The following is a 57,671-nucleotide window of genomic DNA, read 5'->3' on the forward strand; positions in this document are numbered from 1 at the left end:
GTAACCCCATTCAAACAGCACCGGCACACCGGCCATTTCCCAGTGCCCGGACGGTGTGTCTTTGCCGCTGGATAGCTCACGGGCGTAGCCGTAGGCGCCCTCGACCTGACTCTCGGCTGGCAGGCCGGGCGGGAATACCCCGGCGCTTAATGCAGCGGCATGCCCCAGCCCGAGGCGGGCCAGGTTGGGCAGGTGCAGCGGCCCTTGGCGTTGTGGGGTGTCGGCTTCGCCACGGGCGCAGGCCTGGGCGATATGCAGCAAGGTGTTGGCCCCGCTGTCACCAAAGGTGTCCGCATCGGCGCTAGCGCCAATCCCGAAAGAGTCGAGCACCAGCAGCAGTGCCCGGCTCATGAAGCCTCCATCAACAGCTGCACGATCAACGGCGAGGCGCTGTCTGTGTGCTCGGTGATGGTATAGGCCGCAAGCACGGCCTTGGTGGCTTGCTCGGCCTTGAACGGGTTGCTGGCATGCACCATGGCCAACGGTTGACCCGCCTCAACGTGTTCGCCGGGGAGCTTCAACTGGCTGAGGCCGACGCTCGGGTCGATGCGGTCTTGCGGGTGCAGGCGGCCGCCGCCCAGAGACACCACGCAAATGCCGATGGCCCGGGTATCAATGCTGTTGACCACACCCGACACCGGGGCGCAGACCGGGATCACTACCTCGGCTGAAGCCAGGTAGGCCTGCGGGTGATCGACCAGATCGGCCGGGCCACCGAGTGCTTCGACCATACGTGAGAAGCGGCGCAGGGCTTCACCGCTGCGCCAGGCGTCGAGCAAGTGCTCACGGGCCTGTTCGGCACTGCTGGCCAGGCCTGCACAGAGCAGCACTTGGGTGGCCAGCGCCAGGGTTACTTCCCACAAGCGTTCGCTGCGCACTTCACCGCGCAACAGGGCAATCGCTTCTTCGACCTCCAGCGCGTTGCCCGCCGAGCGCGCCAGCGGCTGGTTCATGTCGGTGATCAGGGCGCGGGTCTTGACCCCGGCCCCGTTGGCCCCGGACACCAGCGAGTCGGCCAGGGCCACGGCGTTGTCGGCGGTGGACATAAACGCGCCGTTGCCCACTTTGACGTCGATCAGCAACACATCGAGCCCCGCCGCGAGCTTTTTGCTGAGGATCGAGGCGGTGATCAGGTCGATGGATTCGACGGTCGCGGTCACGTCGCGAATCGAGTACAGGCGCTTGTCGGCCGGGGCCAGATCACCAGTCTGGCCAATGATCGCGCAACCCACGTCAGCGACGATGGCTTGCAAACGCTCAGGCGAGGGCAGGCTGTTGTAGCCGGGGATGCTGTCGAGTTTGTCGAGGGTGCCACCGGTGTGGCCCAGCCCGCGCCCGGAGATCATCGGCACGTAACAGCCGCAGGCGGCCAGCAAAGGTGCCAGCGGCAGGCTGACCATGTCACCGACCCCGCCGGTGGAGTGTTTGTCGACCACTGGGCCCGGCAGGTTCCAGCTCATGACTTGCCCTGAGTCGCGCATGGCCAGCGCCAGGGCGACGCGTTCCTGCACCGTCATGCCCTTGAGCATCACGGCCATGGCGAAGGCGGCGATCTGGCCTTCGCCGATGCTGTTGTCGGTGATACCACGAACAAAGCGCTGGATATCGCTGTCGCTGAGGGTCAGGCCTGCGCTTTTGCGGCGAATGACTTCTTGTGGCAACCAGTTCATCAGTACGCTCCTTGCGCTGGGGTGTCGGCACTCAGGCCGATGAGTTCAAGCGTGTTGTCGAGCAGGCTGGAGGCGCCAAAGCGCAAGTGGCGCGGCATGACCCAGGCTTTGCCAAGCGTGTGTTCGGCCAACCACAGGTACACCGCTGCGTCGCCCAGCATGCGCATGCCGCCTGCGGGCTTGAAGCCGACGTTCGGGTTGGTTTTGGCGATCACATGCAGCATCAATTCAGCCGCTTCAGGGGTGGCGTTGACCTTCACTTTGCCGGTGCTGGTCTTGATAAAGTCGGCACCGGCTTCGATGGCGTCGATGCTCGCCCGGCGGATCAGCAAGGCGTTGAGTTCGCCGGTTTCGAGGATCACTTTGAGCACCGCGCGGCCTTCGCACAGCGCTTTGCAGGCGGCGACCAGCTCGCGCCCGCGTTGTTCGTCGCCGCCAATCAGGGCGCGGTACGGGTAAACCACATCGATTTCGTTGGCCCCGTCTGCCAGTGCCTGGCGAATTTGCTCAAGCACCTCGGCCAGCGGCGCATCGCCTTCGGGGAAGTTGCACACAGTGGCCACCTGGATTGAGTCGCCACCCAGGGTATTCAGGGTGCTGCGCGCCAAACGGACAAACTGCGGGTAGACACACACTGCGGCGACAGGCCCGACCGGGGTCAGGGCCTTGCGGCACAGCGCCTGAATGCTGGCATCGGTGTCGTCGGCGTTGAGTGAGGTAAGGTCCAGCAGGGCGATGACTCGACGTGCCAGTTGGAGTTCGGTGTCATTCATGTCGGTTCTTCGATCTTTCAAGGGCGCCCGGTCAGTGGCGGGCGCCTGTTGGGGTAATAAGGGGCGTTTCACAGTGAAATAAACACGCCGGCCAGTGCTGCACTCATAAGGTTAGACAATGTCCCGGCGGTGACGGCGCGCAGGCCCATGCGGGCGAGATCCTTGCGACGGGAGGGGGCCATGACCCCCAGGCCGCCGAGGATGATGCCGATCGATGAGAGGTTGGCAAAACCGCACAGGGCAAAGGTCACGATAACTTGCGTGTGGGCCGACAACACGCTGACGCCTTTGCTTGCCGCTTGCACCGGATCGATGTAAGCCGCGAAGTCGACGTAAGCAACAAACTCGTTGAGCACCAGTTTTTCACCGATAAACCCGCCCGCAATCGTGGCTTCGCTCCATGGCACGCCAATCAGAAAGGCCAGCGGCGCAAACAGGTGACCGAGGATCAGTTGCATGCTCAGGTGCGGTAGGCCGAACCAGGCGCCGCACCAGCCGAGAATGCCGTTGAGCATGGCGATCAGGGCGATAAAGGCCAGCAGCATGGCGCCGACGTTGAGTGCCAGGTGCAGGCCGTTGCTGACGCCCAGTGCCGCAGCGTCGATGACGTTGGCCGGTTTGTCCTCGGGGTAGACCTCAACGCAGCTCGGGTCGTCATGGGGCAGGTGGGTTTCAGGCTCCATCAGCTTGGCCATCAGCAGCCCGCCGGGGGCGGCCATAAAGCTGGCAGCGATCAGGTATTTAAGCTCGATGCCGAGGCTGGCGTAGCCGATCAATACAGAGCCGGCCACCGAGGCCAGACCGCCCGCCATCACCGCGAACAGTTCGCTGCGGGTCATGCTGGCCAGAAACGGGCGCACCACCATCGGCGCTTCGGACTGCCCGACAAAGATGTTGGCGGTGGCCGACATCGACTCGGTGCGGCTGGTGCCCAAGATGCGGTGCAACGCGCCACCGATCACCCGGATGATTACGTTCATCACGCCCAGGTAGTAAAGAATGGCAATGAAGCTGCTGAAAAACACAATCAGCGGCAACACCTTGATCGCAAAGACAAACCCTTGATGGCCGAACACCTCGAACATCTTCTCGCTGGCCAGTGGCCCGAAGAGAAAGCTGATCCCTTCGTTGGCATAGTCCTGCAGCGACGAAACGGTGTTGGAAATGGCCGCCAAGGTGGTCTGCCCCCATGGCACGTACAGCGCGAATGCACCGACACCTGCTTGCAGTAAAAAGGCTCCGCCCACTGTTTGTAACTTGATCGCCCGGCGGTTGCTGGAGAGCAAGACCGCCAGAAGGATCAATACACCTACACCAATGAAGCTCATGACTGCATTCCCATGTGTAAAGCATCAAAATCGCCTGCACCTCTGTCGGGTGCTGCGGCGGGCAGGGCAGTGGGTCGTTAAAAACGGAAAGCGCCGGGTAACAGTTGCTCGATGGTCCAGTCGCGGCTGGCCGATTCTTGATGCCCGACGCAAAACACCGGGCAGTGAGCAAGCATGAGTTCGTGCATGACCTGACGGCAGGCGCCGCAGGGGGAAATCAGCGCCACTTTGGGGGCATACACCAGCATTGCTTTGAAGCTGCCGGGGGCATGCCCCTGGGCGATCGCGCTGAACAGTGCACTGCGTTCAGCGCAGTTGGTCAGCCCGTACGAGACGTTTTCGACGTTGCAGCCGCGGATGATCTGATCATCCGCGGTCAGCAACGCGGCCCCGACAGGGAAGTCCGAGTGCGGGCACCAGGCGGCTTTCGAGGCCGCAATGGCCTCGGGCAGCAGGCGCTCGTAAAGTGCTTGCGCTTGGGCCGTGCGGCTCATCGCTGGGCACTCTTGGCCAATGCATCGTCGACCTTGTGAATGCGCTGCGCGGGAGTGTGTTCGCCCACCGGGTTACCGGCGCGGTCGTTGACTTGCAGGTAGTCGATCAACGCATTGAGGTCATTGAGACCGGTGTCCAGACGTTCGCTGGCGTCCTTGAATACAGTGAAGTTATCGCCGCCGCCGGCCATAAACGAGTTGACCGTGACTTGGTACGGGTAGTCGGCAATCACCGGCACACCGTCAATTTTCATGCTGTTGGCCAGTACCCGGTCACCTTGAGGTTTGCTGGCATCCCAGCTGTAGGTCAGCGAAGACGACGGTTGCAACGGGTAAAAGCCGAAACCGTTGTTTTGCCACTGTTGTTCCAGCAGTTGTTTCAGCTGTGCGCCGGTCAGGGTGAGGATGTTCAGGGTGTTGTTGAAGGGCTGGACCGAGGCCACCTGGCTGTAGCTGAGTTGGTCCTGGCCCGGGTCGAGAATCAGGTCGGTACGGATTCCGCCGAGGTTGATGAACGCCACTTGCGCACCCAGCGAGCGGGTGGCATGCAATTGCGCATCGGACACCAGGTCGCCCATGGCGGACTCGCCTGCGGCATTGAGGGTGCGTTTGACTTCTGTCGCGGCCATGCGCGCGATGGGCTTGTTCAGTTGCTCATGGCTGCGGGCTTCGACTTCGGCCTGTTGCGCGGCGATTTCTGGCATCGGCTGGTAGCGCTTGGGATCGACCACAATGTTTTCGGCCTTGGCATCCAGCAACTGGTGCTTGCCGGTGTCGATCTTCAGGTTCAGGTGCGTGACCAGACGCCCGTACGAGCTGGCCTGGGTGATGAGTTTGTCGCCCAGGCGGCACATGTAGCCCTGGTGTGTGTGCGCAGTGATCACCACTTTGATTTCCGGGGCCAGACGGTTGGTCACGTCGAGGATGTCGCCCTTGAGCTGGCTGCAATCGGTTTTGTCGAAGGATTCGGCGGTTTCGCCGCCTTGGTGAATCACCATGATCACCGCATCCACGCCTTGCTTGTGCAGTTCTGGCAGCAGCGCGTTGGCCGCTTCGGCTTCATCGATGGTGTACAGGCCGTTCATGCTTTGGGTGCTGACATAGGTCGACACATTGCGCAGCACGGCGCCGACGAACGCGATTTTCGCGCCGTTGGCTTCTTCAATCTGGTAAGCCGGAAAGAGCGTCTTGCCGGTTTGTGCGTCCATCAGGTTGGCTGCCACATAGGGGAAGCGCGTGCCTTTGTAATCCTTGCTGTACAGGCAGGCCTTTTCCGGGCGCGGTGAGTCGCAGCCGCCGTTGATCTGGCGTTGCAACTCGATCGTGCCCTGATCCAGTTCATGGTTGCCGATCACGCTGAACTTCAGCCCCAGGGTGCCGAGAGCCGTCAACGTCGGCTCGTCGGCCCACATGGCAGACATCGGCGGGCTGGCCCCAATCATGTCCCCGGCGCCGACCAACAGCGTTTGCGGGTCTTTTTTGCGCAATTCGCTGACCACACCGCTGAGGGCGTTGATACCGCCCGCCTGCATCGTCACCTTGCCACCCGGCGCCGAGGCATCGGCGTAGGTGAACGGGTTGGGTGCGAGGTTGCCGTGGAAGTCGTTGATGGCAGCAATGTTGACCTCGACCGTTTTGCCGGGCGGGTTACAGGCGGCTATTGCCAGGGCCAGCGGCAGAATCAGGCTGGCCTGGCACAGGCGCGAGAATACATTCGACATGGGGGCTCCTTGGCTTGGCTCAGGCGGTACGTGGCTGGCCGGCCAGCGAGGCGGCAGGTGTAGGGGAGGCGACGTATTGAGTGCCCAGGCCTGCGCGCAGCAGAAGCATTTTCAGGTTGTCGTTGATCAGTTCCAGGCGATCTTGCAGGTGGCTGTTGAAGACCATGCCCACCAGTGCAATGGCGATACCTAGCGCGGTGGCGTACAGCGCAGTACCGATACCGCGGGACACTTCACCCGGGTCGGAAACACCGGCTTCGGCCAGGGCTTTGAAAGTGTCGATAATGCCCATGATGGTGCCGAGCAAGCCCAGCAGCGGTGCGCCGGCGACGACGGCTTCGAGGATCCACAGGCTGTGGGACAGCTTGCCGCGCATGGAGATATAAATGGCCTGGCCGAGGTCTTCGAGTTCCTGGTGCGAGTGCAGTTGGCGACGGCCGTCGTAAATCTGCGAGAGCAATTGCAGTGGCAGGCTGTCACGTTGGGTCAAGGCTGCTGGCAGGTCATCGACACTGCGCACTTTACCGCTGATGGCCGGGACCAGTTGGCGGGCCTTGCGCAGGGAGTAGCTGAAAAAGATGCAACGTTCAACGACGACAAAGGCGGCCAGCGCAGCAGCGCCGTACATGACGTAGAAAGTGAGATCGTGCAGCAGATTCATGTTCATCAGGTTCTTCCTATGGGTGGGTACAGCTCAGGCCCGCTGTTTAGCCGGGCCTGGTTACAGGTCAAATCAAGGGTTAGAAGTTGGCTTCAAACGAAACCATGGCAGTACGTTCTTCACCGACGTTGTAATACGGCGTTGCAGCGTTCAGACCGTTAACCGGCGCGGCGTTGAGCACCACGGTACGTGCCGACGACAGGTATTCCTTGTCGAAGACGTTGAGCATCGAGACGCGAATGGCGGCAGATTTGAAGATCTTTTTGTCGACCGGCAGGCGCACACCGGCGCTCAGGTCAACAGTGGTACGGCCAGCGATTTCCTGGTCGTTGGTCAAGTCGCCGTAGTAGCTGCCGACGTATTTGCCGGCGATGTTGGCGTAGTAGCGTTTGTTGTCCCAACCGATGCTGGCGTTAAGCATGTTTTTCGGCACGTTGGCCAGTTGCTTGCCCGCGGTCGGCAGGTTTTTGTTGCGGATCGAGATGTCGTCTTTCTGCTCGGAATCGGTGTAGGTGTACGAGGTGTAGTAGTTGAAGTTGTAGGGCAGCAGGCCGCTCCACTCCAGTTCCAGACCTTTGTTGACCACACTGCCGACGTTGAGCATTTCGTAGTCGCCATCCGAGTTGGTGGTTGACAACTGACGGTCGCGGTACGAGATGTGGAACAGCGTTGCGCTCAACGCCATGTCGTCCTTGGTGAAGCGCCAGCCCAGTTCCTGGTTCCAGCTCAGCTCAGGCTTGGTGCTGATCGAGTCGCCGACGTTGTACAGCACGTAGTTAGGCGGGGTACGCATGTTGCGGGTGATGTTATAGAACGCCTGGTTCTGCTCGTTGATCTGGTAGCGGGCGCTGAAGTTCGGCAAGAACTGGTGGTACTTGGCGTCACGCTTTTCAGGCTTGTTGTACAGGTCGCCGAGGTTGTTACCGTCACGCTCGACGTACTGGTAGGCAAGGCCACCGACCAGGGTCAGGTCGGGTGTCACGATCCAGGTGTCTTGCAGCGAGAGTTTCTGCGCCGGGGTAACGGTGTACTGATGGCGGCCCTGTACGGTCACGCCATTGTTGTCTTTAACCTGGTTGCCCGAGTTGTAATCGCCCCAGATGTCGCTTGGCGCGCCGTTGGCATCGATGCTGATAAATGGCTGGGTCTGGCGCTGACGGGCGCGCTCGTACCAGTAGCCTAGGTCGATGCTGTGGGACTCGTTCATGTCCCATTTCAGCTTGTTGTAGATACCTGTACGCCAGGTTTCGGTCCAGGAAGGGCGGTAGTAGGTGTCATACGGCAGGCCCTTGAGGTCGTAGTTGCCGGCTTTACTGCTGGTGGATGACAAGGCGGACGCAGTCTGGCCGCTGAAGCTGCCGCCGTTGGCCCACATGTAGTAAGGCGCAATGGACAGTGACAGGTCGTCGCGCAACTGGAAACGCTGGGTCAGTGTGGCGGACACGTTTTCAAACGGGTTACGGTTGATCTTGTAATACGAGGTCAACTTGCCGCTGCTGTTGTAGATCGGGTTTTCTGCGTAATCAAGGCTGCGACCCGACTTCTCGAACTGCGCCTTGCTCAGCGTGTTGTAGTTATAGTTGTCCTGGCGGTTGTATTTAATGATGGCGTTGGTCGAGTTGCCATTGCCGTCTTCAAACAAGGTGTTCCATTCAACTTTGTCTGCGCGTACAACACCTTTACCGCGCCACTTATCACCTTCGGTGTGCGACGCCGATATATAGGTTTTAAATCCGTTGATGTCGCCGGTGTTAATACGCACAAACGATTTGTCGAGGCTGTTGGAACCCACCGCCTGTTTAACGAAAACACCAAAGTCTTTCGTCGGGCGCAGGGTCACCAGGCCGATGTTGCCACCACTGGAACCAATATGCGGGCCGTCAATTTCCGAAGAACCTTGAGTGGCGAATATTTCACTGAAGTTCTCAGGGTCGCCGAGCAAGTTTGGATAGATCGAGTAGTCACCCGAGTCGTTGATCGGGATGCCGTCAGCCGAGACGCCGACCTGATCGGAGTTCATGCCGCGCATGGTGAAGCTGGTGCCGCTAAGGCCCGAGGCGTCGGTGCTGGACACGTTGATGCCGGGCGTGTATTTGAGTTTGTCGAGGGCGTTGGCAGTGGGCGCCATTTCGTCCATCGCCTCTTTGGTTACCGTTGAGCGTGCCTTGGCCGAGTCTTCCTGAACCATATGGCCATTGCCCAGACTTTGGCCGGTTACTTTAACGTCGCCTATATCAACTGAATCTTGCGCGAGCGCAGAAAAAGTCCAGCCGCCAACCCCAACGGCCAGCAACGTTGCAAATAAAGTATTGAGTTTCAAAACGCTTTCCTCTTGAACATCATGAGTGGAGCAGAAGTGGTTTTAGTTATTGCTCAATGTTGTATACAAGCGTGGCGCTAAAGCGGTATTTATCCTTGCCCGAAAAAGTGTTGTCGGGAAAAGGCACAACTTGGTCGAGACGTTTCAAACTTGTTTGTGCTGCCCGATTGAGCAACATGTTTGCCGCCTTCTTTTCAATGCCCGAATCGAGCACCTTGCCGCTTCGGTCAATCAGCAACCACACCACCACATTGCCTTCCGGGCGTTGTAATGAAGCTTCGCGACCTCGCGGGTATTGCTTGTATCTCTCTAACTCGGCCAGCAGGCGAGCGGTGTAGCGGCTCTCCTGGTCTGCCGGGTTGGTGTGTGGCACTTGCGCAACAGGTCTGGCCACCGGGGCTGCCGCTGGCGGTGCTGCTGCCGGAGCGGGGGCCGGTGCCTGCACCACGGGTTGAGGTTTGGGCGGTGTCGGTGCGGCCTTGACCACTTGTGGCTTGGGCTTGGGCTTGGGCGGCGGCGGTTTTGGTGCCGGCGGCTTGGGCTTGGGTGGCGGTGGTGGCGGCTCTTCGATTTGCGCTTCGGCTTCTTCGATTTCCGGCGGCGGTGGCGGTTGTTCAACCACTGGCTCAGGCTCGGGCTCAGGTGGCGGCGGGAGCAATTCCTCAGGATCGATCAAGGCGATTTCGACGGTTGTATCGTCGTACTTCGGCGTGATCTTCAAGGTTGTGTGTGTGGCGCTATGAATAGCCACCGCCAGCAGGCAAATCGCTGGAAGACAGGCGATTGCTTTGCGGGATTTGAAAAGAACCGACATGACTTAGAGCTTCCGGGTCGCGATGGAAACGGAGGAGAAACCGCTGCTTTTGAGCACGTCCATCACGCTCACCAAACGCGCTACTTCAACACCCTCATCGCTGTTGAGGATGATCACCATCTTCTGCTCAGGGTTTTCCATGGCCTTGAGCTGTACCACCAGTTCGGTCTGGTCCAGGTCCTTGCCGTCCAGTTGCAGGCGGTCGTCCAGGCCCAGGGTAATCACAGCCTTGTTTTGCGGCTTGAGTTGTTGCGCGTGTGCAGCGCCTGGCAACTGAGTCTTGATCCCCAGCGCAGGGATCACGTTGAGACTGATCAATACGAAAAACACCAGCAGAAACATCATCACGTCGATCATCGGAATGATCTCGATATGCAGGCGCTTTTTCTTAGGTTCTTCCCAGCTTCGCATCACGTGTACTCCAGTCCACAGAGGGGATCACACAGCTGATCGCCCATTCAGATTCTCACTTGTGGTTAGCCAGGGCACAGTAGCTGTCGAACCTGTCTCAAGTGACAGGTTGGAGAGTAGGGGAGCGGTGTTTCATTTTGATTTCAGCAATATTATTTTGTTACGAAAGCTCTGGATGTGTGTTGTTTCTGTAAAGTCGCTGTGTAAGTCGCGGTTTTTTAATGGTTTTAACGTGATTTTAAGGGTTTTGTTTTGGGGCGCAGGATGTAGGTGAGTTGCTGGCTCAAACTGAAAAAAACTGACATGTGTGTCAGTTTTTTGGTTTTATGAGTGGTTTTCAGCATGGGGAGGGGAAGCAGGCCGTGACAATGTCGACGACACGTTACGGTCAAGTCATGGCGATTTGTGTGACAGCGAGGTTAAAACTTGCGAACAGCTCAAGATCAAAAGACCGTGAGGCAAGCTCGCTTTTATCAAACATAAAATAAGTAATTGACTCTAAAGGCTCTGTAGGAGCGAGCTTGCCTCACGATCTGTTGATCTTGATCTGGCTTTTGATCTTGATCTAAGAGGCCCCGTTAAACCACGCTGACCTGTGGTGAGGGCATGCCGAGCCACAGCGAGGCACCGAGGGGTTGGGGCAAAAAGCGTTTGGTTACTTTGCGCTTTTCAAAGTGGCACGGCGTAAGGCCGGAACCCTACGTGGCCGTTGCCGCAGCAATGGATATGTACTCAAATCAAGAGCCCCCTCACCCTAGCCCTCTCCCGAAGGAGAGGGAACCGATTGGGGAATGCTGAAGATTCTCGGTAGCCTGTTTGCTGCGCGACAGCGCGGCGTCCAAGACGGCGCGGCCTTTCTTATCAAATAAAAAAATTGATTGATTCTAAAGGCCCTGTAGGAGCGAGCTTGCTCGCGATCTTTTGATCTTGATCTGGCTTTTGCTCTTGATCTAAGAGGCCCCGTTAAACCACGCTGGCCGAACGCAGGTTTTGCGCAGTGGGTAACACGGCAGGACGCCGGGTTAGCCGCGACACGGCCATGGATGGCCGATCGCGGCGGGCCCACGAAGCAAGGCCTGTGGTGAGGGCATGCCGAGCCACAGCGAGGCACCGAGTGGTGGGGCAAAAAGCGTTTGGTTACTTTGCGCTTTCAAAGTGACGCGCCGTAAGGGCGGAACCCTAAGTGGCCGTTGCCGCAGCAATGGATATGTACCCAAGAATGCCGAGGTAGATGGTTTTACGGCTGCACGCAGCCGATCGCAGCCTTCGTACCTCGTCAGCGACTACAGTGGTCTGTTTGCTGCGCGACAGCGCGGCGTCTAAGACGGTCCCTCCTACAGCACCATCACCATCTCGTGCCACGCCATCCCGCCATGCTCGGAGGGTGAAGGCTGCACGTAGACATAGCCAAAGTGTTTGTAGAGCTCGATGTGCTGTTCTTTGCACATCAGGTGAATGGTGGATTTACCCATGCCGCGCATATGTTCGACAAATTGGCGCATCAGCTTGCCCGCATGGCCCTTGCCTTGATGGGCCGGATCCAGCACCACCGACATGATTACGACATTGGCAGCGTCTGGGTCGTGGCCTATCAGCTCTTTGAAAGACTCGTCAGACATGACCACTTCATGGGCGCAACCACTGTTGATGAAACCGGCGATTTCGCCCTCCAGTTCCAGCACCAGGAAGCCTTCTGGATACTGACCGATACGCGTGGCGATTTTTGCGTGAGTGGCGGCTTCGTCGCCTTCGTAGGCCTGGGTTTCGATTTCGAAGCAGCGATCCGCATCAGTGGGTACTGCCTGGCGGAAGATGGGGTGTGTCATGTGGATCAATCCTGTTAAGGCGCGTGTAGGTTTGCCATTTTAAGTTCAGAACAAAATGCGCCCCAAAAGACTTAGTTCAGTCCTTTGAGGCGCATGCAGTATGGTTCTCGACCGATTCAGGTGGAAGGTGCTTATGCTTCGCGCTTAACCACCAAGGTCAAAATATCGTAACTGGCGACCAGCTCGCCCAGTTGGTTGGTCACTTCTACATCCCACGCCACTACCCCTTGCGGGATGCCTTGGGGGCTCTTCTTGCCTTGGTCAATCTTGCGCTTGCAGGTCAGGCGCGCCTGAATGGTGTCGCCAATCCCCACCGGGTTGATAAACCGCAGGGTGTCCAGCCCGTAGTTGGCCAGTACCGGGCCGGGTGCCGGGGAGACGAACAGGCCAGCCGCTGCCGACAGCACAAAGTAGCCGTGGGCAATGCGTTTGCCGAACTGCGATTCTTTGGCGGCGATGTCATCAAAGTGCATATAGAAGTGATCACCCGACAGGCAACCGAAGTTCACCAGGTCGGCTTCGGTGACGGTGCGCCGGTGGGTCAGGAGTGACTCGCCGATCTGCAGGTCCTGGAAGTACCGGCGGAACGGGTGCACGTCGGTTTCGATGACCTTGGCGCCGCGTACGTATTCCCCGGTCACCGCTGCCAGCATGCTCGGCGAGCCCTGCACGGCGGCGCGTTGCAGGTAGTGTTTTACCGCACGCAAACCGCCCAGTTCTTCGCCGCCCCCTGCGCGGCCCGGGCCGCCGTGCTTGAGTTGCGGCAGCGGTGAACCGTGGCCGGTGGACTCTGCCGCCGATTCACGATCAAGCACCAGCAAACGGCCGTGCCAGGCTGCCGCCACCGGGATGGCCTTGGCCGCAATGTGCGGGTCTTTGGTGATCAAACTGGCCACCAGGCTGCCTTTACCGCGTGCGGCCAGTACCAGTGCTTCGTCGAGATCGTCGTAGGCCATCAAGGTGCTGACCGGGCCGAACGCTTCGATGTCATGGGCGCCGCCTTCAGCATGTGGGTCACGGGCTTGCAGCAAGGTTGGGGCAAAGAACGCACCCTGGCTGACGTTTGTACCGCGTGGCTCAAAACCGTCGCGGGCACCGAACAGCAGGTCGCTGCTTTGCAGCAGGCTTTCAAGGCGTTCGCTGACGTCTTTGTGTTGATCATGGGAAGCCAGTGCACCCATGCGTACGCCTTCGACCGACGGGTCGCCGACCACGACTTTACGCAATCGATCACGCAAACGGCTGGCTACCGCATCGATGTGCTTGGCCGGGACGATGGCGCGGCGGATGGCGGTGCATTTTTGCCCGGCCTTGGTGGTCATCTCGCGGGCTACTTCTTTGATGAACAGCTCGAACTCTTCATCGTCCGGGCTCACGTCCGGGGCCAAAATTGCGCAGTTCAGCGAGTCTGCTTCGGCGTTGAACGGCACCGAGTGGCGGATAAGGTTGGGGTTGACCCGCAGCTTGGCGGCGGTGTCGGCAGAGCCGGTAAAGGTCACCACATCCTGGCCTTGCAGGCGGTCGAGCAAGTCACCGGTGCTGCCAATGATCAGTTGCAGGCTGCCCGCAGGCAGCAAGCCCGATTCGTCCATCAAACGTACCACGGCCTCGGTCAGGTAGCTGGTGGCGCTGGCCGGTTTGACAATGCACGGCATGCCCGCCAGAAAGCTGGGGGCAAATTTTTCTAACATGCCCCAGATCGGGAAGTTGAAGGCATTGATGTGCACCACCAGGCCGCCGCGGGGCACCAGAATGTGCGTGCCCGCGAACGTGCCCAGCTTGCTCAGCGGCATCGCCGGACCTTCGTGCACGATGTTGCCCGACGGCAGTTCGCGCGAGCCGAGGCTGGCATAGGTGAACAGCGTGCTGTTGCCGCCCTCGATATCAATCCAGCTGTCGGCACGGGTCGCGCCACTGTGGTGGGACAGCGCGTAGAGCTGCTCTTTGCGCTCGCTCAGGTACAGCGCCAATGCCTTGAGACGCTGTGCGCGCTGTTGAAAATCGAGGGCCTGCAGGGCGCTGATACCTTGATGGCGACCGTGCTCGATGGCTTCGGCAAAGTCCAGGCGCTCCTCGTGGGTGCGCGCCAGTTCGTGGCCGTCGATGGCACTGCGCAGCACTTGAGCGCCGTGTTGGCCGATCCAGCGGCCAGCGATAAAACTTTGCAGGGTAGGGGCGTGAGGCATCACGGTTCCTCCGGGTTAAAAATATGGGATTAGTGTTTGCTGGCGCCCGCAGCGCCAATGCCGGTCATGGAACGAATGAACTGCGCCAGGTATCGGCCGCGCTCAAGGACCGCGCGGGGCGAACGGTCGGTCACGGAAAAGAACCACGCGCTGAAAAACGCCAGGCTCATGGAAAACAACGCGGGGTTGGAATACGGGAACAGCGCCTTGTCGTGCTGCAACACGTTGACCCACACCGCCGGGCTGAGCACCAGCAGCACAATCGCCGAGACCAGTCCCGACAGGCTGCCGAGTACGGCACCGCGGGTGGTCAGGCCCTTCCAGTACATGGAAAGGAACAGCACCGGGAAATTCACCGAGGCGGCAATTGCCAGCACCAGGCCGGAGAGGAAGGCAATGTTCTGAGATTCAAACAACAGGCCGAGGATGATCGCCAGCACGCCAATGCACAGGGTGGCGATGCGCGACACGCGAATTTCCTGTTGTTCGCTGACCTGGCCCTTGCGGATGACGCAGGCATACACGTCATGGGACACCGCTGAGGCCCCCGACAGTGCGAGCCCGGCCACAACCGCCAGAATCGTGGCGAAAGCCACCGCCGAAATGAACCCCAGAAACAGATTGCCACCCACCGCCTGCGCCAGGTGCACGGCGATCATGTTGCTGCCGCCGATGATTGCGCCGCTGGCGTCACGGAACTCCGGGGCCGTGCCGACCATGACGATGGCGCCAAAGCCGACGATGATCAGCAACAGGTAGAAGTAGCCGATAAAGCCGGTGGCGTAGAACACGCTTTTGCGAGCTTCCTTGGCATCGCTGACGGTGAAAAAACGCATAAGAATGTGCGGCAGGCCAGCGGTGCCGAAAATCAAGCCAAGCTCCAGGGAAATGGCCTCGACAGGGTTGGCCAGCAAGCCGCCCGGCGCCATGATTGCGGTGCCCTTGGCATGGACTGCACTCGCCTGGGCGAACATCGCTTCGGTGCTGAAACCAAAATGCTTGAGCACCATAAAGGCCATGAAACTGGTGCCGAACAGCAACATCACCGCCTTGATGATCTGCACCCACGTGGTGGCCAGCATGCCGCCAAAGGTCACGTAGAACACCATCAGCACGCCAACCAGGATCACCGCGTAGAGGTAGTCGATGCCAAATAGCAATTCAATGAGTTTGCCCGCCCCGACCATCTGCGCCACCAGGTACATCAACGCCACGGTCAGGGTGCCGAACGCTGAAGTCAGGCGTACTGGCATTTGTTCAAGGCGATACGAGACCACGTCGGCAAACGTGTATTTGCCCAGGTTGCGCAGGCGCTCGGCGATCAGGAACAGGATGATCGGCCAGCCGGCCAATACGCCCAGCGCGTACAAAAGCCCGTCATAGCCGTTGAGAAACATCATCGCCGAGATGCCCAGAAACGACGCCGCCGAGATCATGTCACCGGCAATCGCCAGGCCGTTCTGGAAACCGCTCATGCCACCGCCAGCAGTGTAGAAATCACTGGCCGAGCGTGTGCGCAGGGCGGCCCAGCGCGTGACGCCGAGGGTAAACAGCACAAACACCATGAACATGCCGATGGCGTTCCAGTTCAATGGCCGTGATGTTTCCTCGGCGGCAAGCACCAGGTCCGCGACCATCACCAAAGGCAAAACAAACCCAACATTCAGGCGGCTCACAGGGCGCACTCCTGTTTGAGTTTATCGTTGAGCGGGTCGATGACCCGGTTGGCCCGGTATACGTAAAAGCCGGTCAGGGCGAAGGCCGCCAACACCACCAGCACACCGACCAGCATGCCCACCGAGGTCACGCCTTCACTTAGGGGCTGGCCCAGGGTTGCCGGGGAGAACGCCACCAGCAGCACAAAGCCGAAATAGATCACCAGCATGATCAGCGACAGCGACCAGTAGAGATTTTGCTTGCGGCGTACCAACTGAATGAAATCGGGGTTTTGGCAAATACGTTGGATGTCGTCGGGGGACATGGTGGTGTGCTCCTTCTTATTGTTGTAGTGGGGCGAGACGGTGTTACAGCTGGTCGAAGTCCAATACCACCTTGTCGCTGACCGGGAATGCCTGGCACGACAGCACATATCCGGCAGCCACTTCGTAGTCTTCGAGGGCGTGGTTGCTGTCCATCTCCACTTCGCCTTCGATCACTTTGCACTTGCAGGTCGAGCACACCCCGGCCTTGCACGAATACGGCAGCTCGGCACCCTGCGCGTTGCCAGCGTCGAGGATGCTCTGGCTGTTGCGCGGCAGGTCGAATGCCAGAGCGCGACCGTCGCTGATCACGGTGATCTGGCTGATCGCCGCGTCTACTTGGCGGGCCGCTTCGCGGGCCTCGCGTTTTTGCTGGCTGCCAGCCGCGGCAAAGAGTTCGAAATGAATGTTCTCAGGCGCCATGCCCTCAGCCTTGAGGCAGTCGCGCACGGTTTCGGTCATCTCTTGCGGGCCGCAGATAAACGCGGCGTCGAGTTGCTTGACATCGAGCCAGCGGGTGAACAGCTGGGTGCATTTTTCGGCGTTGATCCGGCCGTTATAAAGGTCGACGTCCTGCTGCTCACGGCTGAACACGAAGATCAGGTTCAAGCGCTGCAAATAGCGGTTTTTCAAGTCCTCGAGCTGCTCGCGAAACAGCGCGCCGGAGCTGGAACGGTTGCCGTACAGCAACGTCACGCGGCTGTGCGGTTCAGTCTGCAAGGTGGTCTTGATGATCGAGAGAATCGGCGTAATGCCGCTGCCTGCCGCCACCGCCAGGTAATTGCCATGGCGCGCCGGGTCCAGCTCTACGTGAAAATGCCCGGCGGGCGGCATCACCTCCAGGCTGTGCCCGGCCTTTAACTGCTCGTTGGCAAAGGCCGAAAAACGCCCGCCTGCGACACGTTTGACGGCAATTCGCAGCTCGCCGTCATTGACCCCGGTGCAGATCGAATAAGAGCGGCGCACTTCTTCGCCGTCCAGCAGGGTGCGCATGACCAGATGCTGGCCCTGGGTGAAGTGAAAACTGTCTTGCAGGTGCTGTGGAATGTCGAAGGCGATGGACACCGCGTCACGGGTCTCGGTGCGCACATCCTTGATGGTCAGGCTGTGAAACTTACTCATGGTTATTCTCCAACCAAGACGGCCGAGGGCGCCTCAGATGCATTTGAAATAGTCGAACGGTTCCAGGCAGTCGCGGCAGCGGTACAGTGCCTTGCAGGCGGTGGAGCCGAATTCGCTGAGCACTTCGGTGTGGGTGCTGGCGCATTGCGGGCAGGCAATCACCGGGCTTTCGCCAAGCAACGTGCGCTTGCTGGCGCTGCCCTGCGGCGGTGCGATGCCATAGGCGCGCAGGCGCTCGCGGCCACTGTGGGTGATCCAGTCGGTGGACCAGGCCGGGGTCAATTTGCGCTCCAGTTGCGGTCCGCGAAAACCGGCCAGCTCCAATGCCTCTCGAATGTCGCTCTCGATCACTTCTGTGGCGGGGCAACCGGAGTAGGTGGGCGTGACCACCACGTGCAGGTGCCCGGCTTGCCAGGCCAGATCGCGGACAATGCCCAGGTCGACCACGCTGACCACCGGCACTTCCGGGTCCATGACCTGCGCCAGGATCGCCCACGCCGCCGCCAGGTCCGTGGGTTGCGCCGGGCGCGCGCCGAGGTCGCTGGCGATCAGCTCACCAGGTTGCATCGGGGTACGCTCGGGGCAAAAACTGCATTTCGGCCAGCAAAATGCCCAAGTGTTCGGTGTGCAGGCCGCGTCGCGCGTTCAGGTAGAAATAGCTCGGTGCCGCGGGCACGGGCAGGGTGGCGCGGGTAAACGTGTCGCTGACGGTGGCCTGCCATGTGGCGGCGACTTGGGCTGCATCTGGCGTGATGGCGGCCTCGCACAGGCGCTGTTCGCTGTCATCGGCGCTGGTCAGTTCCACAGTAAAGCGCCACACCTCGGGGAGGGCGGCGAGCATTCGCGCGTGGCTTTCGTCGGTGCCGTCACCGAGCCGCTCCACCCATTCGCTGGAGCGGCGCAGGTGGTAAGTGACTTCTTTGACGGCTTTGGCGGCGATACCGGCGATGCGCTCGTCGCTCGACTGGCTCAGACCTTCAAGGACTGGCAGGTGCCAGGCGTCATACAAAAACTGCTTGAGAATGGTGACCGCGTAGTCGCCATTGGGTTGCTCCACCAGCAGCAAGTTACGATAGGCCCGCTCATCCCGGCGAAAGGCCAGATGGTCGGCGTCGCGGCCGTCATCCAGCAGTTCGGCGGCGTATTCCAGCCAGTTGCGCGCCTGGCCGACCAGGTCTAGGCCGACGTTCATCAGCGCCAGTTCTTCTTCCAGTGCAGGTGCATGGCCGCACCATTGGCACAGGCGCTGGCCCTGAATCAGGGCGCTGTCGCCGAGGCGCAGGAGGTATTCGATCAGATCAGTGTTTGGCTTCATGGTTGACCTCACATGTGCCCGACTTCGGCCGGCAACTCGTAGAAGCTGGCGTGGCGGTAGACCTTGTCGTCGGCCGGGTCAAACAACGGGTCTTTTTCATCCGGCGACGAGGCGGTAATCAACATGGAGGGCACCACCCACAGGCTGACGCCTTCGCTGCGTCGGGTGTACAGCTCGCGGGCGTTCTCGATGGCCATGGTGGTGTCGGCGGCGTGAACGCTGCCAACGTGTTTGTGGTTGAGGCCGTGCTTGCTGCGCACAAAGACTTCAAAGAGGGTCCATTCAGACATAACGGTAACTCCGGATCAGGCAGCGTTCTTATTGTGTTTTTTACGGGCGTGGGCGACGGCGGCTTCGCGCACCCAGGCGCCGTCTTCAATAGCCTTGCGGCGGGTGGCGACACGCTCCTGGTTGCATGGGCCGTTGCCCTTGAGCACTTCGTAGAATTCGTTCCACTGGATTTCGCCGAAGTCGTAATGACCGCGTTCGGCGTTCCACTTCAGGTCCGGGTCGGGGCAGGTGCAGCCCAGCAGTTCAAGCTGTGGAATGGTTTGGTCGATGAAACGCTGGCGCAATTCGTCGTTGCTCTGGCGCTTGATCTTCCAGGCCATGGACTGGGCGCTGTTGGGGGAGTGTTCGTCGCTGGGGCCGAACATCATCAGCGACGGCCACCAGAGGCGGTTGATCGCGTCCTGGACCATGTCTTTTTGTGCCTGATTGCCTTCGCGCATCATGGTCAGGAGGATTTCGTAGCCCTGACGCTGATGAAAGCTCTCTTCCTTGCAGATACGCACCATGGCCCGCGAATAGGGCCCGTAGGAGGTGCGTTGCAGCACCACCTGGTTGACGATGGCCGCGCCATCCACCAGCCAGCCGACGGCGCCCATGTCGGCCCAGTTCAGGGTCGGGTAATTGAAGATGCTCGAGTACTTGGCCTTGCCGCTATGCAGCTTGGCGATTTCTTCGTCGCGGTCGGCGCCCAGGGTTTCCATCGCGCTGTACAGGTACAGGCCGTGGCCGGCTTCATCCTGGATCTTGGCCATTAATTGCAGTTTGCGTTTGAGCGACGGCGCGCGAGTGACCCAGTTGCCTTCCGGCAGCATGCCGACGATTTCTGAGTGGGCGTGTTGAGAGATCTGACGGATGAGGGTTTGCCGATAGGCATCGGGCATCCAGTTTTTGGCTTCGATCTTGATTTCGGCGTCGATTTTTTCCTGGAAGGCGCGTTCCTGATCGGACATCTCCGCCAGGTCCTTGATGCGCTTAACGCCGGTTTCTACAAGCTGTGCGTACATGGGGCTCTCCCGCCTTGCATGTGTTCATAGGCATGGAGAACTTTATAAGCGATACAAAAATTAATATCAAACACAAAATACTGTGTTCTATTTATTTTTGTATCGCTTTCGGTGAATTCGGTTTTTTGTCAGGCGAAAAAAAGCCCCGCAAAAGCGGGGCTGTACGTCAATCATCTGTAGGAGCGAGCTTGCCTCGCGATCTTTTGATGCTGAAAAGATCGCGAGACAAGCTCGCTCCTACGGGCCGGTGGTCAGGCTTTAGGGCGTTTATCGATCACGTGGCAGGCTTTGCCTTCCGAGCGCTTGAGCGAATGAAGCGGCTGCAAAGCGATACGGGAACTGATGCCGATATGGGTTTTGATATGTCGGCTCAGCTCGTTGGTCACGGCGCTCTGTTGTTCGCTGCTGAGGTGCTGGTGCTCGGCTTTAAGCTCTACGTGTACGTCCACGCTGTCGAGATTGCCATTGCGATACAGATGGATCTCATAACTCTCGCAAAGTTGTTTTACTTTGAGTACTTGCTCCTCGACCTGAGTCGGGAACACGTTGACCCCGCGAATGATCAGCATGTCATCGCTGCGCCCGGTGATTTTGTCGATGCGCCGCATGGGCCGTGCCGTGCCTGGCAGCAGGCGTGTGAGGTCGCGGGTGCGGTAGCGGATCATGGGCAGCGCCTCCTTGCTCAGGGAGGTGAACACCAGTTCGCCCATTTGCCCGTCTGGCAGCACCTCGCCGGTGACCGGGTCGATGATTTCGGGGTAGAAGTGGTCTTCCCAAATGGTCGGGCCGTCTTTGCTTTCTGCGCACTCCATGGCAACGCCGGGGCCCATGATTTCCGAGAGGCCGTAGATGTCCAGTGCGGTGATGCCCAGTCGCGCTTCGATGGCGCTGCGCAGTTCGCCGGTCCACGGCTCGGCGCCGAAGATCCCCAGGCGCAAGGCCAGCTTATGCGGGTCGATGCCCTGGCGTTCCAGCTCATCGGCAATATTGAGCATGTACGAGGGGGTGACCATGATGATGTCCGGCTGGAAATCCTTGATCAGTTGCACTTGCTTTTCGGTTTGCCCCCCGGACATCGGGATCACCGTGCAGCCCAGGCGTTCAGCTCCGTAGTGGGCGCCCAGACCGCCGGTAAACAGGCCGTAGCCATAGGAAATATGCACCTTGTCGCCACGCTGGCCGCCAGCGGCGCGAATCGAGCGGGCAACCACATTGGCCCAAGTGTCGATGTCGTTCTGGGTATAGCCCACCACCGTTGGTTTGCCGGTGGTGCCGCTGGAGGCGTGCAGGCGTACGACCTCATTCATGGGCACGGCAAACATGCCGTACGGGTAGCTGTCGCGCAGGTCGTTCTTGGTGGTGAAGGGGAACTTGGCCAGATCCGCCAGAGACGTGACGTCGTTGGGGTGAATGCCCAGTGCATCGAAGCGCTGACGGTAAAGCGGCACGTTGTTGTAGGCGTGGCCCAAGCTCCAGCGCAGGCGTTCGAGCTGGTGTTCTCGCAATTGATCGACGCTGGCAGTTTCCATCGGGTCCAGCAGCGGGTTAAGCACGGTCGTTGACATTGGCATGTTCATGAGTTCACTCGAATTATTTTTGTCTATCAGCCCGGCTTAAATGCCGAGCCTTGAGTGCATGCCCCAAGGATACCGCTCGGCTCCCCGGGAATCGCGAATCTTTTAGTCGCCCAGGCGTTCGATGATCAGCGCTATGCCCTGGCCGACGCCGATACACATGGTGCACAGGGCATAGCGGCCGCGACGTTCTTCCAGTTCATGCAGGGCGGTGGTGACCAGTCGTGCGCCGCTCATGCCCAGCGGGTGACCCAGGGCAATGGCGCCGCCATTGGGGTTTACCCGTGGGTCGTTGTCGGCCAGGCCCAGCTCGCGCAGAACCGCCAGGCCTTGTGCGGCAAAGGCTTCGTTGAGTTCGATTACATCCATATCGGCCAGGCTCAGGTTGGCCAGCTCCAGCACCTTGTGGGTGGCGGGTACCGGGCCGATGCCCATGATGCGCGGTTCAACACCGGCGGCGGCCATTGCCACCACCCGGCCGCGGGCGACCAGGCCGAAGCGCTTTGCCACTGCGGGGCTGGCCAGCAACAGCGCGCAGGCACCGTCATTGACCCCCGAGGCGTTGCCTGCGGTGATGCTGCCGCCTGCACGAAAGGGCGTGCCCAGTTTTTGCAGTTGCTCTAGGGTGGTATCACCGCGGGGGTGTTCGTCGTGCTCGACCACTTTGGCCGGGCCTTTGCGCTGGGCAATCTGTACCGCGACGATTTCTTTGGCCAGGCGCCCGCTGGTTTGGGCAGCCGCGGCGCGTTGCTGGCTGCGTAAAGCAAAGGCGTCCTGATCGGCTCGGGAGATAGCGAACTGCTCCGCGACGTTTTCAGCGGTTTCGGGCATCGAATCGACGCCGTGGGCCTGCTTCATCAGCGGGTTGATAAAGCGCCAGCCGATGGTGGTGTCGTACAGCTGAGCCTCGCGAGAAAACGCTTGCTCAGCTTTGCCCATGACCATGGGGGCGCGGGACATCGACTCAACGCCACCGGCCAGCATCAAACCGGCTTCACCACAGCGAATGGCGCGGGCGGCGTTGCCGATGGCGTCCAGCCCGGAACCGCACAAACGATTGAGGGTGGTGCCCGGCACACTCACTGGCAGCCCGGCGAGCAAGGCGGACATGCGCGCGACGTTGCGATTGTCTTCGCCGGCCTGGTTGGCGCAGCCGTAGATCACGTCGTCGACGCTGTTCCAGTCTACTTGCGGGTGACGGCGCAGCAGCTCACGCAGCGGCACCGCGCCAAGGTCGTCGGTGCGCACGCTGCTCAAGGCACCGGCATAACGGCCAATCGGGGTGCGTACCGCGTCGATGATCAAGGCGTCATTCATTGGGGGTCTCCTGCGCCAGCACCGTGCCGCGCACTTTGTAGGATTTGCCATGGAACAGCGCAATCAGCTGGCCCAGTTGGTTGGAAATGCGCACGTCGTAGTTGCCGGTACGCCCGGCGCGGCTTTGCTCGCGGCACTCGGCGCTCAAGGTGTCACCCAGGTGGGCCGGGGCAACATAGTCGATGCTGCAACCGAGGCCGACGGTGGCATCGTTGTAGCTGTTGCAGGCCAGGGCGAATGCCGAGTCGGCCAAAGCAAACAGGTAGCCGCCGTGGCAGGTGCCGTGCCCCTGGATCATGTCTGCGCGCACGCTCATGCTCACGTGCGCGCAACCGGGTGCTGCTGCCAATAAATGCATGCCCATGGCCTGGCTGGCCGCGTCACGCTTGAGCATTGCCTGGGCGCATTGATTGGCCAGGTTCATGGCTTGAAGGTCAGTCATGCAGTGTTCTCCCTTCAGCGACCCGGCGGCGCAGCAGTAACGACGGCCGATAGCGGTCTTCGCCGTACGTGGCTTGCAGGTTGTGCAGCACCCGCAGCACATAGGCCGGGCCGATGGCGTCAGCCCAGGCCAGCGGACCTTGGGGGTAGTTGACGCCAGCGCGCATCGCCAGATCGATGTCAGCGGCTGAGGCCACGCCTTGTAGCAGCGCGTCGGCAGCCTCGTTGGCCAGCATGGTCACGGTGCGCAACACCGCCAGCGCCGGGGTGTCACTGAGCAGGCTGACGTGCAGCCCGGCCCGTTGCAGCAGCCCCACGCCTTGTTCAAAAGCCTGCGGATCGATACCGGCGGCGCAACTGATACCAATGCGCGTGGCCTGGCGGTAATCGAAGGCGAGGTCGAGCAATATCAGATTGCGCAGGCCGTCTTCCTGCGCCCGTTGGCACGCCATGCGCCCGTCACTCAGGGCCAGTACTGCATCGCCAACTCGCAGCAGGCCGCCCCCGTCACGGCGGATGACCTTCACGCCCTGGCCTTGCAAGCGGCTGAGCAGCGGTTGCGCAGCGCCCAGATCGCCCTCGACCACGCAGGTTTGCGGAGCTGGAGCATCGGGCAGGGTGCTGGGTCCGGGGCGTTCGGCCTGCTCGCTGTAGCAGTAGAAACCCTGACCGCTTTTGCGCCCCAAGCGTCCTGCGTCGACCAGCGCTTTTTGTGCCAGTGATGGCTGAAAGCGTGGGTCGCCATAATAGGCGTCGAACACCGAGCAGGTGACTGCGTAGTTGACGTCATGGCCGATCAGGTCGGTCAATTCAAAAGCGCCCATGGCGAAGCCACCGGTCTCACGCAGCAGCGCATCGAGCGTCGGGCAATCGGCTGCGCCTTCATGAAGCAGGCGCAGGCTTTCGGCGTAAAACGGCCGGGCGACACGGTTAACAATAAATCCGGGCGTGGAGCGCGTGTGCACCGGTTTTTTGCCCCAGGCCTTGGCGGTGTCGTACAAGCAGTCGGCGAGCGCCGGGTCGCTGGCCACGCCACACACCACTTCTACCAGCGCCATGACCGGCGCCGGGTTGAAAAAATGCAGGCCGAGCAGGCGGTGCGGGTGCTTGAGTGGCGCGGCGATGGCTGTGATCGACAGTGACGAGGTGTTACTGGCGAATACGCACTGCGCACTGCACACGCTCTCCAACTGCACAAACAGCGCGCGCTTGGCCTCGAGGTTCTCGGCAATGGCTTCGATGACCAATGCGCAGTCAGCCAGCGCTTGTACGTTTTCGACCGGGTGCAGGCGGGCGAGGGTGGCGTCTCGGGCTTCGGCGGCGAGCTTGCCGTTTTCGACGCGTTTGCCCAGTTGCCGATCGATGTGGTCAATGGCCTGGGCAGCAGCGCCCGGACGGTTATCCAGCAACAGCACCTGATGGCCGGCCTGCGCTGCGACCTGGGCGATCCCGGCGCCCATGGCCCCGGCGCCAATCACGCCGATGCGGGCATTGAGGTTGAGTGCGCTCATGGCTAGCACCCCTTGAAACGCGGGCTGCGTTTTTCCATGAAGGCGCTGACGCCTTCACGGTAATCGTCGCTGCGCCCGGCCAGGCGTTGCAGGTCTTTTTCCAGCTCCAATTGTTCATCGAAGGTGTTGCTCAGGCTGGCATTGAGGCTGCGCTTGATTAGTGCCAGGCCGTAGGTCGGTTGCGTGGCCAGGTGGCGGGCGAGGATCAGGGCTTCGTTGCGCAGTTCAGCATCGTCTACACAGCGGTAGATCAAACCCCATTGTTCCGCTTGTTCGGCGCTCAGTTTATTGCCCAGCAGGGCCAGAGCCTTGGCCCGGGCCATGCCGACCAGACGAGGCAAGGTCCAGGTGCCGCCGGAATCCGGGATCAGGCCGATTTTGCAGAACGCTTGAATAAAGCTGGCCGAACGCGCCGCCAGCACAAGGTCGCAGGCCAGCGGGATATTGGCCCCGGCCCCGGCCGCCACGCCATTTACGGCGCAAATCACCGGCATGGGCAGGTCGCGCAGTTGGCGGATCAGCGGGTTGTAGAATTTCTCGATGGACAGCCCCAGGTCCGGCACTTCGCTGCCGGGCGCCACATTGCGGTCGCTGAGGTCTTGCCCGGCGCAAAAGCCGCGGCCTTCACCGGTCAGCAGCAATACCCGCACTTCGGGGTTTTGCCGCACCTGTTTCAGGGCTTCCTTGACCTCGCCGTGCATCTGCGTGTTGAAGCTGTTGAGCTGCTCGGGGCGGTTGAGGCTGAGCAGCGCAACGCCGGCCTCAATGGAAAACACAATGTGTTCGAAAGTCATGGTCTTGATGCTCGCTTGAGTAGTCGTTCGAGTGCGCGGTTTATTCGCCGGTGAAGGCCGGTCGGCGCTTTTCCTGAAAGGCGCGGATGCCTTCGTCGCGGTCACGGGTGCCGGCCAGCAGGGTGAAGGCATGGCGCTCCAGGCGCAGACCGCTGGCAAGGTCAGTGTCCATTGCCTTGAGCAACGCCTCTTTGGCCAGACGCACGGCCAGCGGCGCCTTGGTGGCGATGCTGTGGGCGATGTGCAGGGCGCGTTCGACAGTGAATTCGGGCTGGGTCACTTCACTCACCAATCCTGAACGAAGGGCCTGGCGGGCGCTGATCGGTTCGCCCGTGAGGACCATTTGCATGGCCATCGACTTGCCCACGGCGCGCAGCAGACGCTGGGTGCCACCCGCGCCGGGCATGATCCCCAGGTTGATTTCCGGCTGGCCGAAGCGTGCGTCTTCACCCGCGATGATGATGTCGGCATGCATTGCCAGCTCGCAGCCACCGCCCAGGGCAAACCCGTTAACCGCTGCAATCAACGGCTTGCTGAAACGAGTGAGGGTCTGCCAGGACGCCTGGCGCGGGTCGTCGAAGATGCCGACCAGATTGCGTTCGGCCATTTCGTTGATGTCGGCGCCTGCGGCAAAGGCCTTGGCGCTGCCGGTGATGACCACCGCGTGGGTGTTGCGATCGTTTTGCGCAGCGTTCAGTTCATCTGCCAGTTCGCCAAGCAATTGGGTGGTAAGGGCGTTCAAGGCTTGCGGGCGCTGCAAGGTAATCAAGCGCACGCCGGGCTCGATGAACTCGACGGCAAGGGTTAGTGGCATGGCGGATGCCCTCACGGTGCACGCTCGGCGGTCAGCCGGCTCATTATTGGATCGGCCTGAGGGGCCGGTTTTGCCCAAGTATAGCTTTTACGTGATACACAAATGCAACGATAAAATTAACTTAACGTGTCTTATTCTGTTGATTTGAGTTTTTGTGTAGCGCTTTTTAATGAGGGCTTATGACCTGAGAGCCGCGATTTTATGCGCTTTAAAGGCGTTGTATGGCCGATTTTACGAGGTTGCTGGTGAGAGGTTTTTAAGTGATACGCTTTTTTGTAAATTGTGATTACAAAAGTGATGTGATACAAAATGCCCGAACATTGGCATCGCTTTGCGAATACGCCAGGCACTGAGTCAAAAGGAAGCGTTCATGACCTGTTACAGCCTCGATGGCCTGACCCCGGTGGTCGATCCCACCGCCTATGTCCACCCTTCAGCGGTGCTGATCGGCGATGTGATCATTGGCCCGCATTGCTACGTCGGCCCGCTGGCGAGTTTGCGCGGTGATTTCGGGCGGATCGTGCTCGAAGAGGGCGCCAATCTTCAGGACACCTGCGTCATGCATGGTTTTCCGGACAGCGACACAGTCGTGGAGCGCAACGGCCACATCGGCCATGGCGCGGTTTTGCACGGCTGTCGGGTGGGCGCTGATGCGCTGGTGGGGATGAATGCCGTGGTGATGGACCATGCGCGCATCGGTGAGCGCTCATTTGTGTCGGCGGCGGCGTTCGTTAAAGCCGGTTTCGAGTGTCCGCCGCAGTCATTGGTCATGGGCACACCGGCCAGCGTCAAACGCACCCTCAGTGATGAAGAAGTGGCCTGGAAGCGCACCGGTACCCTTGAATATCAGCGCCTGGCCCAGCGTTGCCTGACGAAGATGCAAGAATGCGAGCCGCTTGGCGAAGCGGAGCCCGACCGGCCGCGTATCAGCGACAGCGGTTTGCGCCCCAAGCGCAGCGCCCAGTGAACTCTGGCGCCGAATTTTTCGGTATATTCCTTTCTTTTTTCAGCCCGGTACGTCCATGTCGTCCCTGACCCCCTTGAATCAACTGATTACGCGCTTTCAGGAGCAAACGCCGATTCGCGCCAGTTCCCTGATCATCACCTTGTACGGGGATGCCATTGAGCCCCATGGCGGAACGGTCTGGTTGGGGAGTTTGATTCAACTGCTCGAGCCTGTCGGGATCAATGAGCGGCTGATCCGCACGTCGATCTTCCGCCTGACCAAGGAAGGCTGGCTGAGCGCCGAAAAAGTCGGCCGGCGCAGTTACTACAGCCTCACCGGTGCCGGGCGTCGGCGTTTCGACAAGGCGTTCAAGCGGGTCTACAGCTCGACCGTTCCGGCCTGGGATGGCTCATGGTGCCTGGTGATGCTCACGCAACTGGCTCAGGACAAGCGCAAACAAGTGCGCGAAGAGCTGGAGTGGCAAGGTTTTGGTGCAATTTCTCCGGTGCTGCTGGCCTGCCCGCGCAGTGATCGTGCCGACGTTAACGCGACCTTGGCCGACCTCGATGCCCAGGAAGACACCATTGTCTTCGAGACCACCGCGCAGGATGTAATGGCCTCCAAGGCCTTGCGTCTGCAGGTGCGTGAAAGCTGGAACATCGAGGAACTGGCGACCCATTACAGCGAGTTCATCAAGTTGTTCCGACCGCTCTGGCAAGCCCTGCGCGAGCAGGACAATTTGCTGCCGTGCGACTGCTTCCTGGCACGTCTTCTGCTAGTGCATGAGTACCGTAAATTGCTGCTGCGTGACCCGCAGTTGCCAGACGAACTGCTGCCCGGCGACTGGGAGGGCCGGGCTGCACGACAGCTGTGCCGAAATATCTACCGTTTGATCTTCGCCAAGGCGGAGGAGTGGTTGAACAGTGCACTGGAAACGGCCGATGGGCCGTTGCCGGATGTCGGAGAGAGTTTCTATCGGCGTTTTGGCGGGCTTAAATAAGCCGCCAACATCCCAGGAGAGTCGCTGTTCGTTTTAGCGTGGATCAACGTAGATAAAAACAATAAACCTGCGTGAGGCCTCACATGAATTCTTCAATTGCACAGCGCCGTGACGGCTTCGATCAATGGATCCATCAGGTCAACCGCATCTGCGGCGCCTTCAGTGCGCAAACCTTGGGCGATGAGTTTTCCGGTCACATCCGTGAATACCAGAGCGGTGCACTCAAACTCAGCTTTGTCGATGCTTGTCAGGCGCGGCTGTACCGCACGCCGAAGGAAGTCGCAGCGAGCGAAGGCGGCAAGTACTTTGCGGTGTTCCAGCTTGACGGCAGCGCCTGCATGGCGCAGGGCGACAACCGGGTGTCGCTGTGCGCCGGTGACATCACCTTGATCGATGCCTCCCAGCCCAGTGATTTCACCTATCACGAAAACTCCCGCCAGTTGTCATTGATCCTGCCGCACCGGCTGATCGAGCAGTCCTTGCGTTATACCCCGGTCAAGTGCGGCCACTTGATCGGCGCGAAGTCACCCATTGCCACGTTGTCGCACCACTTAATACTGGACGCTGCGCGCCAGACCAACTTGAGCCAGCAGGAAAGCGAAGCGACCCTGGATGCCGTGATCAGCCTGCTGCGCCCGGCCATCAGCCAGAGTGAAGGCGTCGACGATGTGCATGAGCGTATTTTTCGCAAGACCCTCGGCTATATCGATGAGCATATTCGCTCGGAAGACCTCTGCCCCGAACTGCTGGCGCGGGAGGTGGGGGTGTCGATGCGCGGGTTGTACCGGATGTTTGCCCGCAAGGGCCTGGTGGTTGCGCGCTATATCAAAAATCGCCGCCTTGACCTGTGTGCCGAATCCCTTCGTCAGTCGCGTACCGAACAGAAGTTGTCGGCACTGGGTTACTCGTGGGGGTTTTCCGATTCGAGCTACTTCTCTACCGCGTTCAAGTCGCGCTTTGGTATTTCGCCTGGTGAATACCGCAAGCAGTACGCCTGAAACAACAATGCCCCCGTCACCACGGTGACAGGGGCATGGCTTATACAGGTTATTTTGCCGTGTTGAGGTTCAGCGTCGGAGTCTCATCGAAGAAGTTCCACGGTTTCAACAGCACGTGTACCCACTCGGTCGGCATGATCGGCCATTCCTCGGCCCTGGCGATGTGGGTTGTACCGGTGGTGAGCCACACCACATTGTCGGTGTTTTCGATGGACTGGTTATCATGGGTGAACTGCCCCAGCCCGGTGTCGGTTTGCGAGCGGTTCGGGTATTTGCCTTCCGGGTACTTTTCGTCCGGGTTGTAGCGCGTCACCCAGAGTTGTTTGTCCATGAAGCTCAAGCGGTGGTAGAGCCATTCGTCCTTGCCGAAGTTGGCGCCCTTGGCCACCGGGTGAGTGCCACCGGCATACGGGATCAGTTGGTAGGACACGGGGTTGCCGACTTTGTTTTCCTTATTAAGGTTGCTCAGCAGGCGCACGGTCGACGGGTCGAATTTTTGTGCAGCTTGCTGTTCGGTGCTGACCACCCGCTGTTCGGTCTGCATGGTGCTGGTGCGGGGGCCGCCGCGGTCGTTTGGCGCGATGACCGGGTTTATTTCGACCAGTGAGTTGTTTTCCCCGTCTATGTCCATGTCCAGGCGAAAGTTATAGATGTGCTGGTGGGTGGTGCCGACGATGTTGTGGTCGATCAGGGTGCCGTAGCGAGTGTCTTCCTTGGCGGTTGCTTCATGCATGGTTTTACTTTTCACGCCCTTGACCGCTTCGATACCCGTAGCGCCTACGTCGATGCCAATGGTGCCGTTCTGCTGCAAGACCCAGTCGAAGATGTAGTCGTAGTTGCCCACGGTGCTGATCCAGCGGATCACCAATTCACGCCGCTCGGCACTCAGGTTGGGCTGGCCCATTTCCTGGTGTTTGTATTCTGGACCGGCGTAACGTTCGAACACAGCGAGGGCGTGAGGGATTGTGGTGGGTGCACCGGTGTAATCAGCAATGGTTGCATCCAGCAGCACGGCATTTTGCGGAGCGTCTTTACCACGGGCAATCGGCGAGGTGAGCGTGCCCATGCCGTAGTCGCCCGAATCCAGATACGCCTTGAAGTACCAGCCTGCGTCCGGGTCCCCGTACGGCACGATCATGCCGCCCAGGTTGCCCTCGTACATGATTTTGCGTTTATTGCCCTTGTCGTCATAAGTGACGGTAGACAGGATCGGCCCGACCCGCGAGTCGAGACGCACGTGCAAGTCCCAGTTCTGCCAATGAATGCTGTTGCCGGTAATGGTGTAGTTCTTGCCCTCCGGCTCGATGATCTCTAGCGGTTTTAGCGCGACGCTTTTGCGATCGCGACCATCGTAGGGGGTGGCTTTTATGGGGACCGGAATCACTCCTCCATCCTCGACCTTGATGAGTTTCTTTTGCTCCAGGTCGACCACCGCGACCAGCCCTTCGATCGGATGGGCCCAGTAGTTGCCGTCACCAACATCGAGGTAGCTGACGATTTTCAGCAGGCGCTTGTCTTGGGTCAGACCGTCCTTGCCGTCGAAATAGCCCACGGTGAGGGGTGTCGTCACCACTTTTTTAATGTCAGTGATGCCACGTTTGGCCAGCGCCTGGGCGTATTCGGGGCTGGTATCGATCACGGATTGCACGGTGGCAAAGTCGTCCAGCAGCACCATGCCGTGAGCGCCTTCAATGGGCTTCCACGACAACAGGGTTTTGCTGTCCAGGTCGACCTGGCCTTCAATCACGTGCTTTCCGTCCAGTACCACGATATTGGCCTGGCGCGGCTGCGCAGGTTTTTGCCCGGTGTAGATGAAATTCCACACCTGGTCCTTGGGCGGGGTATGCACCGAGATTTCGGTGAAACGCAAACCCGGTTTGTAGTGCCCGGATGTCTTGATGATCTCGACCGCAGTGTTGATCTCATCCGCGCTCAGCGGGTTGAGCGGGCTGGGGCGGGTTTCGATGACAAATGTTTTGTCCAGACCGGACTGGAACACCTGGTTGATAAAGTCTTTGGACATGAACGCCGTCTTGCCCTTGAACACCACTGGCACCGTCAACTCCATGCGCTTGCCGTTGAGCACGGCGACTTTGCTGTCGGGTTTCACCTTGAGGTAGGCGCCGTCCTTGGCAATCACGAACACATCGGCGTAATCGTCCCATTTGACGGTGGCGCCAAACGCTTCAAGGGTTGACTGCAGCGGCACCATTTCGGCGGCGCCGCCATGGGCGTGGGCGTTGGACTGCAAACCGGGCAGGCCTAAGGTACCCAGGGCAATGGCCAGTGCGAGTCGGGCCAGGGGCGTTCGTTTGAGCAAAGCGGCGGGCGAAAGCATTTCTGATTTCCTTGAGGTAAACCGAGGACAGTGTCAGGCAGCACTTTGCTACAGCGCGTGGAGGGATGCTTTTGGATTCTCGCCAAAATCCTTGTGCTGCGTGCCTGAATTGTCAGGCCGCCTTATTCGCAAATGTTGTTCTGCCTGCGATCCAGGTTGCGCAACGTTTGGCAAATCAGCCAATACAACTGGCACGCAGGGAAAACCCGGCTTGGCGTCGAGCATCGACAATCGCGTCAACCTTGCCGGTCACAGTGAGCGGCTTGCAACTCAATTGAAAGAAAGGTGCTTTATGAGCAACGTTGAAATCCTGCCACAGGTTGCTGCATTCCTCGATCGTCGCCATGGCTGCTTTATTGACGGCCAATGGGTATTGGCAGATGGGCAAGCCATTGCAGTGCTCAACCCGGCGACCGGTCAAGTGCTGTGCGAAACCCTGGATGCACCGCCGCACCTGGTTGAACAGGCCGTACAGTCGTCTCGCGCTGCTTTCAAGTCGGGTGTGTGGTCCGGTTTACGTCCGGCCGATCGGGAACGGATCCTGCTGAATTTCACTCGCCTGGTTGAAGAACACGCTGAAGAACTGGCGCAGCTTGAAACGCTGAGTCAGGGCAAGTCGATCAATATGGCGCGGGCGCTGGACCTCAATGCCACCGTTGAATTCATGCGCTACATGTCCGGTTGGGCGACGAAAATTGAAGGCCAGACCTTTGATGTGTCGATTCCGCTTCCGCAGGGGGCGAAGTTCACCACGTTCACCAAGCGTGAGCCGGTCGGTGTGGTGGTGGGTATCGTGCCGTGGAACTTCCCGCTGATGATCGCCGCCTGGAAACTGATGCCAGCGCTGGCCAGCGGTTGCACGGTGATCATCAAACCGGCGATGGAAACCCCGCTGACCGCCATGCGTCTGGCTGAACTGGCGGTTGAGGCGGGTATTCCGGCTGGCGTACTCAACGTGGTGACCGGCGGTGGCGCCTCAGTCGGCGGTAGGTTGACCAGCCATCCACTGGTGAGCAAGGTGTCGTTCACCGGCTCCACCCTTGTGGGCAAAAGTGTCGGCGTGGCTTGCATGGAGAATATGACCCGGTTTGCCCTGGAACTGGGCGGCAAGAACCCGATGATCATCCTTGCCGATGCAGACGTCGACAAAGCCATCCAGGGCGCGATCCTCGGCGGTCTGTTGAACAATGGCCAGGTGTGTGCTGCGGCATCGCGCTTCTATGTGCACCGCTCGATTCACGATCGTTTTGTCGAGGGGCTGGCTGCTGCAGTCTCGGCCCTGCCGATGGGCGCGGGCATGAACTGCGATGCAGCGATCAACCCTTTGGTGTCGCGTAAACAGCAACAGAGCGTGCTCAAGCACATCGAACTGGCGCGCGAGCAAGGTGCGCGCGTGGTGTTGGGGGGTGAATCGCAGGAAGGTGAGGGGTTCTATGTGCAGCCGACCATCCTCGCAGACATTGACCACAGCATGGCGGTGGCCCGCGAGGAAGTGTTTGGTCCTGTGCTGGCTGTCATGCCGTTTGATGATGAGGACACCGCGATTGAACTGGCCAACGACAACCGCTATGGCCTGGCTGCCAGCCTCTGGACCAACGACCTGACCAAAGCGCTTAACCTGGTGCCACGCATTGAAGCCGGCACCGTGTGGGTCAACGCCCATGTCCTGCTGGACCCGGCGATGCCATTTGGGGGTGTTAAACAATCGGGCATGGGGCGTGAATTTGGCCGCTCGGTGATCGAGGCGTGTACTGAGCTTAAATCGGTGTGCATTGCCCACTGATTGCTCGTCGCCCAGTTTGAATGCCTTCTCATGCTTCACTGCAAACGGCGCAGACATGGCTGCGCCGCCGGGTAATCAGGACTCCAGTGGCCACCACCAAAATGCCCACGTAGGTGGTCCAGTGCAGGGCGTCGCCAAACATCAGGGCGGCCCACAGCAAGGTGACCGGCGGCTCCAGATAGACCAGCGCCGACACGCGAGTAGCGGACATTCGTTTGAGCAGGGTCCACAGGCTGAGGTAAGCAATAAACGTTGAGAACAGCGTCAACCAGCCGACGGCCACCCAGACATTGGCCTGGGTGGGTACATGGATGTCATTCAGTGCCAAACCGGCAGCAAACAGCAGGACCAGCGTGGTGGCCGATTGTAGAAACAGTGGCATTAGCTGGCCGTCCTTGCTGTGTCCGGTTGCCAATACGGATTGCTGGCGCTGATACAACGTGGCGATAGACAGGGTGATCGCCGCGATCAATGGCAGGGCATACAGGCCAATGCCGATGTTGTTGTTGGACAGGGCATACTCGCCGCAGATCACGATGCCGACCCCGCTGAATCCGATCACCAGCCCAAGCCATTCCTGCAAGCCGCTGCGCTCGTGGTTGCCCCGTGCTGCCAGGGCGGCGGTGATCAGTGGCTGCAGTGCGCAGATAATCGCCGCTATCCCGGCGGGCAGGCCGCCACGTATGGCGATATAGACACTGACCAGGTAAGCGAACTGAGACAGGAAGCCAATAATGGCGTTATAGCGCAACTGTGCCCGGGACAATGCCCACAGTCGCTGCCAGACAAACGGCAGCAAACACGCAGTGACCAGCAGGAACCGCCAGAACAGCAGGTTGATGGCGCCAGCATCTTCAGTGCCCAAGCGGGCGCCGATAAAGCCCGAACTCCAGGACAGGACGAAGACGGCTTGCAGTGAAAACAGATACAGCGTGCTGCGTGACATAGTCAATTCTCTGGATAGCGCAGTTCTTCGAAGGTAATGGGGGCGATACCGATACGTGCGAATTGTCTGGCGGCTGAGCGCTGTAAGGCCCAGCGCAGTTTTAACCAGTTGGGAATGGTCGCGGGGATGCCATCGTCTGAGGCGAGGTGCCAGAACTGGTTGGAATCTTCACGGGCGTAAGGGCAGTGGAAGGACAGCACCAACGACATGCGTCGGCCGGTGCTTACTGGCCGAACGCCATGAAACAATCGACTGCCATAAATGAATAGCGCATCACCGGGTTCGATCAGCGGGGCGGTTTCGAACGTACGGTGATTAAGGGCGTCGAAAGACTCGACAGTGCTGTTATGAAAGACGAATTCTCCGCCGGTGTAGTCGGACGAGCGCGTCAGCACAATGTTCAGCACATAGTTGGTGCCGTCGGTATGCCACATACCGAGTTGCTGCTGTTCATGCTCAGGCTTGGGATAGAAATAATTGATCTGCGACCGGGCATTGAGCATGGGGTAGGGCACCAGGGGGACGCCCGCGATGCGCGAGATGGCTAACAGGAAGCGGCGACTGTTCATCATGGCGTTGATGAACGGCGATAGCGTGGTGACTGCACGTGTGCGCCGGGAAATGATCCAGTCGCTGTTATCTGCACATTCTTCCAGACGCGTGCAGATGTCTTGAAGAATCGCCACGGCTTCGGGCGTGAACAACCGGTGTGCGCAAGCCACTGCGGTGATGGTTTCGGCCGGTATGTCGGGGTGCGGGCTCAAGGCGTAGCCCAGGTCGGCAAGTGTTCGCGCATCGCTGATCGTAAGGTTTGCCTGGCAGAGCAGGTCGTCACGCCAGAGCGCTTGCTCGTCGGCAGTGGGCGAGGCACTGCGCGAGCTTTTTCTCAACGTGGATTTCAGCGCCAGTTTTACTCGCCCGACGCCGCGCTCAAACAGGGGTAGCGGGTCTGTGTGATCCATGGTTCATGGCTCCCTGTGGTGTTGCTATTGGAGGTATTTGGCAATCTGATAGCGCACCGAGCCATCACCGCTGGCGAATTCATCCAGCACGCTGCAGTTGCAGTGTCGGGCTCTGATGCGACGGAACTGTTCTGGGGTGTATTTGAGGCAGATATTGGTCAGCAGGCAGCCTTGTTGGCGTCCCTTCTCAACGGGTTGCAGTGTGACGGCCACATGGATCAGCTCATCCAGCAGTTTGAATCTCACGAGGGTGACAGCATGCTCATCCAGCGGGATGAAGCCTTGCTGCATTGCAACGACCTGCGAAAACCTGATCATGTGCGGGTTGGCATAAAAAGCGTGGATGTTGCTTTGCAGCCCTTCTTCGTAGATCTGCATCTCCGAAATGATGTAAGTGGCGTCGCTCGCGAGGCTACGAATCAATCGTCCGGTGGTCACCGGCAACTCGTTGCCTTCTTGAAAGCCAAGCAAGGTAATCAGGGTAATGTCCTGCTCATGATGCAGGTCGGCACGTTCAACGGTTCGATAGTCGGCGGCGATGTAATTGAAGCTTCCATGCTGTTCCACGATTGGAAACACCGCATCACGCATTACGCTTTCTGAGGTCTGATTGATGTCGATGGCGGTATAGCGCAGGGAGGTGCAAGCCTCAGTGATCCGCCCCAGCAAGTGCGCGGTTTTGATCGGTTCAGGGCCTAATTCAACATAGTGCACATGGCGATTCTCGCTCATCAGGGCCAGACGCTCGGCAAGCGTGCCGAGAATATCTTTGAGTGCGCCCTGGCCTTGGGCGTCGGCACACAGCCCATCCTCGGCCATACCTTGCTGATTCAAGGCGCACATGAGCTGAAATATTTGCAAGTTGAAGCGCGAAGGGTTGCCAGAACTGGCCAGGGGGGCGGTCAGGGTCGAGTACTTGGCGTGGTTCTCAACGGTCCATAGTCGGGTGTTCTTATAGCGTTCGGTGCGTATGAGGGCATCTACAACAAAGTCATTCAGGCTCATCGGTGTCACTCCATACGATGGTTTGAGTGGTCTTGTTTGCTCCGGTTGAGGTTGCGCGTGCAGTGGCTGGCATGTGTTGACCCCACCATAGGAGTGGGTGTAAACCCTGTACAGTTGAATAAATCGAATCGCTGGTTCGACATAACGAAATCAGGTGACCTCATGGGCAGAGCCCTCGACATTGATGTGCTCAGAACCTTCCAGGCCGTGGCCAGGTTCAGGCGCTTCAAGGATGCGGCCGATTACGTCCATCGCAGCCCTTCGGCAGTGACAACGCAGATCCAGAAACTTGAGGCAAAGGTTGGGCATCAACTTTTGGTCCGCAACAATCAACTCGTTGAGTTGACGACTGCAGGGCGGCAACTGTTGGGCGAAACCACGCGTTTTTTGATGGCCCATGACCGGCTGTTGGCAACGTTGTCGCCACAACTGATGACGGGCAAGGTTCGTATGGGAGTCCCGGACGGTTATGCCGAGCAATTGATGGCGGACTTTTTACCGCTGTTCGTCGCGGGCAATCCGGCTCTGGAGCTTGAAGTGGTGGTCAAATCCAGTACTGAACTGCTCGACCTGTTTGCACGCAAACAACTGGACCTGACCATCGCTGTCAGTCATGAGCAACTGAGCCATGCTGAGCGGCTGCGTTCTACACAGCCGTGCTGGGCGGCGGCTGCTGGCTTCAAGTACGATCCAGATCAGCCTTTGCCCATTGCCCTGCAATTGAGTGGCTGCCCGTACCGGGAGTCAGCGCTGGCGATCTTGAAAGCCGCCGGGATCCGTTACCGGATCCTGCTGGAGAGTGCCAATTCCCACGCTGTATTGGCGTGTGTGAGAAGTGGTTTGGCGTTGGGCATTGTGGAGGCTCAGGGGGCGGCCGATGACGGTTCGCTGATTCTTCAGATGGCTTTGCCCGGCCTGCCTGAGCATCACGTTTATCTGCTGACGGATACATCCCATCATGCGGCAGTGCATCTGCACGAAATGCTCAGGTCATCCTTTTTGATTCAGTGATGAAACGCAGGCCCGTTGGGCTTTAAGCGGATGCCTTCACGCAACCTTGTCCACGGGATGTCCGCCGGGTCTGCGGTCATCGGACCTGGTGCTTTGGCCACCAGGATGTGCTCGGCGATGGGTTGGAAGTCGGCGCGAAAATGCACGGAGCTTTTGTTGACCAGTACGCTCATTTTTTCAGGGTCGATGCCGGCCAGCCGGTACAGGGTACGGTCCAGCATCTGGCATTTGCTTGAGCTGACGGCAATGCTCACATCGTCGATTTTCAGACCCGCCACCGGGCCGACATCAACGTCCATGCCATTCATCATGGGGCCTTCGAAGCGGCAGCGGCCGTCAGACAGGTGGGTGACTTCAAAGCGGCCTTGTAATGGCTCATCCCCCGGCACGCCGGATTGCCCGCCCAGCGCGATGTCAATAAAACCGCCCAGCCCGACGGCAATCGCGGCCTGAACCGCTGCAGGATCATAGATCAAACCGATGGCAGCGTTACGCGCCTGGTGGCTTAACAGGGCTTTGAGCATGCCCATGGTATTGCCGTCGCCACCTGCGCCGGGGTTGTCCTGGGTGTCTGCAATCACGATGGGGCGTTGGGCCGACGCTGCCAATGCCATGGCCTGGCGCACGGCATCGTCTGGAAGCAGAAGTGGCACTTCCCACTGATCTTCTTCGCTGACCAGCTTGTCATACAGGGCGCCGACGGCGGCTTGCAGCGCCTGCGTATCCAGCCCATAGCCCCAGATGACCGGTCCGCACTCTTCGAAATCGGCGGCCGGAAAGCCGGGGGTGAAGGACAGCGACAGGCTTTCTGACTCAAGGTGCTCCAGTTGCTGGTAAAGGCTGCGCGCGGGCTCCAGCAGGGTGCACATGCCATTGACCGGAATCAGGAAGGGCAGTCGCAGACTGGCGTGCTGCAGTTTCCCGCAACGCAGTCGCAGATCAAGCAGTTGCGCGGCTTTTATGCCGGTTTCAGCCATGTCCACGTGGGGATAGGTTCGAAAGGCAACCATGGCATCGGCCTGTTCGAGCATCAAATCGGTCACGTTGGCGTGCAGGTCCAGTGAGACCACGATCGGTATGTCCGGCCCAACCACGGCACGCAGCCGGCTCAGCAGTGTGCCTTCACCGTCATTGGTATGTTCGGCAACCATAGCGCCATGCAGGTCCAGATAGAGGCCGTCCAGTGTCTGGCTGGCAGCCGCCTGGATGATTTCATTGGCAATGCGCTCGTAGGCCGCTTGGGTGACATGGGCTGACGGGCTGGCTCCGGCCCAGATCACTGGAACCACCTCATAGCCCAGTCGCTCGGCCTCAATCAGAAAGCCGCCTGCGGGGATGTTGACCTCGCGTAATTTCAGCACGTCCGCGCCCCTGACCATTTGCGGGAAACCTTCGCCTCTGACGAAGTTTTCGTATTCTGCTTTGGAGGGCGCGAAGGTATTGGTTTCATGCTGGAAACCAGCCACCAGGATTCGATAGGCCATGACAGTAAAATCACCTTTTTATTATGGGTTTAAACGGCTTGGGTAGACGTTGCTCTTTGCTGAGCGTGTTCAGGTTTGTTCGCGGCCAGCAGCACGGCCCCCAGCAGCAGAATCACCGAGATGAACACCAGGCCCGAGTCAGAGTTGCCCGTGGCCGTTTTGACATAGCCCATCAGCGTCGGGCTGAGGAAACCACCGGTAAGCCCGATGGTGTTGATGACGGCAATGCCGCCTGCGGCCGCGTCACCTTTTAAGTGCTGCGAAGGGATGGCCCAAAACACTGTGTAGGCAGACCACATCATGGTGGTGGCCAAGGACAGGAACAGCAGTGATAACCCGAAGTGAGTCTTGTAGATCACCGACGCGGTCAGGCAGATCGCACCTATCAATGCAGGAAGAGCTGTGTGCCAGCGCCGTTCATAGAAACGGTCGGAGGTCCGGGCAAAGATCAGCATGCCCGCCATCGCGCCTATATAAGGAATGGCCGAGTACCAGCCGATCTGCATGGTGTCGTGGATACCTGACTCTTTGATGATGGTCGGCAGCCAGAAACTCATGGCATAGATGCCGCAGATCAAGCAGAAATACCCCGCTGCCATCAGGTAAACCCGTGGGTCTTTCAATACCTCTTTGAACGAATGGTGGTCGCCCCGACCTGTGCCGATGTGCGCCGCCAGTACTTGTTTTTCAGGTTCACTCAACCAGGGCGCGGTGGCCGGTTTGTCACTCAGCACTTTCAGCGCAAGCACACCCAGCAGCACAGCGGGGATGGCTTCCAGAAAGAACATCCATTGCCAGCCGGACAAACCGTGTACGCCTTCGAACGCAGTCATCAGCCATACCGAGAGCGGCGCGCCAAAGATCCCGCCCAGCGGCGCTGCCAGCATGACGATTGCCAGCACTTGCCCCAGCCGTTCGCGGCCGTACCAATAGGTCAAATAGAACAACATGCCCGGCGCGAATCCGGCCTCAAATACCCCGAGGAAAAAGCGCAAGACGTAAAACGCCCGTTCCGTTTCGACGAACATCATGCAAGCCGACGTGGTGCCCCATAAGATCATCACTCGACTGAGGGTCTTGCGAGCGCCGATCTTGGGCAGCAGCAGATTGCTCGGCGTCTCGAACAAGGCGTAGCCGATAAAAAAGATACCGGCGCCCAGCCCATAAGCGGCATCGGACAAGTTCAGGTCGCTTTGCATTTGCAACTTGGCAAAGCCCACATTGACCCGGTCCAGATACGCCACGAAGTAACACACGAGCAAAAAAGGTAATAACCGCCAGTCAATCTTTCGATAGATGGCTGAAAGCTCACTCGCTGGCTTGCTGCTGTGCATACGGCTCTCCACGGGATCTTTTTATTGTTCGATCGATATTCAAGTGGAAACCTTGCGTGAGCAAGAGCAACTTTTTAATGCTAGCGTTGCTCTGTAAGCAACAGTCATTGAGCAGCAGGTTTATCGTGAGAGATCTGAATCAACGTCGAATGCGCTATTTCTATGAAGCTCTTTCCAGCGGTTCCATTCGCGGGGCGGCGGAGAATCTGAACACCGCGCCTTCTGTGATTACCCGGCAAATTCAATTGCTGGAGGAAGAGGTCGGCAGCGTCTTGTTTGAACGCCAGGCCCGCGGTGTGGTGCCGACTGAAGCGGCGCAGTTTCTTCTGGAGTTCTGGCGTGGCTGCCAGGCGCAGCAAGAACACCTCGAAGACCGCTTGCGCGGGCTCAAAGGCTTGAGGGAAGGGGATATCCGGATTGTTATCAGCGAGGGCTTTATCGACTTGCTGATCGATAAGGTCTTGAGTGAATTCACCGACACCTATCCCGGCATTCGCATCACGCTGGACGTGTTGCCGGTCAACAGCGTGCTTGAAGAAGTCGCGCAAAGCGCCGCGAGCATTGGCCTGGCCTACAACCCCCCGGCGCACCCTGACGTGACCTATCGCGCGTCGTCCTTGCAGCCGGTTCGTTTACTGATGCGCTCGGGCCATCCGTTGGCGCAGCTCAGCGAGCCGTTGAAGCTGGAAGACATCTTGCGTTACCCGTTGGCAGTGATGCCGTCGGAATACGGCCTGGGGCAAATCATTCAGCTCGTGCTGCATACCGAAAACCTGTCCATTCGCCCGGCCATGGTCACCAACTCCCTGACGGCCCTCAGGCGGTATGTGATGAGCGGTGATGCGGTGACCATGATGAGCGAGTTCTCGGCCTTCAACGACCGGGTCAGCGGCGCGCTGGTGACCCGCTCGATCGATCACCCGCTGTTCCAGAATGTTCATGCTCGGCTGTTGGTGAAGCTCAACAAGCCGCAATCGGTAGGGGCTGAAGAGTTGCTCAAGTGGATCGAGCATCGAACGTCTATTTTCGGTCAGTGAGCGTGTGGCTCAGGCGTAGACGAGCCCAGCCGTTCGCTGATGAACGTGACAAAGGCATTGAGCTTGGGAAGTGATTTTTTTGAGCGCAAATAGACCATTTGCACCGGCTTGGGCTCCGGTGCACAGGCACTCATCAGCGGCACCAACTCACCACTGGCCAATGCCGCGGCTACCAGAAAATCGGGCTGCATCAAGATCCCGCAGCCGGCAATGGCCGCTTCAAGCAGCACCTTGCCATCGTTGCTTTTGAGGACCGCCTGCTCGGGCCACGGAACGTCTTTGTTGCCTTGGCGTAAGGGCCAGGCAAAGCGATTGTTCCACGAGGTGTGGGTCAAAATCCGGTGTGTGGACAGATCCTCCGGGGTCTGCGGTGCCTGCCAAGTGGCGAGGTATTTGGGCGCCGCGCAGATCACCATCCGGTAGGGCGGCAGTGGCCTGCAAACGAGGTTGACGTCCACCCGCTCGGAAATCCTGAAGCCCAGATCAAATGAGCTTTCGTAGAGGTCCACGACCTTATTGCTCAAGATCAGCTCAATCTGAATCTCGGGATACAGTTGCATGAACTCGGTGACGAGTGGACCAATCAACGCGCTGCCCAGGGTCATCGGCGCGGTCACGCGCAGCAGGCCGCTGGGTCTGTCGGTGGAGGCTTCGACGCGCTTGAAGGCGTACTCGATCTGCTCAAGGGCGGTTTTGGCTTCGGCGTAAAACAACCGGCCTTCACCGGTGACGGACTGGCGGCGCGTTGTTCGTTGAATCAGCTTGGTGTTCAAGGCCGTTTCAAGGCTCTGAATATGCCGCCCGACCATGACCGCCGACATGCCCACCTGAACCGCAGCCTCAGCAAAACTTCCCGCCTCGACGACCGCCACAAAGACTTCCATTTGCCTGAGCTTGCTCATAAAAAATGCCTTCTGGCTGTACAGATAAAAACCCAAAAACCCTTATAGCGCAGTTTGCGGCCTGAACAGCAGGCGACATTGATTGCGAACCTCAGGTTATACAAGTACTAACTTTCAGTGCGTTTATTACCCGCTGGTTTGTTCCTATATTAATTAAGAATAAACATCAGCGATGAGGTCACAGAACATGCAAACCAGACTGGACAAGGCTTTGGCGGCCTTTCGCCGGGCAGATGTGTTGCAGGGCGCCACCCGCATTCAACGTGCCGAGCGGCTTGAACAGGAGCTGGGCTTGCGCGAGCAAGGCGTCGGCCTTTACCTCAAACGTGATGATCACATGCACATCGGCGGTGGCGGCAACAAGCTGCGCAAGCTTGAGTTTCACCTCGGTGCCGCGCTGAAAAACGGTGTTGATACGCTGATTACGGTTGGCGGGATTCAGTCCAACCATGCGCGTTTGACGGCGGCGGTCTGTGCCCGACTGGGCATGGCCTGCGAGTTGATTCTGACCCGCTCGGTGGCCAAGGCCGACTCCGATTACGAACTCAACGGCAACGTCCTGCTGGATCAGCTTTTTGGTGCCCGGATACAGGTGCTGGCCAAGGGGGCCGACTCTCTGGCCGCCGCCGAGCACCGGGCCAATGAATTGAGAGCAGCGGGGCGCAACGTCATGGTTATTCCTACTGGCGGCTCGACGCCGTTGGGTAGCCTGGGCTACGCCCGTTGCGCGGCAGAAATCGCGCAGCAAGAGATCGAGTTGGGCGTTCACTTCTGCGAGGTGGTGATCCCCAATGGCAGTGCGGGCACCCATGCCGGGCTAGCGGCAGGCTTTGAGCTGCTGGGGCGTGGGGCTTCGACCGTGAAGTCCTGGTCGGTGCTGGCCGATCAGCAAACCTCTGCAAGCAGGACGCGGCAGCTGACTCAAGAGGCGCTGGCGCTGCTCGGTCATGCAGCCACCCTTGAGCCGCAGGCCATCCATATCGATGGCAGCCAACTGGGGGAAGGCTACGGGCTGCCGACACCGGCGATGATCGACGCCGTGCAACTCATGGCCCGTTGCGAAGGGCTGCTGGTTGACCCGGTTTACTCGGGCAAGGCCTTCGCAGGCCTGCTGGCTGACCTTCGCCAAGGCCGCTACCGCGCTGGCGATAACGTGCTGTTCGTCATGACCGGCGGCACTCCGGGCCTTTACGCCTACCGCGACACCTTCACCCAAAGCCTGTAGTCGCTGCAAAGGTACGAGGCTGCGAGAGATGAAACGGCGGTCCTGCGGCCCGCATCGCAGCCTTCGTGCCTCGACAGCGACTACAGCTGCGCCCTCAAATAATAATCAAGGAGGCCACCATGGGTGTGCCAAACGAACGTGTGCCGGTTGACAGTGATCGCGATGAAACCCGGGAGTGGCTGGAGTCGCTGGAGGCCGTGGTACGGGAGGCTGGCTGCGAGCGCGGTCAGTTTTTACTTAAACAATTGGAGCAACACGCAAGAGCACTTGGCATCACCGCGCAGGTGCATCCGTACTCGGCCTATCGAAATACCCTTTCGATTGAACGCCAGGGGCCTTACCCGGGCGACCTGGCCGTCGAGGAACGGATTACCGCAATCATTCGCTGGAATGCATTGGCCATGGTGGTGCGCGCCAATCAGGCCTACGGCGAACTGGGCGGGCATATCGCCAGTTATGCCTCTGCCGCTGAAATCTTCGAGGTGGGGTTCAACCATTTTTTTCGGGCCCGTGATGAACAGCATGGCGGCGATCTGGTGTTTTTCCAGCCGCACTCGGCGCCTGGGGTCTATGCCCGTGCGTTCCTTGAGGGGCGCTTGTCTGAAGAACAACTGGCCAACTATCGCCAGGAAGTCGGCGGCAACGGCCTGAGTTCATATCCGCACCCTTGGTTGATGCCGGACTTCTGGCAATTCCCGACCGGCTCGATGGGCATCGGCCCGATCAGTGCGATCTATCAGGCGCGGTACATGCGTTACCTCGAACACCGCCACCTGGCCGACACCGCCGAGCGCCATGTCTGGGGCGTTTTTGGTGACGGTGAAATGGATGAGCCCGAGTCGATTGCCGGGCTCACGCTTGCGGCGCGGGAGAAACTCGACAACCTGACCTTTATCGTCAACTGCAACTTGCAGCGTCTGGATGGCCCGGTGCGCGGTAACGGCCAGGTCATTCAAGAACTTGAGGCGCTGTTTACCGGTGCTGGCTGGAATGTGATCAAGGTGATCTGGGGCTCGGACTGGGACCCGCTGTTTGCCCGGGACACCCACAACGCCTTGTTGCAACGCTTCGCCCAGACGGTCGATGGCCAGTACCAGACGTTGGGTTCCAAGGATGGCGCTTACAATTTGCTGCACTTCTTCCAGCAGGATCCGGAGATCCAGGCACTGGTCTCGCACATGTCGGATGCCGAGATTGATGCCCTCAAGCGTGGCGGGCATGACTTGCGCAAGCTGTACGCCGCGTTCGCCGCCGCCAAGGCGCACAAAGGCCAGCCGACGGTCATCCTCGCCAAGACCAAAAAAGGCTATGGCATGGGCGGCGCGGGGGAGTCACGCATGACTTCGCACCAGGCCAAGAAGCTGGATATCGATGCGCTCAAGGCATTCCGGGATCGCTTCGCCTTGCCACTCTCGGATGATGATGTGGCGCAGTTGCGCTTTTATCGCCCGGCTGAAGACAGCCAGGAAATGCGCTATTTGCGCGAACGCCGCAGTGCATTGGGCGGGTATCTGCCTGCGCGTAACAAGGGCAGTGAGTACATCGCCATACCGGCCATGGCGGACTACGCGCGTTTCGCCTTTGAAGCCGATGGCAAAGAAATGTCCACCACCATGGCCGTGGTCCGCATGCTGGGCGGTTTGCTCAAGAACAAAGAACTGGGGCCGCGAATCGTGCCGATTGTGGCGGATGAAGCGCGCACCTTTGGCATGGCCAATCTGTTTCGCCAGATCGGCATTTACTCGCCGCTGGGCCAGTTGTACGAGCCAGAAGACGCGGGTTCCATGCTCTATTACCGCGAAGCCCGCGATGGCCAACTGCTGGAGGAGGGCATCACCGAAGCCGGGGCGATTTCTTCGTGGGTGGCGGCTGCGACCTCGTACAGTGCCCATGGCAAGCCGATGCTGGCGTTCTACATCTATTACTCCATGTTTGGTTTTCAGCGGGTTGCGGACTTGATTTGGGCTGCGGCGGATCAACGTGCACGGGGCTTTTTACTCGGCGCCACCGCCGGGCGAACTACCTTGGGCGGCGAAGGGCTGCAGCATCAGGACGGCAGTAGCCACGTGGTGGCGGCCACCGTACCCAACTGCCGCGCCTACGACCCGGCGTTCGCAGGTGAACTGGCGGTGATTGTCGACCATGGCATGCGCCAGATGATGGAGCGCGATGTCGATGAGTTCTATTACATCACCGTGATGAACGAAAACTACGCCCAGCCGTCATTGCCGAGTGGCGTTGAAGCCCAGGTTATTCGCGGCATGTATCGCTATGCACAGACAGAGTCTGATGCGCCCCGTGGTTCGGTCCGGCTGCTGGGCAGCGGGACTATTTTGCGCGAAGTGATCGCCGCGTCTGAAATGCTCGCAACCGACTGGCAGGTTGCGAGTGAGGTGTGGAGTGTCACCAGTTTCAGCGAGCTGGCGCGTGAAGCCCGTGAGGTCGAACGGCACAACCGGCTCAACCCGGCCGCGACTGAGCAGGTCAGCCATCTGTGCGCGTCGCTGGCGGGCGATGCGCCGGTGATTGCCGCCTCTGACTATGTTCGCGCCTGGCCGCAACTGATCGCCAGTTATGTCGATGCGCGCTTTATTGCGCTGGGCACCGACGGTTTTGGCCGCAGTGATACCCGCGCCGCCTTGCGTGACTTCTTTGAAGTGGACCGTCAGCAGATCGTTTTGGCGGCATTGGACGGCCTGGTGCGTGACGGCCGTTTACCGCGACAGGTGTTGGCTGAGGCCGTTGAGCGTTATGGGCTGAGCGGTGATCGTCCCGCGCCCTGGACGCGCTAACGGTTGTCTTCCCTTTTTTATGCGGCGGTAAGTCATGAGTGAAATCAGAGAGATTCACGTCCCGGACATTGGGGACTTCAAAGACCTCCCGGTGATTGAAGTGTTGGTCAAACCGGGCGACACAGTGGCAATCGATGAGCCCTTACTGACCCTGGAGTCGGACAAGGCCTCGATGGATGTACCCAGCCCCGAGGCCGGGGTTGTGGTGGCGGTGACGGTCAAAGAGGGTGATCGGGTTTCCAGGGGTAGCCCTATGCTGACGTTGCAGGTGGCGGTGAGTGCCGAGCCTGCGCCTCAACCGGCAGTCAGCAGCCCTGCGCAGGTCAGTGTTGCGCCTGTGGCTGTCACTGCGCCGTCGGCTCCTGCGGCAGTCCCGGCGGTGAACCCATCGGCGGCCAAACCCCACGCCAGCCCCTCCGTGCGCAGTTATGCGCGCAAATTGGGGGTGGATGTGTCGCGCGTGGTGCCCACCGGCAAGGGGGGGCGCATGCTGCGCGAGGATGTCGAGCGCTTCGTCAAGGACGCCATGGCGCGTCTGGATAGCCCTGGGCAAAGCGCCGGGCTCAACCTGCTGCCGTGGCCGGAGGTGGATTTTGCCCGGTTCGGTCCGGTTGAAAAAGTGGCGCTGTCACGCATCAAGAAAATCTCGGGGGCCAACCTGTCGCGCAACTGGGTGATGATTCCCCATGTCACCAATAACGAGGAGGTAGACATCACCGACCTGGAGGCATTCAGGGTTCAACTCAATCAGGAGGGCAGCAAGGAGGCGATCAAGTACACCTTGCTGGCATTTCTGATCAAGGCGGCTGCTGCGACGCTGAAGACTTTCCCCGCGTTCAACAGTTCACTGGGCCATGAAGACGGTGAGCCGATCCTGATTGTGAAGCAGTACTGCCACATCGGTTTTGCCGCGGACACGCCCAATGGGCTGGTGGTGCCGGTGATTCGCGATGTCGAGCACAAAGGCATCGGCCAGATCGCCACAGAGTGCGCAGAACTCGCGAAGAAGGCCCGGGACGGCAAATTGGGGCCTGCTGACATGAGCGGAGGGACCTTCACCGTTTCCAGCCTGGGCGGGATTGGCGGCACCGGCTTTAACCCGATTATCAACGCCCCGGAAGTAGCCATTCTGGGGGTAACCCGGGCACAGATCAGGCCCCTGTGGGATGGCCAGGCGTTTGCTCCGCGACTGGTTCTGCCGTTGGCGCTTTCGTGGGATCACCGCGTGGTCGATGGCGCGGCTGCGGCGCGTTTCCTTCAGCATCTGGCAGCGCTGTTGGCTGACTTTCGTCGAATTACCCTGTGAGGAGGGCGCACATGAGTCAGGTGAACGAAGTAAGTGTTGAGTGCGATGTGCTGGTGCTGGGTGGCGGCCCCGGCGGCTATTCGGCGGCCTTTCGCTCGGCCGATCTGGGCCAGAAAACCCTGCTGGTTGAGCGCTATGCCACCTTGGGCGGCGTGTGCCTGAATGTCGGCTGCATCCCCTCCAAAGCGTTGCTGCATATCGCTGCGGTGATGGAGGAAGTGCCGCACTTGGCCGCCATGGGCATTGAGTTTGGTGTTGGCCAGGTTGATCTGGGTGCGTTGCGCCGTCATAAAGAGGCGGTGGTCAACACACTGACCAGCGGGCTGGCGGGGATGGCCAAAGGGCGAAAGGTTGAGGTTGTACGCGGGGTCGGGCGTTTTCTGGACCCGCATCACCTTGAGGTCTCGCTGTGTTCGGGCGCAGGTCTTGAGCTGACGGGTGAAAAACAGCTGATCCGGTTCAAGCAGTGCGTGATTGCTGCCGGTAGCCAACCGGTGACGTTGCCGTTCATGCCGGATGATCCACGCATCGTGGACTCCACCGGCGCCCTTGAACTCAAGACGGTGCCCAAGCGCATGCTGGTGGTGGGCGGCGGGATTATCGGCCTGGAAATGGCTACCGTTTATTCGGCCCTTGGTGCACGCATCGACGTGGTCGAAAGGCTGGATGGCCTGATGCAGGGGCCTGATCGTGACCTGGTCAAGGTCTGGGAGCAGTACAACCACCCGCGTTTTGATCGGGTGATGGTCAATACCCGCACGGTGAGCGCCGAGGCCAGCGAGCAGGGCATCTGGGTGACCTTTGACGGTGAGCAAGCACCTGCCGAGCCGCAGTGTTATGACCTGGTGTTGGTTGCGGTCGGGCGCAAACCCAATGGCGACCGGATCGGCGCTGACAAGGCCGGTGTCCATGTGGATGAGCGCGGGTTTATCCGCGTCGACAAGCAGATGCGCAGCACTGTGCCGCACATTTTCGCGATCGGTGACATTGTTGGTCAGCCCATGCTGGCGCACAAAGCTGTGCATGAAGGCCATGTCGCCGCCGAAGTGGCGGCGGGTGAGGCCCTGAATAACCCTGAGCTGGTGTGCAGCCATTTTGATGCGTTGCAGATCCCCGGGGTTGCTTACACCAACCCGGAGGTGGCGTGGGCCGGGCTGACTCAGCAAGAAGCCAAAGCCCAAGGCATCAAGGTAGAGGTGGCGGTGTTCCCGTGGGCCGCATCAGGCCGCGCGATTGCCAACGGCCGCGATGAAGGCCTGACCAAACTGGTGTTCGATGACGACACGCGGCGTGTGATCGGCGGCGGCATTGTCGGTACCGGGGCGGGTGATTTGATCAGTGAAGTCTGCCTGGCCATCGAAATGGGGGCCGACGCTCTGGACATCGGCAAGACCATTCACCCGCACCCCACCTTGGGTGAGACGGTCGGCATGGCTGCCGAGGTTGCCCTCGGCAGTTGCACCGACTTGCCTGCGCGCAGGCGTTAGAGCGCCGCCTCAGGCTTGCCTCCTGCTACCAGCCAAGGAGGCAAGCGTGTCGCGATGACGGTTGCATGTTTACTCCTTGGGCCAGCCGCCGCCCAACGCCCGGTACAGGTGTACACGGTCAATGGCGGCATCGGTCGCGCTGTCGACCAGATCGTTTTGAGTTGCCAGCAAGGCCTGCTGTACGGTCAAAACGTTCAGGAAGTCTGCGGCGCCTTGGGCATAACGTTCTTTGGCGGTACGCAAGGCAAGGGTATTTTCGTTGACGGCTTTTTCCAGCGCGGCGTGGTGTTTTTGCTCGGCCGCGTAATCGGTCATGGCATTGTCGACTTCATGCCAGGCGCTCAATACCACGCGCTGGTAGTTCAATGCGGCTTCCTGCTCCTGACGTTTACGCAATTGCAGTGTGCCGGTAAGGCGACCGCCCTGAAAAATCGGCATGTACACACTGGGCCCATACGACCACTCCCGCGAGCCCCATGCCCCCAGATTTGAGCCATTGAGGGCTTGATAGCCCATGCTAGCGCCCAGGCTGACACGCGGGTAGAAATCCGCTTGTGCAACGCCAATGGCTGCTGTAGCCCGGTGTAATGCGGCTTCGCTTTGCAAGATGTCGGGACGCCGACGGGCCAGCTCCGAAGGCAGGCCCAGCGGCACATCGGGAGCTGGATGGGGGATGGCTTTGGGCTCAATCAGTTCTGCATGCAGCGTGCGTGGCGGGGTGGCGAGTAAAAAGCTGAGAGCGTTGATCAAGCGGCTTTGCGCCGCTTCAAGCGACGGCAATACGGCTTCAATCGTTGCCACCTGTGCGGCCGAGTTGGCGGTGTCCAGGTTTGTAGTCACACCATTGTCATAGCGTGCGCGGGTCAGTTGTTGGCTTTGCCGGGCAATGTCCAGGTTCAATCGCGCGACCGCCAGCTTGGCTTGCACTCCCCGCAAACGAATGTAATCAGTGGCGGTTTCAGCCGCGATGCTCAAACGTACACCGTCGCGTTGTGCCTGGCTGAGTTCGACGTCGGCGTCAGCGGCCTCGATACTGCGGCGCACATGCCCCCAGAGATCAATTTCCCAACTGGCGTCGAGGGCACTGGTCCACAGTTCAAAAGGTGCCTTGCCATTGAGGTTGGACTCGTCCAGCACCCCTTCGGCACTGTTTCGCGCTCGTTTATAAGCAGCGTTGGCACTGACCTCGGGCAGCCTTTCACTGCCGGTGACCTGACGCAGCAAGCGGCTTTGCTCCAGGCGGATACTGGCCGTGCGCACATCAAAATTGGCGCTCGCAGAACGATCGATTAACTGTGTCAGCAGCGGGTCGCCCAGGCGCTGCCACCACAGGTTATCTACCTTGGTGTCCAGGCTTGCACCGGAAGTAACAGCGGTTTGCCAAGTTGCCGGTAGTTGAGCTTCAGGCTTTTGGAAGTCCGGCCCTACGGTGCAAGCGCCAAGGCTTGCTATCGAAATAAACAGAAGCGTGCGTTTCATTTCAGCGCTCCTGGGTGACGTCGACGCTGGCAACCACCGACATACCAACGCGCAGTCGATCCAGATCCGGTTGGTGCTCATCAAACATGATTTTCACCGGGATTCTCTGCACGACTTTGGTGAAGTTGCCCGTAGCGTTGTCCGGAGCGATAGCGGAAAAGGACAGTCCGGTTGCCGGTGCCAGGCTTTCTATCCAGCCTTTGAAACTGTGCTCCGGAAAACTGTCGACACGCAGTTCCACGGCTTGGCGGGTATGCATGTGCGCCAGTTGTGTCTCGCGAAAATTAGCGATCACGAAGGCTTTGTCCACCGGGACCACCGCCATGAGGGGTTGCCCTTGGCCTACATAAGCGCCGACGCGCACGGAGCGCTGGCCGATCATGCCATCCTGAGGCGCGGTTATTTTGCTGTACGACAAATTGAGGTCCGCCTGATCCAGGGCCGCGTTAGCCTTGGCCAATGCAGCTTTGGCAACATCCACCCGGGCTTTCAGGACGCTCAGGGTTTTGACCGCTGCAATGCGGATTGCTTCATCTCGGTCGCGGGTGGCTTGCCAGCCCAGCAACTCGGCCTCGGCCTTTTGTTGTTCTTGCTGAGTACCGGCACCGGCGTTGGAGAGGTTCAGGTAGCGCTGTGCATTGGCCTGGGAGAACTTGAGTGACGCGGCCGTGGCCCGGATCGTCGCGGTGGCCTGATCAATGATTGCCGATTGGCGTTCAATGCTGGCGCCCAGGTTCACCAATTCAGCCTTGGCTGCTTGCACGCTGGAGGCTGCGGCAGCCTGGGCAACCAGAAGGTCCCGGTCATCCAGTTCGGCCAGCAGCTGGCCGGCCTTCACTTGCTGGTTATCTTCGACCGCAACCCTGGCAATTTGTCCAGACAGGCGCGGTGATACGAAAACAGAGTCAGCCCTGATGTAAGCGTCGTCTGTACTTTGGACGGAGCTTCCACCCACCAGTCTGTAGCCGATGTAGACGACGCAAATGACGACGGCGGTAGTGACTAAGCCAATAGCAGTTCTGTGTTGTTTCATGGTGATACCGGAGGTTGCGGTGGAAAGGCGCGTTTAGGCAGGGTCAGCAGCACGACAAACATCACCGCGATAATGACCAGCAAGGCGAGGTAGGCATCGCTGAAGCTCAAGACGAAGGCTTGTTCTCGTACCCGCTCGGCCAATGCGTGGGCAGAGGGGGCATGCAGCAGGCCGGGCAAGGACGGTTGTGCTGAGGCCAGCCCGTCCAGGAGCGTATTTGAATGCACATGTTCGCGATGAGTAATGAAGTTTTCGACGGTGCAAGCGGCCACCACCGAGAACAGGCCGCGCATCGTGTTGACCATCGAAGACGCAAAGGGGCCTTCCATGGGATGAATCACCCCCGTTGCGTTCATCAGCAAGGGCACGACTACCATCGGTTGGCCGAAGGTGTGCAGTATCTGCAGCACATAGAAATCCTCACGAATCCATTCGCTGGTGATCAGCGAACCGCCTGCGCAGGCGATGGCAATTAGCGCCAGACCGGTTGCCATCACATAACGTGAGTCAACCCAGTTTCGATTGATGACGGTCGCGACCAGCGGTGCGAGCAACAATTGAGGCAGCGCAATCAACAGGGCCGTTGGCATGGTTTGCAGCGGTCGATAGCCTTTGACTTCAGTCAGGTAGGCGGCCGGGATGAAGCCGCTGGCCATGGTCAGGAACAAAAACAGGCACAGGGTGATAATCCCGTAGGCAAAATTGCGCCGTTCCAGCAGTTGCAGCTTGAACAGCGGCAGCGGGTGGAACCATTCGTTCAGCAAAAACAGTGGCAGGCAAATGATCGCGCCTGCAATCAGCGTGCTGATCAGCGGTGAATTGAACCAGTCGAGCCGCTCGCCCTGAGTCAAGGCAATTACCAGCATTGAAATGCCCGCGACACCCAGCAGTGCACCTCTCCAGTCGAGTTGCTTGAACCGCTCCAGCCGCAGCGGATCTTGCGGCAGGCCGTAAGCAATAAGCGCTGCCCCCATCAGGCACGTAGGTACGATCTGCCAGAAGACCATTCGCCAGTCACCGCCTTCGGTCCAGAGCGCCGCCAGTGGCATGGCCAGGTTAGGGCCGAAGGTAGCGGTGAGCGCGTAAGCCGAGAGCCCGTAAAGCTTTACGTGCCAAGGTAAAAAGCGCAGTGCTGCGGTCATTAGCAGGGGAGGTAATGCGCCGCCGGCCAAGCCTTGTAGTACGCGCAGCAGCACCAGGCTTTCAACGTTGGGTGCAAACGGGATAATGACGGCCAGGACAGCAAAGGAAAATGTCACCACAATGGCAAAACGGCGAAGTGAAAAGGTGACTGCCAGCCACGGCGACAGCAACATGGCACTCACTTCGGCAGCAGCGTATGCGGAGCTGATCCAGGTCCCTTCATCATGACCAAGGCCGTAAATACCTAGAATGTCGACCAACGTGATATCGGTGACGCGGTCATTGATGCCTGACGTGAGTGCGGCAACGAGCACGCCGATAAGCCCAAGGGCAATTCGCCAGCCAAATGGAGCCGGCGCCGAGGGGGGAAGGGGAGCGGACAAAGGGAAGGTTCCTGCTGTTGAAATCAATTAACCTGACATACGGTGCAATGTACCACTAGGCAATACTAAGGACAATCTTATGACTATTCAGGAAACTGACCGTGGCGGTGTTCAGGTCATCTCACGCGCGGCAGCGATCCTTCGCTGTCTGGAGGATGAGCCTTCGGGCCTGAGCCTGGGGGCCATCGCCAAGCGTAGCGGCCTGCCGCGCTCAACCGTCCAGCGGCTGGTAGACGCACTTGCACAGGAAGAACTGCTGGAGGTGCACGGTCGTGGTGGCGTGTGCCTGGGGCCGGCGTTGATGCGTTTGGCCTCCCACAGCCACGTTGATATCACCCAAAAAGCCAGGCCCTACCTTGAGGAGCTGTCTCGTGTGACGGGTGAGACAGCAAGCCTGGTCAGTGCCAGTGGCGCGCAAATGATGATTCTTCAATCTGTGGTCTCACCTCATGCTCTGCGGGTTGCGCCGGTTGCCGGTAGTTTTCTGAGCATTTACGCCACGGCCGGAGGAAAAATCCTGTTGTCCTCGATGCCTGATCAAGCCATTGGGCAATTGCTGGGCAAGGCACTCAAACCGCTCACCGAGAAAACCCCGTCGCTGTCCCAGTTACTGGAGCAACTGGAGACGATCCGCGAGGATGGATTCGCGCTGGATTTTGATGAACATACGCTGGGTGTGGGCGCAATAGCTGTAGGGCTGCAAACACCGCAGGGCCGCTATGCGATCGATGTGGTTGGCCCGGTATGGCGTATTGATCAGGCCAAAGACGCGGTAAAAGCCGCCCTCCTGAAATGCCGGGACGATATGGTCAATGGGCTGCGCAGCATTGACTAGCCTGTTCCCGGCTCTTGGGTTTATCGGGCATGCGCTTGGCCGGGGAATAATGCGTCATAGTATTTTTTGCCGTCATGCAGGTGCTGGCCGAACTCAAAGCCGTGCTCCAGCATTGTTTGCATATCGGCTTCGCTGATGCGCATCACATAACTGTTCTCTGTAGTGACCAGAGCACACTTGCGGCCTTTTGCTTCGCGGATGTTGAACCATTTGCCAGGGTCGGCATGTTGGCTGGGGTAGACCTGGCCGTCATGCTCGACTTGCCATGCGCCATCGAGCAGGATCCAGTAATCCGCGGCTGAAGTTGCCTGCTGATCGGCCTTGGCGATCACGGCACCCGGCTCGGCCGCCCACTCCATTGAGTGATCGATCACCCACTGCAGTTGTTCCGTCGACAGTGCGGTGAAAAAAGGCGTATGTCGCAGTAAATGCAAATAGGTAATAGAGGGTTTCATCGTCATCTCTTGCATGGCATCGGGTGTGCGCTTGCCTGTACACAGGCTTAGTCCCCACGCGACCAACAGCGCAAGGAGGGTGCCGTACAGATAATTGAGTCGCCGCGGATGCGCTGTATTGACCTGAAAATTCATCGTGGTCTTGGTTGCAGGTGGTTGGCGTGAGCAGTGAAAAAAAGGTCGGCCTTTTGGCCGACCTGACCAGGTGTCATCAATGGCTCAAATAATCCCGCCGTTGGCGCGCAAGGTCTGGCCGTTGATCCAGGCACCGTCCGGACCCGAGAGGAACGACACAACTGCTGCAATATCCGCAGGTTGGCCCAGGCGTTCCAGCGGCGCCAGTTTGGCCAGGCGATCGATCACCTCCTGAGGTTTGCCGTTAAGGAACAGGTCTGTTGCCGTCGGGCCTGGAGCCACGGCGTTGATGGTGATATTGCGACCGCGCAGCTCTTTGGCCAGGACGCTGGTCATGGCTTCTACTGCGGCTTTGGTGGCGGCATAGATTGAGTAGGTCGGTTGCAGCAGGGCGGTCACGCTGGACGAAAAGTTGATGATCCGCCCGCCATCACGCAAGTGCTTGGTGGCTTCGCGCAGGGTATTGAAGGTGCCTTTGAAGTTGATCGCCAGCAGTCGGTCGAAGGTCGCGTCGTCGGTATCGCCCAAGGGGGCTAGTGCCATGATCCCGGCATTGTTGACCAGCACATCGACACCGCCAAAGGTTGTGATGGTGGTTTCGAACAGTTGCTTGACCGCTGCACTGTCGCTGATATCGGCCTGGACCGCGATTGCGCTGCCCCCTTGCTGGGTGATTTTATCGGCCAGGGCGTGGGCCGGTTCAGCGCTTCCCGAATAATTGACCACGACTGCGAAACCATCGTGGGCGAGGCGTTCGGCAATGGCTGTGCCAATGCCACGTGAGGATCCGGTAACGATGGCGACTTTTTTGCTGGACGTATTCATGAGTTAAAACCCTTAAGAAAATAACCTGGCCCCCGGCACGTCTGCACAGTCGTGCGGGTGAGCTTAATCGTGCTCTGTCTAAAGGTTTGCATGTTCGGTTGCGGTGAATAAAGATGGGTTTTCTGCCATCTCTATTCGTAAAATCACAATAATGTTGCGCGCTGCTCAGATCGAAAATGAAGAATAAGTCATGTTTTTTAATTTGCTGAACAACGGTAGCTCAATTACTTTCCGCTGACTTTGAATCCGACTGCGCGTTACCGCGTGGCCGGTTCAAACGGCGCAACACCCCAGCACAACTGCTGCTCGACACGGTTGAAAAACCGCCTGTGTATGGGCGCCCAGGCCTTGGCCATCTGATCCGTTGTATTGACCCCGAATTCATCGCCCGCGTGTGCCACGTTCGGTAGCCGCAGTTACCGGGTGTGATGGCGCGTGCCGAACGTGTCGGGATCACACTCCAGAGATAAAAATAAAGTCGAGGATTCAAGAAGTGTTAGACAGGATAGTAGGGCCTCTTTTGCCTGTTGCATGCGTCATCCTCCTCGGCTTCATCGCCGGTAAGCGCGGGAAGTTAACCCACTCGGACAGCTTGTTGATCAGCAGCCTGGTACTCGGCTGGATCATGCCGGCCTTGCTCTTCGTGGGCATGGCGAACACGCCGCGAGCGCAACTTTTGGACTTCAAGTACATTTTCGCGACGGTGATTGGCATCATCGGCATGTTCCTGCTGGCGCTGGGCATTGGCTGGCTGCACCTTCGCGACCTCAAGGCGGCGACCCTCAAAGGGCTGGTCAACGGTTTTCCGGATGCCGCGTTTATGGGGATCCCCATCCTGGGTGCCATGTACGGGCCGCAGAGCATCTATTCGGTGCTGGTCTTAAACCTTGTCGCAACCTTGATCATGATCCCCCTGACCATCACGTTGCTGACTATCGCCGATGGCAAAGACAGCGGTATTCAGGCGTTTGTGTCGAGCCTGTCAACGGCAGTGCGCAGACCTCTGGTGTGGGCGCCTGCGCTCGGTATTCTGCTGTCCATGCTGGAGTTCAAATTGCCCGCCGTGGCCGCCGAGTCGTTCAACCTTCTGGGCAAGGCGACGCCAGGGGTTTCGCTGTTCTGTCTGGGTTTGATCATGTCTACCGACACGCTGAAGATGTCGGGTGAGGTATGGACCAATCTGGGGCTCAAGCTGTTTGTTCAGCCGGCCTTGATGTTTGGGGCGATGGTGGTACTGGGCAGACACGGCTTATTTGCCCAGCAAATGATTTTGTTGAGTGCGCTGCCCTCGGCGACGATACCGGCCATGTTCGCCAACCAGGCCGGTGTTTATCAGAGCGAGGCCGCGACCTCCATCTTGATTAGTACAGTGTTGTCGATCGTCACGTTTTCTGCCGCCATCTACCTCATAGATGGCGGGCTGGCTGCCTGATCACTGCATCTTGCCGGGGCGCGTTTTCAATAATCGCCCTGCGTCAGTGTAGAGCGGTCGATCTGGTCAATCGACGTAACACCTGTGAGTGTCATGGCGACGCGCATTTCCTTGCTGAAGATATCCAGCAGGTTTTCAACGCCTTGCTGCCCGTCAGCCGCCAGTGCATAAGCGCTTGAGCGCCCCAGCAAGCATCCTTTTGCGCCCAGTGCCAGCATGCGCACTACGTCCAGCCCGGAACGAATGCCGGAGTCGACGAGGACGGTCAGGTCGTCGCCTACGCTGTCGGCAATCGCGGGCAAGGCTTTGGCGGTGGACAGCACGCCATCGAGTTGGCGGCCGCCATGGTTGGAGACAACGATGCCGTCGGCGCCGAAACTCACCGCATCCTTGGCGTCCTGCGGGTCCAGGATGCCCTTGATGATCATCGGGCCTTTCCAGAACTCACGGATCCATTCCAGGTCTTTCCAACTGATGGACGCGTCGAAATTGTTGGCCAGCCAGCCAATGTAATCCTCCAGCGTGGTAGGTTTGCCGCGGTATTTAGTGATATTGCCCAAGTCATGGGGGCGACCCAACAGGCCCACATCGAGCGCCCAGCCTGGCTTGGTCATGGCTTGCAGGATGCGCCGCGAGGAGGCGTATGGCCCGGACATTCCGGAGTGGGCATCGCGGTAGCGCGCCCCTGGGGTGGGCATGTCAACGGTAAACACCAGGGTCGTCACGCCCGCTGCCTGGGCACGCTCCAGCGCGTTGCGCATAAAGCCGCGGTCTTTGAGCACGTACAACTGAAACCAGATCGCCTGCGGGCTCTGCGACGCCACCTCTTCAATGGAGCACACCGACACCGTCGACAGGCAATAAGGGATGCCCTTGTTGGCGGCAGCCTTGGCCACCTGCACTTCACCGCGACGGGCGAACATGCCGGTCAGGCCTACCGGGCTGAGGATGACCGGCATTGCGTGTTCCTGGCCAAACAGCGTGGTCTTGAGGCTCAGGCTCTCGACATTTCGCAGGATGCGTTGGCGC

General features: G+C 59.4%; 50 protein-coding genes (2 of these 50 cut by a window edge). 12 read left to right on the top strand and 38 right to left on the bottom strand.

Features of this window, described 5'->3' with window-relative positions; genetic code table 11:
- The 25 genes from TU84_RS21570 to paaF all read right to left on the bottom strand — a co-directional run.
- Positions 1-351, bottom strand: partial view of a phosphopentomutase gene (locus TU84_RS21570; RefSeq protein WP_048372715.1) — the start only. Its footprint begins 891 nt before the window's first position; 351 of the gene's 1,242 nt are visible here — the first part of the coding sequence; its start codon is at positions 349-351; its stop codon lies off the left edge, out of view.
- Positions 348-1,670, bottom strand: coding sequence for a thymidine phosphorylase (deoA, locus tag TU84_RS21575; protein ID WP_048372717.1), 1,323 nt, complete (start codon positions 1,668-1,670; stop codon positions 348-350). Before deoA ends, TU84_RS21570 begins: the two co-directional genes overlap by 4 nt.
- A complete protein-coding gene (gene deoC, locus TU84_RS21580; protein ID WP_048372719.1) occupies positions 1,670-2,443 on the bottom strand; it encodes a deoxyribose-phosphate aldolase in 774 nt (257 codons plus the stop codon). Before deoC ends, deoA begins: the two co-directional genes overlap by 1 nt.
- A gap of 68 nt (positions 2,444-2,511) precedes the next feature.
- Positions 2,512-3,771, bottom strand: coding sequence for a NupC/NupG family nucleoside CNT transporter (locus TU84_RS21585; RefSeq protein WP_048372721.1), 1,260 nt, complete (start codon positions 3,769-3,771; stop codon positions 2,512-2,514).
- A gap of 77 nt (positions 3,772-3,848) precedes the next feature.
- Entirely contained in the window at positions 3,849-4,265 is a 417-nt protein-coding gene (locus tag TU84_RS21590; protein ID WP_048372724.1) for a cytidine deaminase, read from the bottom strand.
- Entirely contained in the window at positions 4,262-5,986 is a 1,725-nt protein-coding gene (locus TU84_RS21595; protein ID WP_053225288.1) for a bifunctional metallophosphatase/5'-nucleotidase, read from the bottom strand. The genes TU84_RS21590 and TU84_RS21595 overlap by 4 nt, the downstream gene beginning before the upstream one ends.
- Positions 5,987-6,005: 19 nt before the next feature.
- Positions 6,006-6,653: a MotA/TolQ/ExbB proton channel family protein gene (locus TU84_RS21600; RefSeq protein WP_048372726.1), complete on the bottom strand. Its 648-nt coding sequence runs from the start codon at positions 6,651-6,653 to the stop codon at positions 6,006-6,008.
- A 73-nt stretch (positions 6,654-6,726) separates the two neighbouring features.
- Positions 6,727-8,967, bottom strand: a complete 2,241-nt coding sequence (locus TU84_RS21605; protein ID WP_048372727.1) for a TonB-dependent receptor family protein — start codon at positions 8,965-8,967, stop codon at positions 6,727-6,729.
- Positions 8,968-9,013: 46 nt separating this feature from the next.
- Positions 9,014-9,781 (bottom strand): energy transducer TonB family protein, encoded by a 768-nt coding sequence (locus tag TU84_RS21610; RefSeq protein ID WP_048372728.1) that lies wholly within the window; start codon positions 9,779-9,781, stop codon positions 9,014-9,016.
- Positions 9,782-9,784: 3 nt separating this feature from the next.
- Entirely contained in the window at positions 9,785-10,192 is a 408-nt protein-coding gene (locus TU84_RS21615; RefSeq protein WP_048372729.1) for an ExbD/TolR family protein, read from the bottom strand.
- 1,334 nt (positions 10,193-11,526) lie between these two features.
- The gene (locus TU84_RS21620; protein WP_048372730.1) at positions 11,527-12,018 is read right to left on the bottom strand and encodes a GNAT family N-acetyltransferase; all 492 of its coding nucleotides are present in this window, start codon (positions 12,016-12,018) and stop codon (positions 11,527-11,529) included.
- 131 nt (positions 12,019-12,149) lie between these two features.
- Positions 12,150-14,204 (bottom strand): phenylacetic acid degradation bifunctional protein PaaZ, encoded by a 2,055-nt coding sequence (gene paaZ, locus TU84_RS21625; RefSeq protein WP_048372731.1) that lies wholly within the window; start codon positions 14,202-14,204, stop codon positions 12,150-12,152.
- A 29-nt stretch (positions 14,205-14,233) separates the two neighbouring features.
- A complete protein-coding gene (locus TU84_RS21630; RefSeq protein ID WP_048372732.1) occupies positions 14,234-15,880 on the bottom strand; it encodes a cation acetate symporter in 1,647 nt (548 codons plus the stop codon).
- On the bottom strand, positions 15,877-16,185 hold the full coding sequence (locus tag TU84_RS21635) for a DUF485 domain-containing protein (RefSeq protein WP_048372733.1): 309 nt from the start codon (positions 16,183-16,185) through the stop codon (positions 15,877-15,879). The genes TU84_RS21630 and TU84_RS21635 overlap by 4 nt, the downstream gene beginning before the upstream one ends.
- Positions 16,186-16,228: 43 nt before the next feature.
- Positions 16,229-17,305: a 1,2-phenylacetyl-CoA epoxidase subunit PaaE gene (paaE, locus tag TU84_RS21640; RefSeq protein ID WP_048372734.1), complete on the bottom strand. Its 1,077-nt coding sequence runs from the start codon at positions 17,303-17,305 to the stop codon at positions 16,229-16,231.
- Positions 17,306-17,338: 33 nt separating this feature from the next.
- Complete coding sequence (gene paaD / locus TU84_RS21645) at positions 17,339-17,872, bottom strand: 1,2-phenylacetyl-CoA epoxidase subunit PaaD (RefSeq protein WP_048372735.1); 534 nt, start codon at positions 17,870-17,872, stop codon at positions 17,339-17,341.
- Positions 17,859-18,620, bottom strand: coding sequence for a 1,2-phenylacetyl-CoA epoxidase subunit PaaC (paaC, locus tag TU84_RS21650; protein ID WP_048372736.1), 762 nt, complete (start codon positions 18,618-18,620; stop codon positions 17,859-17,861). Before paaC ends, paaD begins: the two co-directional genes overlap by 14 nt.
- Before the next feature lie 8 nt (positions 18,621-18,628).
- The gene (gene paaB / locus TU84_RS21655; RefSeq protein WP_048372742.1) at positions 18,629-18,910 is read right to left on the bottom strand and encodes a 1,2-phenylacetyl-CoA epoxidase subunit PaaB; all 282 of its coding nucleotides are present in this window, start codon (positions 18,908-18,910) and stop codon (positions 18,629-18,631) included.
- A 15-nt stretch (positions 18,911-18,925) separates the two neighbouring features.
- On the bottom strand, positions 18,926-19,915 hold the full coding sequence (gene paaA / locus TU84_RS21660) for a 1,2-phenylacetyl-CoA epoxidase subunit PaaA (RefSeq protein WP_048372745.1): 990 nt from the start codon (positions 19,913-19,915) through the stop codon (positions 18,926-18,928).
- 251 nt (positions 19,916-20,166) lie between these two features.
- The gene (gene paaK, locus TU84_RS21665) at positions 20,167-21,492 is read right to left on the bottom strand and encodes a phenylacetate--CoA ligase PaaK (protein WP_048372747.1); all 1,326 of its coding nucleotides are present in this window, start codon (positions 21,490-21,492) and stop codon (positions 20,167-20,169) included.
- Between the two features lie 102 nt (positions 21,493-21,594).
- Positions 21,595-22,806, bottom strand: a complete 1,212-nt coding sequence (gene pcaF / locus TU84_RS21670; protein WP_048372749.1) for a 3-oxoadipyl-CoA thiolase — start codon at positions 22,804-22,806, stop codon at positions 21,595-21,597.
- Positions 22,799-23,248, bottom strand: a complete 450-nt coding sequence (gene paaI / locus TU84_RS21675) for a hydroxyphenylacetyl-CoA thioesterase PaaI (protein ID WP_048372751.1) — start codon at positions 23,246-23,248, stop codon at positions 22,799-22,801. Before paaI ends, pcaF begins: the two co-directional genes overlap by 8 nt.
- Positions 23,241-24,758: a 3-hydroxyacyl-CoA dehydrogenase PaaH gene (paaH, locus tag TU84_RS21680; protein ID WP_048372753.1), complete on the bottom strand. Its 1,518-nt coding sequence runs from the start codon at positions 24,756-24,758 to the stop codon at positions 23,241-23,243. The genes paaI and paaH overlap by 8 nt, the downstream gene beginning before the upstream one ends.
- A 2-nt stretch (positions 24,759-24,760) precedes the next feature.
- The gene (gene paaG / locus TU84_RS21685) at positions 24,761-25,552 is read right to left on the bottom strand and encodes a 2-(1,2-epoxy-1,2-dihydrophenyl)acetyl-CoA isomerase PaaG (protein WP_048372756.1); all 792 of its coding nucleotides are present in this window, start codon (positions 25,550-25,552) and stop codon (positions 24,761-24,763) included.
- Positions 25,553-25,592: 40 nt separating this feature from the next.
- Positions 25,593-26,366 carry a 2,3-dehydroadipyl-CoA hydratase PaaF gene (paaF, locus tag TU84_RS21690; RefSeq protein WP_048372758.1) on the bottom strand — a complete coding sequence of 258 codons (774 nt, stop codon included), beginning with the start codon at positions 26,364-26,366 and terminating at the stop codon, positions 25,593-25,595.
- Between the two features lie 370 nt (positions 26,367-26,736).
- Between paaF and paaY the strand changes: the two genes are divergently transcribed.
- From paaY to feaR, 3 genes are all read left to right on the top strand, one after another.
- Complete coding sequence (gene paaY, locus TU84_RS21695) at positions 26,737-27,333, top strand: phenylacetic acid degradation protein PaaY (protein WP_048372760.1); 597 nt, start codon at positions 26,737-26,739, stop codon at positions 27,331-27,333.
- A 55-nt stretch (positions 27,334-27,388) separates the two neighbouring features.
- Entirely contained in the window at positions 27,389-28,312 is a 924-nt protein-coding gene (gene paaX / locus TU84_RS21700) for a phenylacetic acid degradation operon negative regulatory protein PaaX (protein WP_048372762.1), read from the top strand.
- Positions 28,313-28,395: 83 nt separating this feature from the next.
- A complete protein-coding gene (feaR, locus tag TU84_RS21705; RefSeq protein WP_048372766.1) occupies positions 28,396-29,310 on the top strand; it encodes a transcriptional regulator FeaR in 915 nt (304 codons plus the stop codon).
- A gap of 49 nt (positions 29,311-29,359) precedes the next feature.
- On the opposite strand, the gene tynA is transcribed toward feaR, so the two are convergent.
- Positions 29,360-31,648 (bottom strand): primary-amine oxidase, encoded by a 2,289-nt coding sequence (gene tynA, locus TU84_RS21710; RefSeq protein WP_048372767.1) that lies wholly within the window; start codon positions 31,646-31,648, stop codon positions 29,360-29,362.
- Between the two features lie 292 nt (positions 31,649-31,940).
- On the opposite strand from tynA, the gene TU84_RS21715 reads away from it, so the two are divergent.
- Entirely contained in the window at positions 31,941-33,431 is a 1,491-nt protein-coding gene (locus tag TU84_RS21715) for an aldehyde dehydrogenase family protein (protein ID WP_048372768.1), read from the top strand.
- A 28-nt stretch (positions 33,432-33,459) separates the two neighbouring features.
- Here TU84_RS21715 and TU84_RS21720 read toward each other — a convergent pair whose 3' ends face one another.
- The 3 genes from TU84_RS21720 to TU84_RS21730 are packed head-to-tail and all read right to left on the bottom strand — an operon-like array spanning position 33,460 to position 36,344.
- Positions 33,460-34,377 (bottom strand): DMT family transporter, encoded by a 918-nt coding sequence (locus TU84_RS21720; RefSeq protein WP_053225289.1) that lies wholly within the window; start codon positions 34,375-34,377, stop codon positions 33,460-33,462.
- A gap of 2 nt (positions 34,378-34,379) precedes the next feature.
- A complete protein-coding gene (locus TU84_RS21725; protein ID WP_048372769.1) occupies positions 34,380-35,339 on the bottom strand; it encodes a 2OG-Fe(II) oxygenase in 960 nt (319 codons plus the stop codon).
- Between the two features lie 24 nt (positions 35,340-35,363).
- Complete coding sequence (locus TU84_RS21730) at positions 35,364-36,344, bottom strand: hypothetical protein (RefSeq protein ID WP_048372774.1); 981 nt, start codon at positions 36,342-36,344, stop codon at positions 35,364-35,366.
- 162 nt (positions 36,345-36,506) lie between these two features.
- On the opposite strand from TU84_RS21730, the gene TU84_RS21735 reads away from it, so the two are divergent.
- Positions 36,507-37,355, top strand: a complete 849-nt coding sequence (locus tag TU84_RS21735; protein WP_048372775.1) for a LysR substrate-binding domain-containing protein — start codon at positions 36,507-36,509, stop codon at positions 37,353-37,355.
- Here the strand turns inward: TU84_RS21735 and TU84_RS21740 are convergent.
- Together TU84_RS21740 and TU84_RS21745 are read right to left on the bottom strand one after the other, a co-directional pair.
- On the bottom strand, positions 37,349-38,839 hold the full coding sequence (locus TU84_RS21740) for a M81 family metallopeptidase (protein WP_048372776.1): 1,491 nt from the start codon (positions 38,837-38,839) through the stop codon (positions 37,349-37,351). The two genes, TU84_RS21735 and TU84_RS21740, sit on opposite strands and share 7 nt — an antisense overlap.
- A gap of 29 nt (positions 38,840-38,868) precedes the next feature.
- Complete coding sequence (locus tag TU84_RS21745; protein ID WP_048372777.1) at positions 38,869-40,173, bottom strand: MFS transporter; 1,305 nt, start codon at positions 40,171-40,173, stop codon at positions 38,869-38,871.
- Between the two features lie 125 nt (positions 40,174-40,298).
- Between TU84_RS21745 and TU84_RS21750 the strand changes: the two genes are divergently transcribed.
- Positions 40,299-41,210: a LysR family transcriptional regulator gene (locus TU84_RS21750; protein ID WP_048372834.1), complete on the top strand. Its 912-nt coding sequence runs from the start codon at positions 40,299-40,301 to the stop codon at positions 41,208-41,210.
- Here TU84_RS21750 and TU84_RS21755 read toward each other — a convergent pair.
- Positions 41,204-42,112: a LysR family transcriptional regulator gene (locus TU84_RS21755; RefSeq protein WP_048372787.1), complete on the bottom strand. Its 909-nt coding sequence runs from the start codon at positions 42,110-42,112 to the stop codon at positions 41,204-41,206. The genes TU84_RS21750 and TU84_RS21755 overlap by 7 nt on opposite strands.
- 187 nt (positions 42,113-42,299) lie before the next feature.
- On the opposite strand from TU84_RS21755, the gene TU84_RS21760 reads away from it, so the two are divergent.
- From TU84_RS21760 to lpdA, 4 genes are all read left to right on the top strand, one after another.
- Positions 42,300-43,337, top strand: coding sequence for a D-cysteine desulfhydrase family protein (locus TU84_RS21760; RefSeq protein WP_048372789.1), 1,038 nt, complete (start codon positions 42,300-42,302; stop codon positions 43,335-43,337).
- A 119-nt stretch (positions 43,338-43,456) separates the two neighbouring features.
- A complete protein-coding gene (gene mdeB, locus TU84_RS21765; protein WP_048372795.1) occupies positions 43,457-46,129 on the top strand; it encodes an alpha-ketoglutarate dehydrogenase in 2,673 nt (890 codons plus the stop codon).
- Between the two features lie 34 nt (positions 46,130-46,163).
- A complete protein-coding gene (gene aceF / locus TU84_RS21770; RefSeq protein ID WP_053225290.1) occupies positions 46,164-47,435 on the top strand; it encodes a dihydrolipoyllysine-residue acetyltransferase in 1,272 nt (423 codons plus the stop codon).
- 11 nt (positions 47,436-47,446) lie between these two features.
- Positions 47,447-48,922, top strand: coding sequence for a dihydrolipoyl dehydrogenase (gene lpdA / locus TU84_RS21775; RefSeq protein ID WP_206541201.1), 1,476 nt, complete (start codon positions 47,447-47,449; stop codon positions 48,920-48,922).
- Between the two features lie 69 nt (positions 48,923-48,991).
- On the opposite strand, the gene TU84_RS21780 is transcribed toward lpdA, so the two are convergent.
- Genes TU84_RS21780 through TU84_RS21790 form a run of 3 tightly spaced genes read right to left on the bottom strand, consistent with a single transcriptional unit; the run spans position 48,992 to position 52,987 of the window.
- The gene (locus TU84_RS21780) at positions 48,992-50,401 is read right to left on the bottom strand and encodes an efflux transporter outer membrane subunit (RefSeq protein WP_048372797.1); all 1,410 of its coding nucleotides are present in this window, start codon (positions 50,399-50,401) and stop codon (positions 48,992-48,994) included.
- Position 50,402: 1 nt separating this feature from the next.
- The gene (locus TU84_RS21785) at positions 50,403-51,434 is read right to left on the bottom strand and encodes an HlyD family secretion protein (RefSeq protein WP_048372799.1); all 1,032 of its coding nucleotides are present in this window, start codon (positions 51,432-51,434) and stop codon (positions 50,403-50,405) included.
- Positions 51,431-52,987: an MFS transporter gene (locus tag TU84_RS21790; protein WP_409348750.1), complete on the bottom strand. Its 1,557-nt coding sequence runs from the start codon at positions 52,985-52,987 to the stop codon at positions 51,431-51,433. Before TU84_RS21790 ends, TU84_RS21785 begins: the two co-directional genes overlap by 4 nt.
- A gap of 52 nt (positions 52,988-53,039) precedes the next feature.
- Between TU84_RS21790 and TU84_RS21795 the strand changes: the two genes are divergently transcribed.
- Complete coding sequence (locus TU84_RS21795) at positions 53,040-53,795, top strand: IclR family transcriptional regulator (protein WP_048372801.1); 756 nt, start codon at positions 53,040-53,042, stop codon at positions 53,793-53,795.
- Between the two features lie 20 nt (positions 53,796-53,815).
- Here TU84_RS21795 and TU84_RS21800 read toward each other — a convergent pair whose 3' ends face one another.
- Both TU84_RS21800 and TU84_RS21805 read right to left on the bottom strand, forming a co-directional pair.
- Positions 53,816-54,385 (bottom strand): cyclic nucleotide-binding domain-containing protein, encoded by a 570-nt coding sequence (locus tag TU84_RS21800; protein WP_048372802.1) that lies wholly within the window; start codon positions 54,383-54,385, stop codon positions 53,816-53,818.
- A gap of 84 nt (positions 54,386-54,469) precedes the next feature.
- The gene (locus tag TU84_RS21805; RefSeq protein WP_048372804.1) at positions 54,470-55,210 is read right to left on the bottom strand and encodes an SDR family oxidoreductase; all 741 of its coding nucleotides are present in this window, start codon (positions 55,208-55,210) and stop codon (positions 54,470-54,472) included.
- A gap of 493 nt (positions 55,211-55,703) precedes the next feature.
- Here TU84_RS21805 and TU84_RS21810 point away from each other — a divergent pair, with 493 nt between their 5' ends.
- Positions 55,704-56,642 (top strand): AEC family transporter, encoded by a 939-nt coding sequence (locus tag TU84_RS21810; protein WP_048372806.1) that lies wholly within the window; start codon positions 55,704-55,706, stop codon positions 56,640-56,642.
- Positions 56,643-56,668: 26 nt separating this feature from the next.
- On the opposite strand, the gene lldD is transcribed toward TU84_RS21810, so the two are convergent.
- On the bottom strand, positions 56,669-57,671 hold the 3' portion of the coding sequence (gene lldD, locus TU84_RS21815; RefSeq protein ID WP_048372812.1) for an FMN-dependent L-lactate dehydrogenase LldD. It continues 140 nt past the right edge of the window; only the last 1,003 of its 1,143 coding nucleotides appear in the window; its start codon lies off the right edge, out of view; it ends in the stop codon at positions 56,669-56,671.

The sequence above is a fragment of the Pseudomonas helleri genome, from assembly GCF_001043025.1.
In the GTDB taxonomy this organism is placed as follows: Bacteria; Pseudomonadota; Gammaproteobacteria; order Pseudomonadales; family Pseudomonadaceae; genus Aquipseudomonas; species Aquipseudomonas helleri.

Excerpts from the sequence above, each read along its gene's own strand:
- TU84_RS21805 (WP_048372804.1), bottom strand. The coding sequence starts at position 55,210 with ATGAATACGTCCAGCAAAAAAGTCGCCATCGTTACCGGATCCTCACGT.
- paaH (WP_048372753.1), bottom strand. The coding sequence starts at position 24,758 with ATGAGCGCACTCAACCTCAATGCCCGCATCGGCGTGATTGGCGCCGGG.
- paaG (WP_048372756.1), bottom strand. The coding sequence starts at position 25,552 with ATGACTTTCGAACACATTGTGTTTTCCATTGAGGCCGGCGTTGCGCTG.
- TU84_RS21735 (WP_048372775.1), top strand. The coding sequence starts at position 36,507 with ATGGGCAGAGCCCTCGACATTGATGTGCTCAGAACCTTCCAGGCCGTG.
- paaD (WP_048372735.1), bottom strand. The coding sequence starts at position 17,872 with ATGCAACCTGGTGAGCTGATCGCCAGCGACCTCGGCGCGCGCCCGGCG.
- mdeB (WP_048372795.1), top strand. The coding sequence starts at position 43,457 with ATGGGTGTGCCAAACGAACGTGTGCCGGTTGACAGTGATCGCGATGAA.
- paaZ (WP_048372731.1), bottom strand. The coding sequence starts at position 14,204 with ATGCCTCACGCCCCTACCCTGCAAAGTTTTATCGCTGGCCGCTGGATC.
- TU84_RS21760 (WP_048372789.1), top strand. The coding sequence starts at position 42,300 with ATGCAAACCAGACTGGACAAGGCTTTGGCGGCCTTTCGCCGGGCAGAT.
- paaF (WP_048372758.1), bottom strand. The coding sequence starts at position 26,366 with ATGCCACTAACCCTTGCCGTCGAGTTCATCGAGCCCGGCGTGCGCTTG.
- deoC (WP_048372719.1), bottom strand. The coding sequence starts at position 2,443 with ATGAATGACACCGAACTCCAACTGGCACGTCGAGTCATCGCCCTGCTG.
- TU84_RS21785 (WP_048372799.1), bottom strand. The coding sequence starts at position 51,434 with ATGAAACAACACAGAACTGCTATTGGCTTAGTCACTACCGCCGTCGTC.
- TU84_RS21720 (WP_053225289.1), bottom strand. The coding sequence starts at position 34,377 with ATGTCACGCAGCACGCTGTATCTGTTTTCACTGCAAGCCGTCTTCGTC.
- paaB (WP_048372742.1), bottom strand. The coding sequence starts at position 18,910 with ATGTCTGAATGGACCCTCTTTGAAGTCTTTGTGCGCAGCAAGCACGGC.
- TU84_RS21800 (WP_048372802.1), bottom strand. The coding sequence starts at position 54,385 with ATGAATTTTCAGGTCAATACAGCGCATCCGCGGCGACTCAATTATCTG.
- paaX (WP_048372762.1), top strand. The coding sequence starts at position 27,389 with ATGTCGTCCCTGACCCCCTTGAATCAACTGATTACGCGCTTTCAGGAG.
- pcaF (WP_048372749.1), bottom strand. The coding sequence starts at position 22,806 with ATGAATGACGCCTTGATCATCGACGCGGTACGCACCCCGATTGGCCGT.
- lpdA (WP_206541201.1), top strand. The coding sequence starts at position 47,447 with ATGAGTCAGGTGAACGAAGTAAGTGTTGAGTGCGATGTGCTGGTGCTG.
- TU84_RS21795 (WP_048372801.1), top strand. The coding sequence starts at position 53,040 with ATGACTATTCAGGAAACTGACCGTGGCGGTGTTCAGGTCATCTCACGC.
- paaA (WP_048372745.1), bottom strand. The coding sequence starts at position 19,915 with ATGTACGCACAGCTTGTAGAAACCGGCGTTAAGCGCATCAAGGACCTG.
- tynA (WP_048372767.1), bottom strand. The coding sequence starts at position 31,648 with ATGCTTTCGCCCGCCGCTTTGCTCAAACGAACGCCCCTGGCCCGACTC.
- TU84_RS21715 (WP_048372768.1), top strand. The coding sequence starts at position 31,941 with ATGAGCAACGTTGAAATCCTGCCACAGGTTGCTGCATTCCTCGATCGT.
- TU84_RS21615 (WP_048372729.1), bottom strand. The coding sequence starts at position 10,192 with ATGCGAAGCTGGGAAGAACCTAAGAAAAAGCGCCTGCATATCGAGATC.
- TU84_RS21730 (WP_048372774.1), bottom strand. The coding sequence starts at position 36,344 with ATGAGCCTGAATGACTTTGTTGTAGATGCCCTCATACGCACCGAACGC.
- TU84_RS21590 (WP_048372724.1), bottom strand. The coding sequence starts at position 4,265 with ATGAGCCGCACGGCCCAAGCGCAAGCACTTTACGAGCGCCTGCTGCCC.
- TU84_RS21780 (WP_048372797.1), bottom strand. The coding sequence starts at position 50,401 with ATGAAACGCACGCTTCTGTTTATTTCGATAGCAAGCCTTGGCGCTTGC.
- TU84_RS21585 (WP_048372721.1), bottom strand. The coding sequence starts at position 3,771 with ATGAGCTTCATTGGTGTAGGTGTATTGATCCTTCTGGCGGTCTTGCTC.
- TU84_RS21595 (WP_053225288.1), bottom strand. The coding sequence starts at position 5,986 with ATGTCGAATGTATTCTCGCGCCTGTGCCAGGCCAGCCTGATTCTGCCG.
- TU84_RS21755 (WP_048372787.1), bottom strand. The coding sequence starts at position 42,112 with ATGAGCAAGCTCAGGCAAATGGAAGTCTTTGTGGCGGTCGTCGAGGCG.
- TU84_RS21725 (WP_048372769.1), bottom strand. The coding sequence starts at position 35,339 with ATGGATCACACAGACCCGCTACCCCTGTTTGAGCGCGGCGTCGGGCGA.
- paaY (WP_048372760.1), top strand. The coding sequence starts at position 26,737 with ATGACCTGTTACAGCCTCGATGGCCTGACCCCGGTGGTCGATCCCACC.
- feaR (WP_048372766.1), top strand. The coding sequence starts at position 28,396 with ATGAATTCTTCAATTGCACAGCGCCGTGACGGCTTCGATCAATGGATC.
- TU84_RS21600 (WP_048372726.1), bottom strand. The coding sequence starts at position 6,653 with ATGAACATGAATCTGCTGCACGATCTCACTTTCTACGTCATGTACGGC.
- TU84_RS21620 (WP_048372730.1), bottom strand. The coding sequence starts at position 12,018 with ATGACACACCCCATCTTCCGCCAGGCAGTACCCACTGATGCGGATCGC.
- paaK (WP_048372747.1), bottom strand. The coding sequence starts at position 21,492 with ATGAACATGCCAATGTCAACGACCGTGCTTAACCCGCTGCTGGACCCG.
- paaC (WP_048372736.1), bottom strand. The coding sequence starts at position 18,620 with ATGAAGCCAAACACTGATCTGATCGAATACCTCCTGCGCCTCGGCGAC.
- aceF (WP_053225290.1), top strand. The coding sequence starts at position 46,164 with ATGAGTGAAATCAGAGAGATTCACGTCCCGGACATTGGGGACTTCAAA.
- TU84_RS21635 (WP_048372733.1), bottom strand. The coding sequence starts at position 16,185 with ATGTCCCCCGACGACATCCAACGTATTTGCCAAAACCCCGATTTCATT.
- TU84_RS21745 (WP_048372777.1), bottom strand. The coding sequence starts at position 40,173 with ATGCACAGCAGCAAGCCAGCGAGTGAGCTTTCAGCCATCTATCGAAAG.
- paaI (WP_048372751.1), bottom strand. The coding sequence starts at position 23,248 with ATGACTGACCTTCAAGCCATGAACCTGGCCAATCAATGCGCCCAGGCA.
- deoA (WP_048372717.1), bottom strand. The coding sequence starts at position 1,670 with ATGAACTGGTTGCCACAAGAAGTCATTCGCCGCAAAAGCGCAGGCCTG.
- TU84_RS21740 (WP_048372776.1), bottom strand. The coding sequence starts at position 38,839 with ATGGCCTATCGAATCCTGGTGGCTGGTTTCCAGCATGAAACCAATACC.
- paaE (WP_048372734.1), bottom strand. The coding sequence starts at position 17,305 with ATGAGTAAGTTTCACAGCCTGACCATCAAGGATGTGCGCACCGAGACC.
- TU84_RS21610 (WP_048372728.1), bottom strand. The coding sequence starts at position 9,781 with ATGTCGGTTCTTTTCAAATCCCGCAAAGCAATCGCCTGTCTTCCAGCG.